The sequence below is a fragment of the Chitinimonas sp. BJB300 genome (assembly GCF_002735695.1).
GTDB lineage: Bacteria > Pseudomonadota > Gammaproteobacteria > Burkholderiales > Chitinimonadaceae > Chitinimonas.
The window spans coordinates 1-57671 of record NZ_PDZH01000004.1 but is presented as its reverse complement, the minus strand read 5'-3'; the positions used below and the strand labels follow the sequence as shown (position 1 = coordinate 57671).

The window sequence follows — 57671 nt, the reverse complement described above, 5'->3', positions numbered from 1 at the left end:
GACACACATTCGGAAGAATATAGTCATCACGCCGACACTAGCAGAGATTTACATCTAGGGGTTGGATATAATCCCGACAAGAAAAAACCATTAAATTCATTTGAAAATAAGAAATCCCCTCCTCCTCCAATCGATCGATCGATCGCACCAGCTTAAACGGACGACTAAATTCGTCGCATATAAATTGAATTAATCAAGCATAATCAAAGACCTAACGCCCCCATCCAAATCAGAAAAAATCTTTACTCCCACAAAAATCCAATAACAAAGCAGCTTAAAATTGTGCGGCTGTTTTCGCAGCCAGTAATTTATTAATTTTATTGCAAAAGCATAATTCAATAATTAACTGAACCAATCCAACTTTATTTATTAAACACACTCCGGATATTTAATAGAACTTGAATTAACAATATACCCTCACGCATTACAATGCCTAGCCTTACCCATATTAAGCAAGGGAAGCCAGCAAGCGTTGTCAGCCAGCGAATAAGCCACTTAAAAATAAACGCTGCCGAGCCACCTGCTCAAACACGAAAAAAATATCCATTGTGCTTACCAAAAATAAGCAGAGTATGCTAAGTAAAACGACCCCATTCCTATAGGGGGACAGCGCATCGATTTGCTTGTCTGAATTTTTCCGATTCTGGTCGGTTTTACCTCCTTACTTTATGGTCGATAAAGCTTAAGGTAGACCCATCTATACAGCCATTTGAATTATTTGAAATGTCTCGCGCTTTGTTTGTAATTGATGTTCAAGCGTCGTTTCGCCACACCCCTTGCTGGCAAACCGGCGATTTTTCTTCTTATCTGGCAGCACAGAACAAACTCATTATCAGTGCACGTGCCGCTGGCGTACCGATAATACGTGTATTCCACGTCAATATTAATGGGTGCAACACCGCTTCCAAAACATTCCGACATAACGCTTGCTACATCGTTGCCTTGGCAGGTAGCGACCCGATTGCCGACCATACAGCATATAAGCAAACACATAGCGCGTTGGTAGATACCGGCTTAAGCACTTGGTTGCACGCGCTAAACATCGATAGTCTGATTATTTCAGGAATCCGCACCGAACAAGACCGCGAAACAAAGGCTCACCATGGGACGGACATAGGTTTTTCGATCGACTTCGTCACTGAGGCCACGCTCACCTTTCCGATAAAGCATAACAACGACCGCCTTTTCAGCGCAGCCGAAATCAAGGAACGCACCGAGCTTGTACTAGCCGGACGCTTCGCCCGATTCGCCACCATAGACGAAGTCGTGGCGGAACTTCCCGTATTGGCTTGAGCACTTTGTGAATTTTACAAACCACTAGTTAATCAAAGCATTACGTCTTTTGAATCCAGCAGGCAAAAGTCATATAGAGCGCAAGTAAATGACGATATCGGTTCACTTCATCCTGTTGCCAGGTTTTGCATTGCTGGACCTTGCTGGCCCAGCCGAAGCGTTGCGCATTTCCCAACGCTATGTGAGCGACCTGACCCTGCACTATGCCGGGCCAGTAACATTACCCCTCTGCTCGCTGGGTATGACACTGCAAGATACGGCACCATTACCAGACTCGCTGCCGCCAAATGCTTGGCTCATCATCCCAGGCTTCAGTACCCTCATTGCCGAAGGATGTAATTCAATCTTGCAACAAATCATTGTTTGGCTAGAAGAGGTCTTGCGGCCTGATGTCCGCTTGGTATGCATCTATTCAGCCGTACTGTTAGTTGGCGCTGCCGGCTTGCTGGACGACCGCCCCTGCACCATCCACCACACGCTTGTGGAGCAACTAAAACAAGTGGCCCCAGCCGCCCGTGTAAAAAGCGACCGTATCTTCGTCATCGATCGCAATATCGCCACCTCTGCCGGTGTCACTACAGGCATCGACCTCACCCTCGAACTCATCGCCCGCCAGTTTGGCCCCAAGGTTGCCGTCGCGGTATCACGTGATATGGTGATCTGGAGACGACGTGACGGCGATACACCACAACTGTCACCCTTCCAGGACTATCGCGATCATATGCACCCAGCAATACACCGAGTACAGGACGCCATTGCCGCTGAACCGGCAGGCGATTGGTCACTCGACTCCTTGGCCGCTATCGCTTGCGTAAGTACGCGCCACCTGGCCCGGTTGTTCAAACTACATATCGGCATCGCCCCGTTGGATTACCGCCAACGTATGCAGCTGGCGAATATCGAGCCGCTGCTAAGGCAAAAGGATTACTCCTTGGAAAAGATTGCAGAGATAGGCGGGTTTGGCTCGGCACGGGACTTACGCCGCGTCTGGCGAAAACAACGCGGCGAGCCCCTGCCCGGACGCTGAGCCGCATAAAAGTCTGCACAAACAACCTACCGCATTGGGGTGCCAGTTCCATTTTTCGGCCCATGCAACCAACCGCCACAGGTAGATTCTTAGAACCTATTTACGATCTGTCACGAGCAGGCGTCAGCAGGGTGAAGCGCAGCACAGAAACCAGAATGTACTGTTGTACATGAGGACTTCGAGCAGCACATGAGCCCTGATCACGGCTGCGCAGTAAAATCGTAAAAAGGTTCTTAGTTGGCTATACCGGCTTAAGAATCTACCTATAGTCAGCTACGCGTCGGCAATACCGCGTGAAAACACCCTCAGAATGCTCATTTACCACGCGTAATCATCGATTCCTAGACTGTTTTCGCCTTACCTTGCCCTGGCTTACGAGACTTTAAACCAGTTCTAGGGCTCGCCTCATTCATCGCGGTCGTCACCACCGTGCGTTTATAGAAATCAGCCATGCGCTCTGCCGTCGCCGGCGCGCTCCAGCGCTGTGCATAGGCTTGGGCCTCGGTTGCCAAGCGTCGGTGCAGGTCTGGCTGTTGCAATACGCGTTCCACTTTCTCGGCGAAGTCAATCGCGTCGTCCTTCGCGCACAAACAACCACGTTCCGGCAACAGGATATCGCGCGCGCCCATTGCCGGAATCGCCACCACCGGCAACCCCATCGCCATAGCCTCCAGCAATACCAAACCCTGGGTTTCGGTAGTAGAACCGAATACGAACAGGTCGGCAGCCCGATAGCAGTCAATCAGGCTTGTGCTACGGTCCAGGTATCCGATAAAACGCACTATCCCACCCAGTCCCAGCTTTTGGGCTTGTACCTGCAAACTGCCCAACGCCGGCCCCTCCCCTGCTATCAGCAACACAAAAGCCGGCCGCCGATAACGCAGTCGCTCTGCCACTTGCAACAGCAGGCCAATATTCTTTTCATGTGCCACCCGCCCGACAAACAGCGCCACTTCTTGCTGCTGGCCCAGGCCATGGGCACGGCGAAAGGCTGCTCTGTCGCCGCCTTGGAATCGCTCAAGCGGAATCCCCGTCGGAATCACTTCGATAGGCACTGTCACACCATATTGACGCAACGCATCGCACATCGCGCCAGAAGGGGCGACAACACCATCCGTGGCGTTGCATTGCCCACGCGAAAAACGCCGCGCCAACGCACGCGTCCAGCTGGCCGGTACCCCACGTGCGTAGTGATGCAGGTATTCCTCAAAAAAGGTGTGGTAGGTCGTCACCACCGGCACACCCAGCGCGCGGGCTATTTCCAGCCCGGCATAGTGGGCGATAAATGGGGTTTGAACATGCACCAGCTGGTAGCCCGCCCCACGTAACCGCGGCAACAGGTCCCTTACCTGTCCTCGCCGCATCAGGCGGTCTTCCGGGTCAATCGCCACATAACGTGAAGGGATGCGCCAAATACCTGCCTCATCGACTTCGCCAGGGTAGGACGGCGCAATCAAATCTACCGTCACCCCTTGCGTCGCAAGCTCGCGGCGAAAAGTCTGGATAGAAGTAGATACGCCATTGACACGGGGGAAATAGACATCCGAGACCATCAGTACACGCATATGCACACGCTCCCTAGCCAGATACAGCCAGACTAGCCCCTGCACATGACGGACTGATGACGGATGCGCTGCTTCAAGCTATGCCAACCGCTAGCAGAACTGTACGACATAAGCTCATACCGTCGGCAACCTACGTCAACGTCGCCGTCTTCCCAGCCGTGATTTCCATGACACTGCCGCTACGACAGATCATGACTAACACTCATTTCAATAGGGTTCCGGTAATACCTCGACATTACCCACTACCGATGTCCATTCCCGTCATCACACAAAAGATTGTAAGAGAGGAATTCCATGCCCCCATCGCCCGCCGACCTGCCCAAGGCATTGGTCCAGCTATTCGACCCGACCGCCCTCTTTGACTCGTATACGCGGCTTTACACTATCCAGGTTGCCTGGCTTGCCCGCAGACAAGCTACTAGTCGAATCCTTCTGCAAAATCTGGGCAACTGAGCCTGAAAGGTTCAAGGCTGATCCAAACCAGCAATTATCGGGACTAAACACGTGAATTGTTCGCCAATTATGTGCACGATTCATTCGAGCACTTTTCAACAACGGGCGGCACGCTGCAAACCGACCTGTCCGTGGCGGACTACTACAAAATTCGGCCGCTTTTAAAGCCCACCGCATAAGCCAATTGTTATTTGGCCTAGCCTGCCCCTTTGTCGTGAGGCGCTCCAAGCGACATTCGCGCAACGCGCGCAAGCCTGTTCCCTTCATTTTCCTCTCCACCGGCAAGCCCTGCCAAATAACGGTTTACGACTCGACGTAGGTTTGAATCTGGCTGCCTGCCAGTGTTGAAGCGAATAAATAAGTTCAGTTGACGCTTTACAGAAAGCAAGGTCAATAAATAAAATACCAAATAGTATGCTTATAGGAGTGCACGGATTTGAACCACGCTGCTCAACCCACTATCGAGATGGACGCCCAAACGGCCCGCCAGGCTGCGCTTGCTGCATTGCGTGGGCTGGCAGCCGGCGTACCGGCCCATACCCTGACCTATGCCGATATCGCCAAGGCAGCCAGCGTGCCGTGGCAAACGGTAAAGCGTCTGCTAGGCCCGCGCGAGCAGTTTGCCGCGTTGTTGGAAGGGGCCATTGCCGAGCCGGTGGATACCCGCGACCGTATTCTCGAGTCCGCAGCGCGTGTGTTTTCCCAAAGGAGCTATCTGGGTGCATCGCTCGACGAAGTGGCAGCCGATGCGGGCCTCACCAAAGGGGCCGTGTATTGGCACTTCAAGAGCAAGAACGACCTCTTCTTTGCGCTGCTCGATAGCCGCTTCCAGGTGGAGTTTGACCAGCACCTGCCGGAAGCCATCGAGCTACAGTCCCGCCATGCTTCGCCGCGAGAAGGCACTAAGGCGCTGCTGGCAGGTGTGCTGGAAAGAGTAAAGCAAGACCCGGACTGGCCTCGCCTGTTTCTGGAATTCCTGGGCCAGGCGCGCGCCCCGGAAGTACGCGAGCGGCTGGCCCAGGCCTATCAGCAAAGCTATCGGATGTCGGCCACGCTGATCACCCAGCAGCATAGCCTGCACCAACAAGCCGTGCCGGTAGACCCACAGCTGCAAGCCATTTTCTGGAGCGCACTGATGGATGGATTGATTACAGCGTGGCTGCTCAATCCCGAGGCAATCAATCTGGACACCCTCATACCGCGCATTGTTGACATGCTCTGGCAAGGGTTGGACCCGGAAAAACAAGCTTCACCGCAAGGAAACACTGTATGAACCGCCCTATTTCGTCACGTGCAAAACGCCGTGCCGTCGTCGTAATCATCCTGCTTGCCATTGCCGCAGGCAGTGTGGTGGTTGCGCAGAAGAAAAGCGCGCCCACTGCTGAAAGCAAGGCCGACACCCCGGTTACATTGGAACTGGCGGCTTCTGATCTGGCGCATGTAACTGATAGCACATTGATTCAACCATTAAGTTTGTCCGGCACACTCAACCCGATTCGGCAGACCGTCATCCGGGCCGAAGTCGATGGCATACTCAAGGAAGTCTTGGTCCGCCCTGGCGACGCGGTAAAAGCCGGCCAAGTACTGGCGCGCTTTGAAGCCAGCGACCGCAACAACCAATTGGTCAACCGCACCGCCGTTCGCGAACGTGTGCAAGCCGAATTGCTGCTGGCCGAGAAAAACCGCGACCGCAATGCGGATTTGCTGAAGCAGGGGTTTATTTCCCCAACCGCCCACGACGAAAGCGAAAACAAGGTTGCCGTGGCGGTTGCTCAGTTGAAGGCAGAAGAGGCCCAAGCCGCGCAAGCCCGCAAGGCATTGGCGGACGGCGTGGTGCGCGCGCCCTTCAGTGGCATTGTCGCCAGCCGCAAGATAGAACCGGGTGGCCGCGTAGCCGTCAATCAGGATTTATTCAGTCTGGTTGATCTGGGTGAGCTGGAGTACGAAGCGGCTGTGCCGGTGGCGCGGCTGCCGGCGGTCAAGCTGGGCCAGTCGGTGAAGCTCGATATCGAAGGTTTTGGCGAACAAAAATTTATCGGCACGATTGAACGCATTGCCCCCGTAGCCGATGCCGGATCGCGCATGGTGCCTGTCTACGTAAAAGTGCCAAACCCTTTGCACAGCCTGCGCGGGGGTATGTTTGCCCAAGGCGAAGCCACCCTGGCGAAACTTGAGCATGCCGCCACCCTGCCCTTCAGCGCTATTCGTGGCCGCGAAGGCAATGCACCGTTCGTGCTGGCAGTGGAAAACGGCAAGATAGTTTCCCGCCAGGTCAAGCTCGGGATCATGAATGATCTGACCAAACAGGCTGCGATAGTAGAAGGACTCAAGCCCGGCGCTGTCGTCGTTATCGCGAAAATCGAGAACCTGAAACCCGGCCAGGCCATCAAGCTACCAGCAGCCAAACCCACAGCCTAAACGGCTATTGCCAATCTTGGCGGAGTGAGTGCGCGGCGCTCACTTTCCAGGGTTGACGCAGTTGTATGCCCCGCACGCGGCCCGGCCGCACAAAAAGGTTATTCCATGTGGTTTACCCGCATCAGCATCCAGAACCCCGTCTTTGCCACCATGATGATGGTGGCGTTGGTGGTGCTCGGCTTGTTTGCCTACCAGCGCATGCCGGTCGAGAAAATGCCCAATGTCGAGCTTCCCTTCGCCATTGTGGTCACAGACTATCCGGGCGCGTCGCCGGAAATCATCGAGACAAAGATTTCGCGGCCGATGGAAGAAAAGCTGTCCACCATCTCCGGCATCAAGAACCTGACTTCCGAAAGCTATAGCGGGCAGTCGTTCGTATTTGTCGAGTTCGAACTCGATACCAATATGGACCGTGCCTTGAACGAGGTACGCGAGAAGGCGAATCAGGCTAAGGTCGATTTCCCACGTGAAGTAAAAGAACCCTACATCACGCAGGCACGGCAAGACAGAGGGCCCACCATCACCGTGGCTCTAACCAGCGATAAGCTGACAGAGCGGCAGATGACCATTCGGGCCGACCAGTATATCCAGCGCCAGTTCCAAACAGTTAAGGGTGTAGGTAGGGTAAGGCTGATTGGCGGCATCAAACGGCAGCTGAATATTGAACTCCTACCCGAGAAGCTGCATGCATTCGGCATTGGGGCTGATCAGGTCATTGCAGATATCCGCAAGGAGAATCAGGAAATACCGGTTGGGAATATCGAGTTCGATAAAACTGAGCGCGTGGTGCAACTCAAGGGCCGGCTGGTTGAAGCTGCGGACTTCGGTAAGATCGTGGTGGCGCGCCGTAATGGTCAGCCTATCTTGCTTAGCCAAGTCGCCAATGTCATTGATGGTGAACAGACACGGGATTCATCGGCGCTGGTCAATGGGAAACGCGCGCTATCCATTGAAATCACCAAGGTCAGCGGCGCCAATACCATACAGGTGGCTGACGACATCCATGCCATGGTCAACAACCTGAATAAGGAATTGGAAGCTGAAAGTATCCAGATGGAGGTAATTGTCGATGAGTCAAGCGACATTCGCCGATCGCTGGCCGACGTAAAATCCACGCTGTTAGAAGGTGCAGTCCTAACCGTGCTGATTGTCTGGCTCTTCTTGGGTTCTTGGCGTTCAACGGTGATTACCGGTCTTACCTTACCCGTTGCGCTGATTGGCACCTTTTTCTTCCTGCAGGCGTTTGGCTTCACCATCAATGGGATGACCCTGATGGCCCTGTCTCTATGCGTGGGGCTGGTGGTGGACGATGCCATCGTGGTGCGGGAAAACATTGTCCGCCATGCCGAAATGGGTAAAAGCCATTACCAGGCGGCGCTGGATGGCACGGCGGAAATCGGCCTTGCGGTGCTTGCCACTACGCTGACCATTGTCGCGGTGTTTATGCCTGTGGGTTTCATGGGTGGCCTGATTGGTAAGTTCTTTTTCCAGTTTGGCATTGCCGTCTGTGCAGCAGTGTTAATCTCAATGTTTGTTTCCTTCACGCTCGACCCGATGCTGAGCTCGGTATGGCACGACCCGCACGCCCACGGCATGAAGCATACTGGACCGTTAGGTCGGGTATTGGATAGCTTCGAGCGTGGCCTAGACAATATCTCCGCCTTTTATGCTCGCACCATCGAATGGGTGCTCAACCCCAAACGGATAAACCTGCCCAAATGGTTGGTACTGATCCTCGCCGTGATATGCCTGCCAATCACCCTGTTTGTGTTGGCTACCCGGCCCCGCGCTCGTACTTGGTTCAAGTCGGGTCTTAAAGGCAAGCCCAGCTGGTCACACCGTTCCCTTGTGTTGATGGCGGCTATCACATTGTTTTTCGGCTCATTCCTGCTGGTGCCTTTCATTGGAGCAGAGTTCCAACCCAAGGCAGACTCCGGACGAATCAAGATTGACTACCGTACACCCATAGGTAGTTCACTTGATTACACGACCTCGAAAGCGGAACAGGTGGAGGACGCGTTACGCGCCTTTTCTGAAATAAAGGATATGTATACCGCTATCAATACCGGTGAATCAGACGGTAAGCACATTGCTCATACCAACCTGAACCTGATCGAGAAAAATAAGCGCATCAGCCAGGACGCACTGATCAAGAAGATTCGCGACCGATTGACGCGAATCGCAGGGATTGAACTGCGCAGCGTAAGTGGCGCCGAAGGTGGAGGCGGGGGCAACAATGCGCCTATTTTCATCACGATTCAGGGTAAGGACTTTGGTGAACTGAAACGGATTGCCGAGAATGTTGCCGAGCGCTTGGGCCGCATCAAGCACGTAATCAACGTACAAACCTCGTTGCGGGCTGCCAAGCCGGCTATCGATATCAATGTCAACCGCGAAATGGCCAGCACCGTGGGCTTATCGGTTAGCCAGGTCGGCGCTACGCTCGCCCCTCTGGTCGCGGGTGAGGAAATCGGTAGCTGGCAAGCACCCGACGGCGAGAGTTACGAGATCATCGTTCGCCTGCCAGAAAACAATCGTCGTATGGCTGAGGACCTAGCCAACCTGCCCATTGCCAGCACAGATATCGATGCACGTACGGGCCAGCCCATCATGATTCCGCTCTCGCAGGTGGCCGACATCAAGGCCAGCGGTACACCAACCTTGATCCAGCGTCGCAACCTGTTCCGAAATGTCGAAGTCTATGCCGATGTAGAAGGTGTGCCGGTAGGCGAAGTGCAGCCAGAGGTAGACAAGCTGCTCAAGCAAATCCAGATGCCCCAGGGCTATCGCTTCGTTCAGGAAGGAGCCGAGCGCGACATGGGTGAAAGCTTGAACTACGCCGTGCAGGCATTGTTGATCGGCGTGATATTCATCTACCTGATACTCGCTTCCCAGTTCGGCAGCTTCAGCCAACCGTTGGCGATCATGACCGCGCTGCCACTTTCGGTAGTAGGCATATTCCTGGCGCTGCTGGCTTGGGGCTCCACACTCAACCTCTTCTCCATCATCGGCATCATCATGCTGATGGGGCTGGTGACCAAAAACGCGATCCTGCTGATCGACTTCGTCAATCGATTGCGCAACCAGGGCATGGAGCGCTTCGCCGCCATTGTTGAAGCAGGCCGTGTCCGGTTGCGACCTATCCTGATGACCACATTCGCCATGATTGGCGGCATGTTGCCCCTTGCATTGGCCTTGGGTGAAGGAGCCGAGCAACGCGCACCGATGGCACACGCCATTATCGGTGGAGTGATTACCTCTACGCTGCTGACCTTGGTTGTGGTGCCAGTCGTGTTCACCTATCTGGACGACCTGGGTATGTGGCTAAAGCAGAAATTTGCCGGCAAACATACTGACCAGCCCCCCCAAGTCAAAGATGCTGCCCCGCAACCAGGGACAGGGCGTTAACGCATCAACGTACATCAGGTTTAATGACGCACGGTGTGCGGTAAAGTGATATGCATTGGGCGAAACGGCATGTATCAAGATACATGCCGTTTTTTTTAGCCTGTCTCTATGTTGATAGTATGTAAATGCCAACGCCGTTCAGCGTACGATTGGCATGGATTTACGGCCAATGCCGGCCCATGCGTAAGGGGGATCACCCCATCCCTACAGCAAACCAATTTACCTGTTTACGATATTGCGCTTTGGATTGGAACTCGCCATACATATAAAGTACATGTCCCCTATTAAGGCTGGGGGACTCCAGACTATGTTTTCTGAAGGTGCCAATGATGTTGAATAGAACCGTCGCTATTGCATTGGTTTCCCTGCTAGCCAGTGTTTGGCTTCCTTGTTTTGGTGCCGTTATCTGGGATGGCCCGGCCGATGGGCCCATTGGCCAAGGCAAACGGAAAGTCATTTTTCTTTCGCAGGACCTACAGAACGGGGGGCCCACCGCTGCATTTAGGGGGCTGGAGGAAGCGGCTCAAATACTGGGTTGGAGCGTGCAGGCTGTCAATGGCAAGGGCGATGCAGCCGTTATCCGCAGCGAATTTGCCGCTGCCATCGCACAACGGCCCGATGCCATCGTGCTGGGCGGGTTTCAAGTAGAGGACGGCGCCAACCTTATTCAAAAGGCCAAGGATGCCAACATTGTGCTGGTGGGCTGGCATGCCGAGGCCGCGCCCGGGCCCACCAAGGACTTGTTCGTCAATGTGGCAACCCATTCGGACGAAGTAGCCAAGGTCGCAACCGAATTCGTGATCAAGAGTGCAAAAGACAACGCTGGCGTTGTCATCATCAATGACAATCGTTTTGCGGTAGCCAACGAAAAGACCAAGCGCATGCAGGAGATGCTGAAAAAGTGTAAGTCCTGCCAAATATTATCCATCGAGAACGTCCTTATATCCCAGGTAAAACAGGACATCGACGGCGTGGTGCAAAGCCTGGACAAACGTTTTGGGAAAGCATGGACTCATACTTTGGCAATCAACGACATTTATTTTGATGAAATGAATTTCCCACTAATTAAACTCGGCCGGGGCGATGTTCAAAATGTCGCCGCAGGTGATGGCTCGGCCAAGGCGCTGCGCCGTATTAAAAACGGGCTCTCCTTGCAAACCGCCACGGTGGCGGAACCCCTTTCCCTGCAGGGCTGGCAGTTGGCGGACGAACTTAATCGTGCCTTTGCCGGCAAGCAGGCCAGTGGCTACATAACAAAACCTATCCTGGTTACCACGCAATCACTCGCCCGGATGGGCTATCGGGAAATTGACGCCAACATTCCTTACAAGGAAGCCTATATCGCCATTTGGAAAGGCAAGCCGGAAAAATAGGTGGGCTAATTAAAATAATAGGCATTCATCTCCAATTAAAATCACTCTAAGAGCCTGAACATGCCAAGCATATACGTTGCCCTTGTTCTACTACTGACGCTGTGCTGCTTTACCCAGCCAGCCTTTGCAGAGAAATGGCTGGGGCCAACGGATGGGCCAATCAAGCAAACTAAAAAGAGTATTGTTTTCCTATCTCACGACTTACAAAATAGCGGGCCCACGCTTGTATACCGAGGACTAGAAAAGGCTGCTCGTATACTGGATTGGAAAATCACCATCGTAAATGGAAAAGGAGACACAAAAAATATTAATGATGCATTTATGGAAATTATAAAAAGAAAGCCCGATGCCATCGTGTTGGGTGCGTTTCAGGAAGACATGGTTGCCCGTCTTATTCCTTTGGCCAAGCAAGCAAACATCGTATTAGTTGGTTGGCACGCAGCAGCCATACCAGGGCCTACACCGAATTTATTTGTGAACGTGGCTACAAACCCAATTGATGTGGCGAAAATGATTGCCGAATATGTCATTCATGATAGTAAAGAAAAAGCAGGGGTTATCATCATTACCGACAATCACTACGCTGTCGCCAAAGAAAAAGCAATTCGCATAAAAGCCTCAATAGAAGCTTGTAAGACTTGCAAAGTACTTTCTATTGAAGATGTTTCAATTTCATTAACAGATAAACTCATTGATGACTTTGTGATACGAATGAACCAAATCCATGGATCTGCCTGGACTTACACGTTGGCAATTAATGACCTCTATTTTGATGTAATGAATATCCCTCTAATAAAGATTGGCCGACCTGATATACGAAATGTTTCGGCGGGCGATGGCTCTTCAACTGCAATTAGCAGAATTAAGGCAGGAAAGTCCCAACAAATTGCTACGATTGCAGAACCTTTATTCCTGCAAGGCTGGCAGTTGGCCGATGAACTCAATCGTGCCTTTGCGGGTAAACCGCCCAGTGGATTCGTTTCAAAACCAATACTCGTCACAAAGCAGGTATTGAATCGATTAAATGGTAAAGAAATTGAATCGGACATTCCTTACAAAGAAGCCTATACGGCGATTTGGAAGAATGGTGTCGCCAAATAAGCAACACAATTGAATAGAAACTAGGTTAAAACAGCAGCGCACCTCTCCTTTTTTCGATCCATCCCCCCGACCGGCACGGTAGCCCCTACCATGCCGGTCGCGCTATTTTTGCCTTTTGTGGCAACAACATCCGATCGCCGTCTGCCGTTTGTATTTAAGGAACCCCGCTGCATGAAGCTCGCCCCACTCGCCCTATTAATTTGCGCCACACTCACCACTCAGGCTGCCGATACACCAAGCTATCAAGGGCTGGGCGCTGACAGCATCAGCCCCGAAACCCTGGAAACCTTCCGCGCCAAAACCCTGGCGCCTGACTTGAGCCGCAAGGTGCAACGCATGTTGGACCTGCGCGGCCCTGGGGCGGGCATCCTGTCGCCCGATGGCAAGGCGATGTACTACGGCTGGCGCGTAACCGGCACTGCACAAGTATGGCGGGTAGATGGGCCGGAACGTTTCCCGATGCAGATGACGGGTGGCGAAGACGCTACCGCAGTCCGCGATATCAGCCCCGATGGCAAATGGCTGTTCATCAGCCGTGACCGTAAAGGCGAAGAGAACCCGGGGCTTTATCTCCAGGCGGCAAACGGTGGTGAGCTCAAGTTGATCCAGCACCTGCCGGGCATCCAGACCTTTTTCGAATTCGTCTCCGACGACGGCCGCTATGTGTACTACCGCAGCAATGACGAAGTACGCGATAGCTACACCTTCTACCGCTATGAACTCGCCAGCGGCAAAAAGGAAAAGCTGTTTGCCCAAAAAGGCAGTTGGAATATCGTGGACCATCGTGCCGACGGTACATTGCTGCTGCAAAAGTCGCTGTCCAATGTCGTCAGTGAAGTATGGGAATGGTCGCCGCTGAAGGGCGAATTCCGCCCCCTGCTGGGTAAGGACGAGAGCGAGGATTACAGCGCCCAGTATGGCGCCACCCCTGGTGAGCTGATCGTGCAAACCAGCAAGTTCGATGATGCGCGCCGCCTGTACAAGCTCGTCGATGGCAAATTCAGCCCACTGAGCCCCGCACAAAAATGGGATGTCGCCAGCTTCTCGCTCGACCGTGCAAGGCAAAAACTCTACTACGCGGTCAACGAGGCGGGGTACACCAAGAGCTATGCCCTAGACGCCAAAACCCTGAAACCCCTCAAGCTGCCAACCTTTCCCGATGCAGACCATGTCATGGTCCTTAACAGCACCCAGGATGGCCGTCGCGTGGTGATGGGTGTCGAATCTGCCAGTCAACCCAATAGCAACTATGTGTTCGATTGGAAAACCCACCAGCTGGCACGCTGGATAGCCCCCTCCATGCCGGAAGTCGATACCAGCAAGTTCAGCGTGGCCAAACTCGAAAGTTACCCCAGCCGCGATGGCCAGCAGATTCCCATGTTCGTCCAACGGCCTACCCACTGCGGCCCCAACCCTGCCCGGTGATAGTCCAGTTTCATGGTGGCCCTGAAGGCCAGTCACGGGCGGGTTTCTCAGCGCGCGCGCAGTTGTTCATTGATGCGGGATTTATCTATGTACAACCCAATGTGCGCGGCTCGGATGGGTATGGCAAGACTTGGCTCAACGCCGACAACGGCCCCAAGCGACTGGATGTGATCAGCGATATTGAAGACGCGGCAATCTACATCAAGAAAGCCTGGGCCCAGAACGGTATTGCGCCCAAGGTGGGCGTTATGGGTGGTAGCTATGGTGGGTATTCGACACTGTACGCAATGACCCGTTTTGCCGGTGCCTACGACGCCGGGGTCGCCACCGTGGGGATGTCCAACCTGCTTTCCTTCCTGGAAAACACGGCACCCTACCGTCGTGCCTTGCGCGCTGCAGAATATGGCGACCCGATCAAAGACCGTGACGCCCTGATCTCCCTTTCACCCATTACCCACATCGACAAGCTGAAAGACCCGCTGTTGATCATCCAAGGGGCAAGCGACCCTCGCGTACCGGTGGGCGAAGCCGTACAAATGTATGAAGCTGCGCAAAAACGTGGTGTCGCTTCTGAACTGATCATCTTCGCCGATGAGGGCCATGGTGCGGCCAAGCGAGAAAACCAAGTGCTGAGCATAGGCCATACCCTGCGTTTCTTTGAGACTTACCTGAAACACTGATACGCAAAATAGTCACAGGTATGTGGAACCTATTACTTCGTACAATTTCTATTTGTTTATCCACGCTTTCCAACCCAGGAGTAAGAACAATGAAATTTCGTCTCGCTTTGGTTGCCATTGTTTGTCTAATTGCGTCAACCGCTCGAGCGGATGATCTCGATAAGATTCAGAAAAAAGGGGAAATTATCATCGGGGTGCGTGCAGAAGCGCCCCCCTTTGGTTTCTTGGATAAAACCAAGAACGTGGTAACCGGCTATGACGTGGAATTTGGGAAATACATTGCCAAGAAGTTGGGCGTTAAACCCATATTCCTAACCTTGTCTCCTACCGAGCGCATACCTGCGCTTCAAGATAATCGTGTCGACCTCATCATCGCTGCAATGGCAAAAAACGCCAAATCAGAAAAAATCCTCGAATTCAGCCTCGGTTATTTTGTCGCCATACAGAAATTTGCAGCCAAACCTGGTCGTTTCAAAAGTCTGAGCCAATTCAACGGCGCTAAAGTCTGTTTTGCCCAAGGCACCACCACAGAACACTGGCTTGAGGAGAACCTACCCAAGACGGTTCGTATACCCGCTGTTGGTTATCAGGAAGCCTTCAGTTTATTGCAAACAGGTGGATGCGAGGCGGTAGCGGGAGCAGGGACGATTCTGAAGGGCAATCTCAGCAAACTACCTAAAACCGATGTCGTCGTCACCGATGACATTCCACTCGGCATAGAGATTTTTGCCATGGGAATGCGCAAAGGCGAAAAACGCCTGAAGCAGATGGTTAACGACGCATTGCTTGAATCTGAAAAGACCGGCGAAGCCGTACGCATCTACGAACACTATTTTGGTGAAAATACGGCGGTACCGCAGCTACGCCTGTTCAAAATTCAAGGGTAAGTAACCTGTAAACACGCATTTAACTGAAGAAAGGTGCAGTTAACAGTTTTAGCCCCGCCTACTCGGTAAACAACAACAGCACCTAAAACAGCAGTTGTGTCCGGCGCGCTGCAAAAGCCACAACCAGCGAGATTAGTGCCAGGAAAACCAGGCCTGCCTGCAAGCCGAATCCTTGCACCATATAGCCCATCAGCGGCGGGCCCATCAACGATCCCGAGTAACCCAGCGTGGCTACCCCAGCCAAAGCTGTTGCACCCTCCTTACCCGAGGCGCTGAAAACGCAGGGAAATACGGCAGCGACCCCCAGCCCCGTCAGAATGAAACCGAACATCGCAGTTAGAACATTCGGCGCGACGATTGCAATGGCGATGCCCAACGCAGCCAGGATACTGCCACCCGACACCAAACGCTTTGCGCCAAAGCGCTCTTTCAGTCGGTCGCCTACTATCCGGGCCAAGAGCATTGCGCCGGCAAAACTGGCGTAGCCCAGCGGGGCGATTGCTTCACTCGCGCTAAGATGATCACGTAGGTAGAACGTAATCCAGTTGGTGAGCGAGCCTTCGGATATCGCCCCCATGAAGGCAATCAATCCCAGCCAGATCAATGCCCCATGCGGCAAGGCAAAGTGTTTCTTGCCCACCTCGGCATCGGGCGCATCGCACGGCAAGGCGCGATAGGCCACCCCCAATGGCAGGGTCAAGGCCAGTACCACCAAGACAAAATGCAGAAGGGACGACAAGCCCAAACCTGCAGCGGCACTGCCCAGCAATGCCCCACAGAAAGTCCCCACGCAGAACCACGCATGCAGCATGGACATCATCGATCGACCCAGCGCCCGTTCCTGCTCAACGCCCAGTGCATTGATGGCAACATCGAAACAACTGGCTGCTGCACCAAACCCCACCATGCCCAACATCAGCCAACGCCAGCTTGGCAATATCGCCAACAAGGGCAAAATCAGCAGTATCGCTATACCCGCCATCAAGGCGGCTTTACGCGCTCCATAGTGGCCCACCAGCCAGGCAGCGAGCGGAAAAGACGCAACCGCACCAATACCACCGCCCAACAGCACGGTGCCCAACGTGGCGGGGTCCAACATCAACCTATCGCGCACCGCAGGCAAACGTGCGGCCCAACTGGCATACACCACGCCAAGCAATAGGAACAAAACTGGAAGGGCAGCATAACGCAGGCGCAGCAACCCGCGGGTGGGGGTGGCGATCAATTCAGTGGTCATAAGGGGTACCAACCATCAGGCCACCAGGGCCTCCAGCTGTGTATGCAACTCCAGCCAATCCATTTCCAAGGCTTCGATGGCACTGTCGAGTTCCGCCTTTTGACGCACGGCATCGCGCAACTTGTCTTTGGCGGCTTCGGAATAAATCTCCTCACCACCCAGCGCATCAACCACCACAGCGCGCTGCTTACCTAACTCTGCCAATTTGGCATCGATTTTGTTCAATTCCTTTTCCAATGGCTTGCGCAAGCCCGCCAAGCGCTGACGCGCCTCTGCCTCCTGCCGCTTCTGGGCTTTGCGCTCAGCACCGGTGAGGTTATCAACCACGCCATTTGCTGGCGATACAGCTTGCCCCCCCTGCTCACGGTAACGTTTGTAATCGTCCAGATCACCATCGAAAGGCTTTACCCTGCCCTCCTCCACCAACCAAAAAGTATCGGTGGTTGCCCGTAACAGGTGGCGGTCGTGCGAGACCACAATCATGGCGCCCACATAGTCCTGCAAGGCCAATGTGAGGGCATGGCGCATTTCCAGGTCAAGGTGATTGGTAGGCTCATCGAGCAACAACAGATTAGGCCGCTGCCACACAATCAGGGCCAGCGCCAAGCGTGCTTTCTCGCCCCCGGAAAAAGGCGCTATTGGCCCGGTAGCCATCTCGCCATGGAAGTTGAAGCCACCAAGGAAGTTGCGCAGCTCTTGCTCGCGGGTCTTGGGGTCCAACTTCTGCATATGCCACAGCGGGCTTTCATCCACGCGCAGGTATTCAAGCTGATGCTGGGCAAAGTAACCAATTTTCAGCCCATGACCTTCGACTTTCGTCCCCGCTGCCAGCGCAATATCGTCGGCCAGCAGTTTCACCAGCGTGGATTTCCCCGCGCCGTTGCGACCCAAAAGACCAATGCGGGCACCACTTTCAATGCTGATATTGATCTCGTCCAACAGCCGGTTACCGCCATACCCCGCCGCACCCAATTCAATACGCAGCAAGGGGTTGGGGCTGGAAGCCGGTTGGCGGAAGCTGAAGTCAAAGGGCGAATCGATATGCGCTGCGGAAATCATCTCCATGCGTTCCAGCGCTTTGATGCGGCTCTGCGCCTGCCGGGCTTTGGTCGCCTGGGCACGGAAGCGGTCGATGTATTTCTGTAGATGCGCCGCTTCACGCTGCTGCTTTTCGTATGTCTGCTGTTGCTGGGCCAGTTTCTCGGCTTTTTGAGCTTCGAATTCGGCGTAGTTGCCGGTGTAGAGGTCGATATTGCTATTGGCGAGATGCGCAATGGCCGTGACAGTGGCATCGAGAAAATCGCGGTCGTGTGAAATCAACAATAGGGTGCCAGGGTAACTGGATAACCAGTTTTCCAGCCAAAGTACGGCATCAAGATCAAGGTGGTTGGTGGGTTCGTCAAGCAGCAAGAGGTCGGAGCGGCACATCAACGCCTGGGCCAGGTTAAGACGCATGCGCCACCCGCCCGAGAAACTGGCTACCGGCCTTTGCAAGTCATTGGTCGAGAAACCAAGCCCATGTAATAACTTACTGGCGCGCGCTTCAGCCGAATAGCCATCGACGGCTTCAAACTTGCCGAGCCAATCGCCATGCGTCACACCATCGTGGGCGGGGTTGGCCACTTCACGCTGGATCATGCGCAGTTCTTCATCGCCATCCAGCACATAGTCGAGCGCACTGGCATGCAACGCCGGGGTTTCCTGGCGCACCGACGCAATCACCATACCGGCAGGGTATTCAAAATCGCCTGCATCTGGCAGCAATTCACCTCGTAAAAGGCCGAAAAAACTCGATTTGCCGGCGCCATTGGGGCCAACGATGCCAACGCGTTGGCCGCGATGCAAAATCAAATCAACTTGTTCGAGCAGCACCTTGGTGCCGCGACGTAGGGTAAGGGAGGAGAGACGGATCATGGGGCGAATTTTACCAGTTGCACGCAAGCCGCCGTGTTTTATGAAATCAACTAGTATTCAATGCGGTATCCACCTTATCCGGCCATGACAATATTCGACCCCAATCAAGCCGTCACTGCGCAAGCCGCTTACCTGCAGCTTTTGAAGAGCAAGGGAGCAGCCACCAGCATCCTTACCCGGCGCAAGCACTTTCTGCGTAACCTGGTGACGACACTGGAAAGCCAAACCGACAAGCACATTACCGATGGCGACGCGGGCTATCGCTATGCGGTCGACCTTGTACTTCATCGTTTTCCCGACGACCAGCAGGTTGAAATTATCACCACTGCGCGGGAGTTCTACCCTTTTTGGACCGGCGATCTGAAAACCATCGCCCGCCTTAATGCTGCCGACGCCATCTCGTTGGCGCATCCGCCCATCGACCTGCAAGGGAACCTGATTGAAATGTTCGAGCGGCTCAATGCCGACCCGTGGGCGCTTGAAGAGCACCCCAGCCTTGCGGTCTATATGCAGCAACTCGTCGAACAAGGCACAGACAACGCTGTCCGGGACATTCGCGAGCGTCTGCTGACCCTTTTGCTCTACATCATCCGCCATACGGACGACACCCCTATGGCCTACCGTGCCGGTGTCGATGCCATGCTCACCCTATTTTCCAATGAAGACAGCCGCCGGGTATTTACCGATCTGGCACGGGAATTTTTTTACTGCTGGCATGGCACGACACGGGCAGACCCGCTCGCCCGCGCCGCTTGAACGCATACTGACCGAGTACGCCAATGACTCATCCGTTACCTGAAGCCGCGCTGGAGCAATACCTCGATACGCTGAAATTGAGGGGCGTATCGAACAAGCAACTCACCACCACCCGGCATTTCCTGCGCCATCTTTTAAGCAACCTGCGTGATGTCTCGCACGATGGCCAGGGCTACCGCGCCGGGGCCGATATCACACTGCGCAACTTTCCTGAGGAAGACCAGTTTCGCGCATTGATACGTGAATTCTTTCCCTATTGGCGCGGGGAATCCACACCCACAGTGATACCACAACCTGTGGCCAGCCCTGCCATCGACAACAACCTCGCCAAAGCGTTAACACATATGCAAGCCGACCCTTGGTCGCAAGCCAGCTTGCAGAAGCTGGAGCTGCATGCCCATCAATTCCGCACATTGCATCGCTATGGTGAAGAACTGGTCAAGATGGGCCTGGAAGAAGCCAATATCCAGGCGCGGATGCGTTTGATCAAGCTGCTGTTGTATACGATGCGTGATGCCAATCCCAACACCGAAAGTTATCGAACCAGCGTCGATCAAGTCCTTGCCCTGTTACCCAGCCAAGATCGCTGGCATGTCTTCGTGAGCCTGGCCCGGGAATTTTTCTATTTTCTGGCCAACGACCAGGATGCACCCAGCAAACTGCAACGCCAACTCAGCACACAGGAATTACAAAGCCTATTTTCTGCCTGAAACACGCCAATCATGCTTAGTGCAGTACCAAGGCGTTACCTAGGGGGCAAACAGGCAGTAAAGAACCACGCCGGTGCGGTACGCAAAAGCGCGATAGTCGATTTCTCAGGGTTTCACTTGGTGAGATCAATTCAACAATGGGTGCGATTTATCCAAATTTTATCGGCTATTTTCTTTTTCCCTATTTTCTTTGATTAAAGCCTATATCGAATCCACTAGATCAATTGCCCAGTTCCATAATCAGCGCATATTTCTTTTACTTCAATTTCATTTACCAGGATTGATCTACCCATCCTCGGCAAAAGGTATCAACCTACCCCTTCCCTCGTAAAAAGATAATTTCGGACATTAACGCTTGACCAAATGTTTGACCGGCCTGTTTTGCCACGATCTCACAAGAAGATAACAAGGCTATTTAAATCGTTCAGGCTGTCATTGAAGAGTGATCTACACAACGATGTTCTTTTCATAACCCAGAGAACAGACTCAAAGTGATGTCACACTTTATCAACTTCCACACTACTTCTTCAAAAAATCTGTATCCGCTCGCCACAAGCAAGCCAGTGACCTGATGCCCTGGTTTGACGAGAAAGTGACAAGCACTCTACAAAATCATAAATGATTGTTTTATTTATTAATAATTAACGAATATATAAAATATGAAGGGTGCGTTGCTGAATCAATACTTTTACCTCTTCCACTCAGCTGATTATCAACACCATCCAAACTCATACTTTTCGCACTGCACCATTTTTCTTTTGCAGAAAAATTAAATACTTCACATCTATTACATGCTGCCCATGAAGTAAATGCTCAAATAAATATTGCATATGCACAATCGCAGTTACGGTTTTCCCCAATATTCATATTAAATCGCATTAAAATATTTTCAAAAACAATAACAAAAAGGAACCCGTCATGCAGTTAACTGATATGCCTTCACCGTCCCCGGAAGACTGCGGACTTGCCTGCTTGATCATACTCGCGCAGTTCCATTCAACTGCGGCGAATAGCGCGCAGTTACGGCATCAATTCGGCCAGGATGGGCAACCCTTTGATGAAACCCAACTCTTGCTGGCATCCCGTTCACTGGGTTTAAAAGCTCGCGTCGTCAACACTCGCATCGGCCGTTTGGCGACAACACCTCTCCCTGCCCTGGCACTCAATACGGAAGGCCAGCACTTTGTAATTGCTCGGATCGACGGGGAACGCGTTCTGATACAGGACCCAAGTGTTGGCCGGCCACAAGTGCTATCGATGACCGAATTGGAAGCACGCTGGAACGGCCGGTTGATGCTATTAGCCTCACGGGCTTCGTTGACCGGTGAATTCGCCCGGTTCGACTTTTCCTGGTTTATTCCCGCTGTCATCAAATATCGTAAGCTACTGCTGGAAGTACTCGGGGTGTCCCTCGCATTGCAGCTGTTTGCCTTGGTTACCCCCATGTTTTTCCAGGTGGTGATGGACAAGGTGCTGGTGCACCGCGGTTATTCCACGCTCAATGTCATCGCTATCGGCCTGGTCGTAGTTGCCGTCTTTGATGTTGTGTTGGGTGGTCTGCGCAATTATGTGTTTTCCCATACCACCAACCGAATTGATGTCGAACTGGGCGCGCGCTTGTTTCGCCACCTGTTGGCGCTACCGCTGAGCTACTTCACCAGCCGGCGGGTGGGGGACTCGGTAGCGCGCATCCGAGAACTGGAAAACATCCGCAATTTCCTCACTGGTCAAGCCATGACGTCGGTGCTGGACTTGGCATTCATCGTGGTATTCCTTGCGGTCATGTGCATCTATAGCGGCTGGCTGACACTGATCGTCGTACTGTCGCTACCCTGCTATGGGCTGATCTCTGCCGCCATTACCCCCAGCTTACGTGCCCGCTTGGATGAAAAATTCGCGCGCGGGGCCGATAGTCAGTCTTTTCTGGTGGAGTCTGTTTCCGGCATTGAAACTGTCAAAGCGATGGCGGTAGAACCGCAATTCACCCAGCGTTGGGATAAACAACTGGCCGCCTACGTGGCCGCCAGTTTTCGGGTGGTAACGCTCGCGACATTCGGCCAACAGGGTGTGCAACTGGTCAACAAATTGGTGACCGTGGCGATCATGTGGTTTGGGGCCAAAATGGTCATTGAAGGCCAGCTCACTGTCGGCCAATTGGTTGCCTTCAATATGCTGGCGGGTCATGTCGCCTCGCCTATCATTCGGCTGGCCCAGCTTTGGCAGGAATTCCAGCAAGTCGGCATTTCCATGCAGCGCCTGGGCGATATTCTCAATACCCGCACGGAGATTCCACAAAGCCGACAAGCACTGGCCGCGATTGATGGCCAAGTCACCTTCGAGGACGTGAACTTCCGCTACAAGGCCGATGCACCCGAAGTGTTGCGGGGTATCAACTTGACCATTGCACCGGGAGAAGTCATCGGCATCGTGGGCCGTTCAGGATCGGGCAAGTCCACCCTCACCAAACTATTACAACGGCTGTATATCCCCGAACGCGGCCATGTTCGCATTGATGGTATCGATCTGGCCTTGGCCGACCCCGCCTGGTTGCGTCGGCAGGTTGGCGTGGTCTTGCAGGAAAACCTGCTATTCAACCGGTCGATTCGCGACAACATTGCCCTGACAGCACCCGGCCTACCGCTGGATGCCGTAATCGAGGCCGCTAAACTGGCCGGCGCCCATGACTTCATCTGCGCGTTGTCGGAAGGGTATGACACCATCGTCGGCGAACATGGCACCGGCTTATCGGGCGGCCAACGCCAACGCATCGCCATTGCGCGTGCGCTGGTAATGAATCCTCGCATTCTGATTTTCGACGAAGCCACCTCGGCGCTGGACTATGAATCCGAGCGCGTCATTCAAGACAACATGAAGGACATCTGCCAGGGTCGTACTGTACTCATCATCGCGCACCGGCTATCTGCCGTACGCGTTGCCCATCGTATCGTGGCGATGGACAAGGGACAGATAGTCGAGATTGGCCCGCATCAGGAACTCGCCAGCAAGCCCGGCGGTTACTACGCCAACCTGCTTGCCCTGCAAAACGGCTGAAGGAGACACCATGAGCCTCGCTTTGCATGCCGTGCGTGATTTATTTACCCGCTATACCAGCATATGGAAAACCGCGTGGGCACAACGCCATGACATGGTTTCGCCTCAACGTACAGACCACGAGCTGGCCTTTCTACCTGCGCATCTGGAATTACAGGAAGCGCCGGTGCACCCAGCACCACGCTGGGCGATGCGTCTGATCATCGCTTTGCTGGCCATCACCTTGCTGTGGGCCCTCATCGGCAAGCTCGACATCGTGGCAGTTGCCCCGGGCAAGGTGGTACCGAATGACCGTATCAAGGTGGTTCAACCGCTGGAAGCCGGTGTAGTACGGGCAATCCATATACGCGATGGGCAAGCCGTAACCGCGGGCCAGTTACTGATCGAGCTGGACGCCACCGCTACCGGCGCCGACGTGGTGAAATCGGAAGAAGCACATGAAGGCGCCGCCCTGGCCCTGGCCCGGGCAAATGCCTTGCTACAAGCACTTGAGCAACGTTCTGATGTGCAGCTGATCAGCCCACCCGGCGTCAGCAGCCAACGTGTTCTCGCCGAAACACAACTGGCGCAGGCACAGCTGGCCGAGCACCGCAGCAAACAAGCCACTCTGTCGGCCGAATTGCAAAAACGCCGGGCCGAACTGACCACCACGCGTGCCTTGGTAAACAAGCTGGAGCAAACCCTGCCCATATCCAACGAGCAGGCAGCCGATTACAAGCGGCTGCTGGAACAGAACTTCGTCTCCCGCCATGGTTATCTGGCGCAGGAAAAAGAGCGCATTGGCCTGGAAAAAGATTTGGTCGCGCAGCGCAGCCGTATCCAGGAATTGACTGCCGCCATCCAGGAACAGGAAACCCAGATGACGAGCCTCACCGCTGAATTCCGCCGGCAACTGCTTGATGCGCAAAATCAGGCTTATCTGCAATCGATGCAGTTCACCGAAGACAGCACAAAGGCACACCAGCGGCAACAGCTTACCCGGCTTACCGCCCCAGTAAGCGGCACCGTACAGCAGTTGGTTGTCCATACCGTCGGCGGTGTTGTGACGGCAGCCCAGCCCTTGCTCGTGATCGTGCCGGACGACTCGTTGGAAATCGAAGCGATGGTCGAAAACAAAGACATCGGCTTCGTCAGCCAGGGCCAGTATGTGACGGTCAAGGTAGAAACCTTTCCCTATACCCGTTATGGCTATCTGCGTGGCCGTGTCATCAGTGTATCGAACGATGCCATCAATGATGAAAAGCGCGGCTTGGTTTACCACGCCAGAGTGAAGCTTGATGCCGACAAGATGTGGATAGATCGCAAATGGATACGTCTCGCCCCCGGCATGGCGGTTACTGCCGAGGTCAAGACAGGCCTGCGGCGCATCATCGACTATTTCCTCAGCCCGCTCACCGAGCAAGTCAGCGAAGGTTTCCGGGAGCGCTAGTCCGTCTCCCCCAAGTGCATAAGGCGTAACCCACCAACCAATTGAAATTGTATCGGCACTACCGTGGCATACACGGTAACGCTGGTACATCACACTCCCACTATGGTGTGCATCCATTGCACGGCTAGGGGGGAGTGCCGTGCCGCGCCTCGGTTTAAATAAGGCGCAATCGTTGTGTGTTTCGTCAATCAAGGAGTCACACCATGGCATTCGAAGACTTACGGCAAAAGCTGGATTTTGCTGCCGATTCTTTTTCTTTTCTGCTGGAAAAAATCAAGTACATCCAGACGCAATCCATCATCAACAGCGCCAAAGTCATTACGCTGTCGGACTATCTAGGAGGGGATGCCAAGACGTTCCTGGATGCCACGAAAGTACTCGGTCTTACGTCTTCCGAATCCGATCTCAAGCTCTCAGAAACCCTGGGAAAGCCAGTGGTGAGCAAAGAAACACTGGATAGCTGGGTCAATCAGGTTGAGTACAGCAAGAACTCACTGGTTTTGCTGACCCACTTACTCAAGGATGCCACACCAACACAGCAGGCAGCTGTCCAGACCGAACTGAATGAATTGATCGTCGCCACCAACGACATCCAGCCACAGTCGGGCTTGGCGCGTAGTTATCAACTTATCACCTCAATGGCGCGTACCTACACCAACCTGGCAAAGATCCAATACGAACGCTCATTCGAAAAACTGACATCGGGGTTGGGTAACATCATCTCCAACAACAGCTCGGTTGTAGAAGCGTGGCGCGCGCAGGGTATCAGCATCGACCCATTGCGACGTATCGACCACCTGCAAACCAAACTGTCACAGTTGATGGGGGGTATCAATCTCAACAACGGTGATTCAACATTTGCCAAGAGCTGGCAGAAATGGAAAAACGATGCGTTGACATCGATCACCCCGGAAGCCATCAACAAGTCCGCAAAAGAAATCTATACCTCGCTCAATAAGGATCCCAAAAACAAGATCACGCTCGAACAAGCCAAACAGACCGCTATCGAGCTGGCAAATTATCGTATTGAAGCTGACGAGATCCCCAAACTGAAAGGCTCGCTGCTCAACAATTCGCAGTATCAACGGTTAGCCGACCGTTACACCACTCGCAGCAGCGCTCAACAATTTGGGCGCTTTCTGGGTTCAGGTGGGTCGCTACTGTTCTCGGTACCCGGGGAAGTTTTCGCTGCGACAAACACCGATGAGGCGGCCAAGCACGCCATCAAGGCAGCGCAATTTGCAGCAAGTGCGCTTAATGTACCCTATGCCATCGCCTATACGATGATCGAGGCACGGCTGAAAAATCAAAGCCCGACCAAAGTATTCAACGATTTCGTCGTGTCGTTCCAGAAAAATGCGCAGAAGGTTACGGTTCAGCTACCCGATAAAGTGAACCAATTATTCGGCAAGGCGCAGTCGTTTAATCTTGGTACGGTTGACGTACTCGATGAGCAACGCCTCAAGGTAATCAAGTCAGCCGGTGATGAAGCCAAGTTCAATTTCAACCGTGGTAAGGAACTGGGTAAGCAACTTGGCAAGTCCGTCGCATTCTTTGCTGCCGACTTGCTGTCGTTTGCCAATGACATCTATACCGCCGCCAGCACGCCACCGAAAAGCGACCTGGGCAAAGCCCAGCTGTCACTCAGCCTGCTAACCGATACCGCATTCTTTAGTGCCGATATGCTTTCTGCAATTGCATCTGGGACAAAAGCACTGCGTGCAGCACAGGGCCTGGCAGTCGTTGGGGCCGCGCTGTCATCCGTCAACTCCATACTCAACATTGTCGACGTCGCTCAGCGCTACAAAGGGGATTTCAGTTCCGAGCAATCGAAGTGGGATCTGTCCAATGCCATCATCAGCACCGCTGCCAGCATCGCCGGCATCGGCGTATCCATCGTTTGCCCACCTGCAGCCTTGCTCTTTATGTTGATCCCGAATTTCTCTGCGATCGGTCAAGCTGTTGAACTGAATAGAACCTGGTACGAATTCACCGGTAAAGGACTGAATCACGAAGCGCAGGTAGTTGACACATTGCACAAGATTTCTGCGCTGGATGCCACACCGATCGTGAACTGGTTCTCCGGTGTCTACACGCCCGATCTGAAGAACAAAATGCTACGTGCCATGAACGCCGAGTGGTATCAAGCGGCGTTTGATGACCGTATGAATTACATCGGTAAAGAAAGTACTACCAACCTCCAGAGCTACGCCGCCAAAGCCGGTACGCAAAGCTACCATCTGATCACTTCGTCTAAACAGGATTTCAACTATTTAGGCAGAGAAAAGAGTGTGTCCGACTGGGTGGACATCGCCACCAGCATCGGTGGACAAACTACCGTACGTTCGAGCAAAAAGACCAACAACAGTATGGATTCGACAGGTGTACTCCAACTGGATGGCGCATTAAATGAGCAGTCTGCTACAACCGGCTTTGATGCGGTTTATCAAATTGATAAAGGAGACGGTCAAAACATCCCCGACCTCACGCTCGACAACAGCCGCTCTACGCTCAGGGGCCTCTATATCAACGCCTCTGCCCCCAACGTACACATCAAGGCTGGTTCGGGTGACGACATGTTCGTGCTCGGCGAAATGCTGGCTGAGTTGAACGGCGGCTTGGGTTCCAACAACGTCAGCTTTCAGCTCGCCACCAAGGGTGTTGCCATCGATATGAAACGCGGTACCAACATCGCCGCCTGGAAAGGCTCTACCTTTGCCGACACAGTGCTCGGCACCAGCAGCAATGATATGTATGCCTCCGCCGGCGGTGGCGACAACATCCAATTGCTGGATGGCGATGACTTTGCAGCCGTTGGCAACGGGGATACGGTCGATATGGGTGCCGGGGACGATGTGACGTTCTTTGATGATCTACCTACACTCGCTAATGGTGGCGCTGGTACAGACACCGCTGTTTTTCAGAACATGAAAACCGGCATCCGGTACGCGAGTAATGGGATTGCCGAAGGTTCCCTTCACGCAGAAAACCAAGCGGACAATGTCCCGGCAAAGTCACTTAAGCTATACGAATCACTCATTGGTACACAGCATTTTGACGATATCACGGTATTGAAAGGCGACGCCCTCCGCTCGTTTAGCCTGGGTGCAGGCAGCGACCTGCTTACCCTTGGTGCCGTATCTGATGTCACTGCCTTTCTTGGCGATGGTAATGACACCATTCGAAACGACAAGGAAGTCAACGGGTCCAGCTATAGCAATGGCTCATTTTTTGGCGGAAAAGGCAATGACACATTTACCCTGACGCTCAACAACTCCAGTGTGCTGCTTGACGGCGGTGAAGATAACGACATTATTCTGGTTAAGACGGCTGTGGGGAGCGCCAACAACAAAGCCGAGATTGTCGGGGGCGCAGGCGATGACACTATTTGGCTAGTGGGGGATGTTGAAAGTACCATTCGTTTTGGTACGCAAGATGGTACCGATGATATCTACGATGACATGCAACGCAGCCAGCGCATGGTATTGGTGTTTGATGGCGCTAATCAGCAAGACGTGCAGATCAGTTATCGCGCTTACACCGGCACCATGACATCGACCGACGCCACAACATCAACCAGTAATAGCTACGCCTGGACGGTGGATATCAAGGTCGGCAACACCACTGCAAAGCTGCATACCTTTGCCGCAGTCCCAGCCGACATCATGGTGGTAACGCCCAAAGATATGGGCGTGCGGACGCTGGATATGCTCACTGGGCAAGCTCTTAGCTCGCTCTTGACCAATGATCCAAGCGCTACCCCCAGCCTGGACGTGTCTGCTTCCCACCAAGCTGCCTTGTTGCTCGACAGCATGGCCAGCTTTGGCCCAGATAACGGCGCGCATTCATCCTCCAGCTTGTCTCGCCCCGCATCAACCCAACCACAATTGGCAGCCGCACCTTTCTAATGGCTGACCAATGGTGAGCATCGGGTTCAAACCCTAACCCCGCAAGTGCCCTGCTGATATGGCGGGGCAATTGCGGTGTCAACACCTGATAGGACATGCCTTGCTTCGAAGGGGATGTGTATAAGGCTCGACCCTCGTGTTAGAGAACTTCTGCACCCTGCTTATGCAAAACCGCTCGATTGCGACGCTACGGCAGGGCCACTTGCCACTTCCTTAGCGCCATTTGCCTCGCTGCCGCAACCACATGGCCTAGATGAATGACGACTCACCCTAATTGGCTGATTAAAAGAGTAAAAATTGATAAGCGCTGTCCATTTTCGAAAGACTGGCGTGGCTTACAGCATTAGTTTGATCAAACCAATACGATAAAAGCGGTAGCGACAAGAATCACAGTTGACTGTAAAAAGAATCGCCGCAAGAAAGATCGTGGTGTTTCCCTTATCGGCTACTTGGGCCAATCAGACAGTCTGCCGCATCCTTTGCCAGAACAAGCCCAGCCCAAGGCATTTGAACTCCGCGCTTCCTTGAAAGCTATGCCGCAACGTAGGCCGCGGCATAGCACACCTAGCGGTGTGGGATAAGCAACTTGCAGCCTCCTGTACCTACATACACGTCGGTTTCTGTGCAGCGCTTCCCGGTGTGGGCACCTGCTCGCGACAGAGCATAAACAAGACTCCAAGCCTCGGCCGGAGGCCATGCAGTAGACCTTTGAAATTGTACTTGCGCTACCCCAAAACTTAGGCCAGTGCAGGTACATCTCCTACCGTCCCAAGGTATGCATTGAGTGCATAGACAGGAATGGTACCGCACCGCATACCAGATCCAGGATGTGGTTGAGCATCTCGTCAAGCAAGGAGTCGCATCATGGCATACGAAGACTTACGGAAGAAACTGGATTTCTCTGCTGATTCATTCTCGTTTTTGCTCGAGCAGATCAACAGCATTCTAAGCAGTTCTGAGCAGAAAGGCGGTGAAGATGCAAAGGTTATTTATCTGAACAAATATATGGGCGGTAATGATGCCCAGGCATTTCGAGACGCCACGAAAGCCCTCGGCCTATCCCTAACCAAGGCTGACCACGATCTAATTTGGAGACCCATCGGGACAGTCAACAAGGAGGAGGACAAGAACGATTGGGCAGTCATCAGGAGGGAAACCCTGAATAATTGGGCCACTCAGATTGAAGACAGCAGGAATTCGCTGGTTCTGTTAAGCAATCTAATTAAGGATGCAGCACCCGACAAACTAAAATCGCTACAAACAGAATTAGACAATCTGAACAAAATCACCGGATCAAGCCCTCCACTCCCAGGGCAAGCACGCAGCTACCTAGTATTCACCACATATTCCCGCTTCTATAACGACCTAGCGAAAATCCAGTACCAAGGTTCATATGAGAAGTTGACGTCCGGCTTGGGTAATATCCTTTCCACGGACAGTACTCGCGTAAAAACGTGGCGAGATAAGGGCCTCGACATTTCCCCCTTGCAGCGTATCGACCGCTTACAAATCAGGTTGTCGGAGGAATTGGGGGGCATCAACCTGAACAAGGACAATTCCACGTTCGCCAAAAATTGGCAAAAGTGGAAAGAAGAAACGCTGAAGACAATTACCCCTGACGCCATTAACGCTTCTGCAAAAAAAATCTCCGATGAGATGGCGAAGGACCCCAATAACAAGATCACCCCTGAACGAGCGCGGCAAATCGCCGTCGTATTGGCCAACTACAACCTAGAAGCGGTTGAAATCCCCAAGCTGAAAGGTAATTTACTCAACGATTCACAATATCATCGAATGACAAGTCGCTATGCGGCTCGGAGTAATGCGCAACAATTCGGACGCTTCCTGGGAGCAGGTGGGGCGCTATTGTTCGCCGTCCCCGATGAAGCCTTTCAAGCAGCGAATAAAGATGAAACCGCCAAACATGCGATCACAGCCGCATATTATGCCGCCAACTCACTCAAAGCCCCCTTCGCTATTGCCTATGCATTGATTGAAGCACACCAAAAAAAGGAAAGTCCAACCAAGGCATTCAATGATCTTTTCATGGCATTTCAGAAAAGTGTCACGAACTTACCCAATCAGTTACCCAACAATGTAGACAAGCTCTTTCGCAGAGGCGAATCACTTAACCTCGGTACGGTAGATGTTCTGGCTGAAGAACGGTTGAAAGCCATCAAATCGGTGGGTGAAGAAGCAAAGTTCAGTTTCAACCGAGGCAAGGAACTGAATACCAAGCTCGGCAAGAATAGTGTCTTCTTTGTCGCCGATATGCTGGCACTCGCCAACGATATCTACGCGGCCGCCAACACACCGACTACTGATGTGAAAAAGGCACAGTTAACCCTGACCACACTGGCCGATACAGGGTTTTTCGCTACAGACATAATCAACACACTTACCTCAGGCACCAAAGCATTGCGCGCAGCACAAGGCGCTGCCGTGGCTGGTGCGGGTTTAATGACAGTCAGTTCAATACTTAATATCGTTGAGGTGGCTAATACCTATAAGGGGGATTTCAGCTCTACGCAATCGAAGTGGGACCTGTCCAACGCCGTCATTGGCACCGCCGCCGGTATCGCTGGCATCGGCGTCTCGCTCGTCTGCCCTCCTGCGGCTTTGCTTTTCATACTCGTTCCAAACTTCTCAGCGATCGGCCACGCCGTAGAATTAAATAAGACCTGGTATGAATTAACCGGCAAAGGCTTGAATCACGAGGCGCAAGTAGTGGACACGATGCATAAGATCGCTGCGCTGGATGCCACACCTATCGTGAACTGGTTCTCGGCCATCTACACAAATAAACTGAAGCACGATATGGACAGGCTGATGACTGATGAGTGGCTCCATAATTCATTTGACGACCGCATGCGCTATCTCACCAGCCAAAGCGTCAGCTCCCTCGCCGACTCTGCAGACAAATTCGGCGCACAGAGTTACCACCTGATCACCTTCTCAAAGCAGGAATTCAAATATGGCTCTGAAAAAAATGTATCAGAGTGGGCAGATCTCGCTGTCAACGCAGACAGGACGGTCAATATTATTGACGCCAAGGGCAATCCAGCTAAGGTTGTGAACCCTAACGCTACGCCCAATCTGACAACCGCTGTCCGCTCAAGCAACATCAAAAGCGACACCGGCAGCGACAGCAGAGCCAAAGGCGTACTGCGGCTGGATAATGTCTTCGACCAGACAACACATAAAAGCGGCTTCGATACGGTTTATCAAGTCGACAATGGCGATCAGCCGGAAACGTATGACCATAAGGCCGTCTCGCTCTCGCTTGATAACAGTCGTTCTACATTAAACTCGCTGTATATCAATACCAAGGTGTTCTACTTTGAAGTCACAGCAGGGGCAGGTGACGATATGTTCCTGCTCGAAAATATGCCGCAGAAGCTGGATGGCGGCGAAGGAACCAACACTGTCAACTTCCAACTCTCTACCCGGGGCCACAACATTTTTATGAGCCATGCTGAGCATATTCAGGCATGGAAAGGATCGGCGTTTGCCGATACTGTTGAGGGCACCGGAGGCGATGATATGTATGCATCTAACGGAGGCAACGATGTCATTAATTTAAGGGGTGGCGATGACATTGCCTCGGTCGGCAGTGGCGTTACCGTGGACATGGGCGATGGCAATGACCGTACCTTTTTCGATGATGCACCGGCACTAGCCAATGGCGGTGCTGGCGATGACGTTGCTGTGTTCCAGAACATGAAGGGAGCGGTGTACTACGAGACCAACGCCAACAAGCCTGAAGGCACGCTTAGCTCCAAGACAAGCGACAATCATGTTGTCAGCGGAACGCTCAAGCAGTATGAATCGATTATCGGCAGTCAATATGACGACGATGTAAGAGTCCTACGTGGTGACTCACTGCGTTCCTTTAGCCTCGGTAATGGCAACGACCTGATCCGAGTTGGTGCAATTTCCGACCTTACTGTCTTCATGGGGGATGGCAACGATTCACTTTACAGCGACACCGACGCCCACGATTACACCTACAGCAACGGCTCCTTCTTTGGCGGTAATGGAAACGACCAGTTCGGTCTGACCCTGAACCACAGCGACCTGATGATCGATGCAGGCGAGGATGACGACACCATTGTTATCCGTGGTGCAGCTGGCAGTACAGGCAACAAAGCGGAAATCATTGGTGGTAGCGGCAACGACAAAGTCTGGCTAATGGCAGATGCTGAAACCACCTTCCGGTTTGGCACCCAGGATGGCAGCGACGATATCTACGATGACATGCAACGCAACCAGCGCATGGTATTGGTATTTGATGGCGCTACTCAGTCAGAAGTGCAGATCAGATACCGTCCCTATCAGGGTTCCGCTACCCCACCGGGCGCTACATCGCCACCAAGCAACAAATTCGCCTGGACGGTGGATATCAAGGTCGGCAACACCACTGCAAAGCTGCATACCTTTGCCGCAATCCCAGCCGACATCATGGTGGTAACGCCCAAAGATATGGGCGTGCGGACGCTGGATATGCTCACTGGGCAAACTCTTAGCTCGCTCTTGACCAATGATCCAAGCGCTACCCCCAGCCTGGACGTGTCTGCTTCCCACCAAGCTGCCTTGTTGCTCGACAGCATGGCCAGCTTTGGCCCAGATAACGGCGCGCATTCATCCTCCAGCTTGTCTCGCCCCACATCAATCCAACCACAATTGGCAGCCGCACCTTTCTAGTCTCTGGGCTGCGTTGATAGTCGGATTCAAACCTTGCAAATGCCCTGCTGATACGGCGGGGCATTTGTAGTGGTAATCCCTTTATAAACATCCCGACCCTGCTTAACTAGGGAAGCAAACAGAGTACTGCACCTATTGCCAGGGCAAGCCCAGCCCAATGCACGGGGCGTAGCGCTTCCTTGAAAGCCAGCGCCCCAACCAAGGTCCCCATGGCAATGACGCCGATATTCATACCTGCGAATACCAAAGCGGGCGACTGCGCAAATTGTTGGTGAGCACGAATATAAAAGAGAATGTTGCCAAAGTTAAGCAGCCCCAATGGCAAGCCCAGCAGCAAGGCATTGCGTTGCCAGCATGCACGGCGCAAAACCAGATAGGCCAGCAATAACACGCCCGAAAGCAGCAACGCCACCAACAGCGCATTGGCAAAGCCGGTGCCCGCCAAGGCCAGTCGCTTGAACAACAGGTCGACCAATCCATAACCCAGCCATATGGCCAGCAGATAGCGCCAAGCGTAAGGGTTACCCGTTATCGGGGTATCCATCGCTGGCTTGTAGAGCAGGCATCCCAAGGCCGCCAAACCCAGCAATACGCCAAACAGCTTTTGCGATATCAACACCTCACCAAACACCATAAACGCTGCCACCAGCGGAATAACCAACGACATCCGTTGCGCGGCATCGCTACGCACAATGCCGGCTTCACGCACCGAAGCCGCCATGGCAATGAACACCGACGGCAACAATATGCCCAGCGCGAGCAAATGGGGCCAGGGCACAGCGGTTTGCTGAAAAACCGTTAAATCCGGCTGTAACAGCACGATGCACAAAACCGCTGCAATGACGTAATTGACCAGAATGGTTTGGCGTAGATCGATAGGGTAGCGACGCGCCCATTTGAACAATACCGAGACAGTGATGCTGCAAACAATGCTGGACAGCAGGTAGAACATGATGAGTCTTTACTGGATAACTGCCATAAGAACCTGTCTACGATCTTACTGTGCGAGCGAACAGGTTCTCACGACAAACGCATCTACCTTTAGCGTCGAGCCTTAAAACCCAGGAAAGCACAGGCTGCCGCCAACCCGGCACAGGCAATCGCAACCCAGCCCGGCATAGAGAGCCCGAAAAGCGACCAATCCACCATTGCACACTCACCGGTACCCAACAACACGCGTTGCAGCACATCGGCAAAGGGCATGCTGTCGAGCATGAAATTCAGCCCAGGGCCGCAGGCGGGGACCTCACTCGGGGGCAAAGTCTGGATATAGGCGTGCCGTGCCGCAATGCCAAACCCCGCCAAGGCAGCCACCGTACTCAACACCCCATAGATACGTGCACCAAGTGCTGACTTGGGGTTATGTACCGCTGCCAGCAAAGCCACCATCCCGACGGCAATGACGCAGACGCGCTGGAAGATACACATCGGGCAAGGGTTAAGGTAATTGTAGTACTGCTGGTAGAGAGCAAAGACCATCATGCCAGCGCAAGCAAGGAAAACGGCTAGATAGCCGACACGGCGATTCAACAATGACATGGAATTTCGCAGATTTTTAAAAGGTCAGGAAGGATCAGACATCAGAAGTGCGCGGGTAGTTTCGTCGATTTCTATCGCCAAGTCATGTGCAGCCAAAACACGGTTGTCGGTTGGACGCACCACTTTGAGGTTCAGGAAGATTTTTTCGCCCGCCAAAGCGTAGGTTCCCACGATCACGGCCTGCACATTGTGGGCAGCGCTCAAGTCCTTCACCTCGCGCGACAGCAATAACTCACCGGTGCCTTCACGGACAAAAACGCTGCCGCGCAGTTTCAGCTCCACGATTGGGTACTTCTGGAACAACAAGCGGCTGGCAACCTGTTCGGCCATAAGACGGCCAAAGGTGGTGGTGGTGGTCAACCGATCGATCTGGACAAATGTAGCGACAATCACCGGCTGATCCACCTTGATGATCGGATACGCCATGGCGGCCAGCCGGTCGGCCGCATCATAGCTGGCCTTGATCATGGGGTTTTTGACGCCGTGCTGATAACCCGCGCAACCGGCCAGCGATAACAGCATGAGTACCGCGAAAAGCACCCGCATTACGGTGTACCTATCAAATTCATACGCTTGACTGGCGTTGGTAGCGGGGGCTGAACCGGCGGGGGTGGTGGCGGAGGAGGCGGTGGCAATAGCGACTCATCGTATAAGCGGAGATCAGCTTGGTTCACCTTATACGCGTCGGTACTGCGGAACACAAAGCGGTTGCCGTTGCCCAGGGAGGTTGTCACAACAATCTGTAAACCACTGGCCATCCGGATCGACTGCACTTCAGCATCCAGAGTCAGTACCCCATCGCCACGTTTTTGCGAAACAATCAAACCCTGCTCGTTCAACCGGCTTTGGAGAAACTGCTTCAGGGACCGCGCAAATGGGGTGGGCAGCACTGGGTCAGTCACAAAGATGGCCCGCGTGCTCAGGTCCTTCACTTTCGCAGTGCGCTCGCCAATGCGCGTCGCCGCCATATTGGCAAGGTCGCCCCAATCCGCCGGCGCACGCAATAGCGTCGTTTGCGGCTCGTCCACCGTCGTCAAAGCCGCCCATTTTTCTCGCAACTGGGCACAACCCGAAAGGGTAACAAGCATCAGGGTAAGAACAATCAGGCGTAGGCGCACAGCCTTATTCCTCGGTCGAGTTTGACGCGGCGGGATCATAGCCCAGAAAGCGCATAATGTCGTCGCGCCGGCGCATAGCATCGCTATAGCCCAATTCGATCAGATCACGCGAATAGCGACGGTGGAAAAGCAGGTAGGACGCCAGTACCGAACCCTGTCGGCGTAATGCCCCCAGGCCGCGTAAGACAAAGCGCATCGTCCACGGGAAATGGTGGGTATGCCGCGACGCGAGTTGCTCCAGCGGACGCGAAGGTGAAATCACCAGGATATCCACTTCCCTCAGCGCCACTTCGTGCAGGGCCTTAATATCTTCGGGCACGAAAGACAAAGTTCGGTTGACCCGGGCGATGCGTTCCAAATCCACCTCCATGCCATCGATAAACACGCTATTCATCAAATGCCCCGCTACCTGGGCCAACGATGGATAATCTGACGCGTACAGCCGTTCCTGTGCGGCCTCCCGCGCCGGTGAAACCCCGATCACCAGTACCTTCTGCGCCCCCAAGTGCAGCGCAGGGCTGATCGGTGCAACCTGGCGAACAGAACCATCACCAAACCATTCGCGGTGTATTTGCACCGCCGGAAAAACAAAGGGTATGGCCGACGTTGCCATCAGGTGATGGACATCGATTCGGGTATTCGCTCCTATCCGCTGGGCCCGACTCCACCCTGGTAGATTATTGGACTGAAAAAACGATACCGACTGCCCGGAGTTATAGCCCGATACCGTAATGCTCAATGCCCGCAATGCGCCACTGTCGATGCTTTTCTGTATGCCATCGAAATTGATCAACTCGTGCAGCAATCCCTTTAGCGGCTCATTATCCAGAAACGAGCGAGGGTTCTTGCGCACCAACCCACCCGTCAACAAAGGACTTAGCCAATGAAAGAAATAACGGAACATGGTGCGAAAATCAGTGTGGTAGACCTGTTCCACCGATAGCTTTTTCCATACATATTCGAGCTTGCAGACGCTCTTACGGAAATGCATGCTGCCCGAAGCCAGCGATGCCGCATTGATCCCCCCCGCCGAGGTGCCGCAGATGATGGGAAAAGGATTGGCCACTTTCGCCGGCAACATTTTCGCAATCGCACGTAACACGCCAACCTGATACGCCGCTCGAGCACCACCGCCTGACAGAATCAATCCAATAACAGGAGGAAGGGGTTCGGACATAGTCTCCTCGTTCTTATTTGACGCTGGCCGGCTCGGCAGCCATACGTCTCCAGCATAGTCCATCAGCAGCGCGGCGTAATCGGGTAGCATTCGGAGCTATAGGCGAATTACGGTATAATCGATTTTTGCTGCCCAAGGATTTAGCATGCGTGTTATTCAAAAAGCGCTGACCTTCGACGACGTTCTGCTCATCCCCGCCCACTCCAATGTCCTACCGCGCGATGTCGATCTGTCGACCCAGCTAACGCGTGAAATCCGCCTGAACCTACCACTGATTTCGGCCGCGATGGACACGGTTACCGAGGCACGCCTCGCTATCGCCATGGCGCAAGAAGGCGGGATCGGCATCGTGCATAAGAATATGCCACCACAAGCCCAGGCCATGGAGGTAAGCAAGGTCAAGCGCCATGAAAGCGGCGTCGTGAAAGACCCAGTCACCATCACGCCAGACATGCTGGTGCGCGACGTGGTCGCCCTTACCCGTCGGCACAAGATTTCTGGCCTGCCTGTAGTGGAAAACGACGGCAAAGTCGTCGGCATCGTCACCAACCGCGATTTGCGCTTTGAAAGCCGGCTCGATGTTGCCGTGGCCAGCATCATGACCCCGCGTGAACGTTTGGTAACCGTGCGCGAAGGTACCAGCATCGACGAAGCACGCGAGCTGATGCATACCCATCGCCTCGAACGGGTATTGGTCGTCAACGACAGCTTCCAGCTGCGTGGCCTGATCACCGTCAAAGACATCATCAAGAAGACCGAACACCCCAGTGCCTCCAAAGACACACTGGGTCGCCTGCGTGTAGGCGCGGCGGTGGGCGTGGGTGGCGATACCGATGAGCGCATCAAGCTACTGGTCGATGCCGGTGTCGATGTGATTGTTGTGGACACTGCCCACGGCCACAGCCAAGGCGTGCTCGACCGCGTCACCTGGGTGAAGCAGCAATACCCGCAAGTGCAAGTGATTGGCGGCAATATTGCTACCGCCGCCGCCGCCCTGGCATTGGTCAAAGCCGGCGCCGATGGCGTCAAGGTCGGCATTGGTCCAGGCTCCATCTGTACTACCCGTATCGTTGCTGGTGTCGGCGTACCGCAGATCAGCGCCGTGGCCAATGTGGCCGAAGCCCTGGCCGGCACGGGGATTCCATTGATTGCCGATGGCGGCATTCGCTTCTCTGGCGATATTTCCAAAGCCATCGCCGCCGGTGCCAATCTGGTCATGCTGGGCGGTTTATTTGCCGGCACCGAAGAAGCACCGGGCGAAGTGGAACTGTACCAAGGTCGGTCGTACAAGAGCTACCGTGGCATGGGTTCATTGGGTGCGATGCAACAAGGGTCGAGCGATCGTTACTTCCAAGACTCGGTCAGCAACGCCGACAAGCTAGTGCCTGAAGGTATTGAAGGCCGCGTTCCCTACAAGGGCCCGCTGACTGCCGTGATCCACCAACTAATGGGGGGCCTGCGGTCATCGATGGGCTATTTGGGTTGCGCCTCGATCAACGACATGCACACCAAAGCCGAATTCGTTGAGATCACCTCGGCCGGTATCCGTGAGTCGCACGTCCACGATGTGCAGATCACCAAGGAAGCACCCAACTACCACGTCGACTAAAGATGCTGAGTTTGTGTGGTATGTAATCCAAGCCCCTGCCCTTGCAGGGGTTTTTTTACATCGGCTTGCCGGCTTTGGCGACAATATCCTGAAAGAAACCATACACCCCGTCCGCATTCATCTGCCGCGCATTGGCCAGCTCACCGGCACGCGTGGCGTATAGCACGCGTTGATCCGGCGCCAACACCACCACAGCAGGTATTCCCTTCTTGATCGGATTGCCGTACACCGTATCGAGATCCGTATTCTTGTCGAACCGACCGACATCGATCTTGACCACATTGAATGATTTGGCCATCAGGGCGGCATTCTTGTCATTCTTCAACGCACGATCCAACGCCCGGCAGTCTTCGCACCAATTAGCGCCAAATACCAATAAGACCGGCGTCTGAGTTTTGCGCGCCTTGATCAAGGCTTGTTTGACCTCTTCCTTGGCATTGGCGGATTCATCATAGGGCAGCGCATCCGCAAGTAGGGTGAGGCTGCTGGCCATCAATACGAGTGCGATCAGTTTTTTCATGCTTGGGCCTGTAGCGAAGGAAACATTCATTTGATGGGTTGGACAGACATTGAATGCTATTTATCCCACAAAAGCCAACGCCACCCTGAGGTGGCGCTGGCTTTTTTACTACAGGCTGAAAATCAGCTTACTTGATCATGCCTTTGCTCTTGAGCAATTCGTGCATGGTCTTACCGATTTCTGCCGGGCTGCGGGTGTAGGCGATACCTGCACGCTCGAAAGCCGCAAACTTCTCTTCTGCCGTACCCTTACCACCCGAGATGATCGCACCGGCGTGGCCCATGCGCTTGCCCTTGGGGGCCGTCACACCAGCGATGTAACCCACCACCGGTTTGGTCACGTAGGACTTGGCAAATTCGGCCGCTTCTTCTTCAGCCGAACCACCGATTTCACCGATCATGATGATGGCGTCGGTGTCCGGATCATCCTGGAACAACTTCAGCGAATCGATATGGCTGGTGCCGGGGATAGGATCGCCACCGATACCGATACAGGTGGACTGGCCCAGGCCCAGTGCGGTGGTTTGCGCCACGGCTTCATAGGTGAGGGTGCCCGAACGCGACACGATGCCGATGCGGCCGGGGTTGTGGATATGCCATGGCATGATGCCGATCTTACACTCACCCGGGGTGATAACGCCGGGGCAGTTCGGGCCGATCAAACGGATGCCCGCTTCGTCCACAGCACGCTTCACATACAGCATGTCAATGGTGGGCACACCTTCGGTAATACACACCACCAGCTTCACACCGGCGTCGATCGCTTCCAGGATGGAATCCTTGGCGAACGGAGCCGGCACGTAGATCACCGAGGCATCGGCCTGGGTGGTGCGCACAGCATCGCGCATGGTGTTGAACACAGGCAAGCCCAGGTGCTCGCTACCGCCCTTACCTGGGGTCACGCCACCCACCACCTTGGTGCCAACCTTCAACGCCTGTTCAGCATGGAAAGTACCGTTTTTGCCGGTAAAGCCCTGCACCAGCACCTTGGTGTTCTTATTGACTAGAACGCTCATTGTTTAACTCCTGATTCAGTGCGGGTGATTAGGCGAGTGCGGCAACAGCGGCCACAATCTTCTCGGCGGCGTCGTTCAGACCTTGGGCCGACGTCAGCTTTAGGCCGCTATCGTCCAGAATCTTGGCGCCCAGTTCCGCATTGTTGCCTTCGAGGCGAACCACAACCGGTACGGTCACGTTCACTTCCTTCACCGCAGCGATAATCGCCTCGGCGATCATGTCGCAACGGACAATACCGCCGAAGATATTGATCAGCACACCCTTGACCGACTCATCAGCCAGAATCAGCTTGAACGCCTCAATCACACGTTCCTTGGTGGCGCCACCGCCCACGTCAAGGAAGTTGGCAGGCTGACCGCCCTTGAGCTTGATGATGTCCATGGTGGCCATGGCCAGGCCAGCGCCATTCACCATGCAGCCGATGTTGCCTTCCAGCGCCACGTAGTTCAGGTCGAACTCGGAAGCCTTCAGTTCACGCTCGTTCTCTTGCGACTTGTCGCGCAGGGCCACAATGGCCGGCAGGCGGAAAGCAGCGTTGCTGTCAATGCCGATCTTGGCATCCACGCAGCACAGAGTGCCGTCACCACGAATCGCCAGCGGGTTGATTTCGAACAGGGCGAAATCATTTTCAACGAATGCCTTGTAAGCGCCCATCATCAAGCCGGTGAATTGCTTGATCTGCTTGTCGTCCAGACCCAAGGCGAAACCAGCTTCACGGGCTTGGAACGGTTGCAAGCCAACCAAGGGGTCAACCACGGTCTTAATGATTTTTTCCGGCGTGTTGTGGGCGACTTCTTCGATCTCCACACCACCTTCGGTCGAGGTCATGAACACGATCGAGCGAGTCGAACGGTCAACCACCGCGCCCAGATACAGCTCGCGCTGCACCGGATACATGTCTTCACACACGAGCAACGACCCAACCGGCTGGCCCTTGGCGTCGGTCTGGTAAGTCACCAGACGCTTGCCTAGCAGCGACTTGGCAACGTCAGCCGCTTCTTCCGCGCTCTTCACCACTTTCACACCGCCAGCCTTGCCGCGGCCACCTGCGTGGACCTGAGCCTTTACCACAGCAAACTTGCCGCCCATGGAACGGAAAGCGTTGGCGGTTTCTTCTGGCGAAGTAGCGAGGATGCCTTTTTGCACGGGCAAGCCGTACTTAGCCAGCAGGTCTTTCGCTTGGTATTCGTGGAGGTTCATTTCTAACTTCCTTTGTTGAGGTGTATGGCATAAGGAACAGGGAGAAAAACACGGCCTGTACGCCGGCTTACTCCCCGCCCCTCACACTTGATTAGCTATGCAATGTCCGGCCATCACAGCCAAGCGCAGCTTCATGCATGGCTTCGCTAAGCGACGGATGGGCATGGACAATACGGGCAATGTCTTCCGAAGAAGCGCTGAACTCCATTGCCACCACCGCTTCCGAGATCAACTCCGAAGCATAGGGGCCAACGATGTGAACACCCAGGATACGGTCGGTCTTCTTGTCTGCCAGCATCTTGACGAAGCCCTTGGCTTCACCCAGCGCCAGCGCACGGCCATTGGCCGAGAACAGGAACTGGCCTTTCTTGTACTCAATGCCTTCGGCTTTGAGTTGTTGTTCGGTCTTACCTACCCAGGCGATCTCTGGATTGGTATAGATCACCCAAGGCACATTGTTAAAATCAACATGCGGATGTTGCCCCGCGATCCGCTCTGCCACGGCAACGCCTTCTTCCGATGCCTTGTGCGCCAGCATCGGTCCACGCACTACATCGCCAACTGCCCAGACGTTCGGCAAATTGGTTTGGCAATCGTCATTGACCTCCACTTGGCCACGCTCGGTCAGCTTCAGGCCAACGGCTTCGGCATTTAAACCAACCGTGTTAGGTACCCGGCCGATAGAGACGATCAGCTTGTCGTAGACAGCTTTTTGCGTAGCACCAGCGGCATCGGTGTAATTGACGGTCACGTCCTTCTTGCTGACCTTGATCTCACCAATCTTCACCCCGGTGTTGATCACGAGGCCGGTATCCTTGGTCAGCAGCTTCATCGCTTCACGCGCGACCTGGTCGTCCGCAGCGCCCAGGAAAGTCGGCATCGCTTCGAGCACGGTGACTTCCGAACCCAAGCGCTTCCACACCGAGCCCATTTCCAGGCCAATCACACCCGCGCCGATCACACCGAGCCGTTTGGGCACGGCAGGCATTGCCAATGCGCCTTCGTTATCGAGCACCAGCTTGTTGTCGATGACCACGCCGGGCAACTGACGCACGCTAGAGCCTGTGGCCACGATCACATGGGTGGCTTCGATGCTTTCGGTCTTGCCGTCAGCCAACTTGGCTTCCAGCACATACTTGTCGCCCTTCTTAGCTTTGAAGCTGCCCGTGCCGTGGAAAGACGTCACCTTGTTCTTGCGGAACAAAAAGGCGATACCGCCGGTATTCTTGGCGATGATCTCTTCCTTGCGCTTGAGCATCTGCGCCACATCCAACTTCACCGGGCCAGTGCTGATACCGTGGTCGGCAAAGCTGTGTACGGCGTGGTGATAGTTTTCGGACGATTGGAGCAAAGCCTTGGAAGGAATGCACCCCACATTCAAGCAGGTGCCACCCAGGCTTTGCTTGCCTTCGGCATTAGAAGTAGCGTCGATACACGCCGTTTTGAAGCCCAGCTGGGCTGCACGGATGGCGGCCACATAACCACCTGGGCCACCGCCAATCACGACGACGTCAAATTGTTGGGACATATTTGAAAACCTTGTGAGGGTAAGGAGTTGGATGTGATCGGGTTGCGCTCACACCCATCCGGTTGGGCATACAAGGGGCCGGGGCGAAACGCGGCTACGCACCTCGCACTCACCCCTCACGTATCAGATATCCAGCAGTAGACGGGCTGGATCTTCGATGGCTTCCTTGATCGCCACCAGACTCAGTACGGCTTCGCGGCCGTCGATGATGCGATGGTCGTAGGACTGGGCCAGATACATCATTGGCAAAACCACCACTTGGCCGTTTTCGACCATGGCACGTTCCTTGGTGGCATGCATACCCAAGATAGCCGACTGTGGTGGGTTGATGATCGGCGTGGACATCATCGAGCCGAAGGTGCCGCCATTGGAGATGGTGTAGGTGCCACCGGTCAACTCTTCAATGGTCAGCTTGCCTTCCTGGGCGCGCTTACCGAAGTCGGCAATCTGCTTCTCGATCTGCGCAAGGCTCAGTTGATCCGCATTGCGGATCACCGGCACCACCAGGCCACGTGGACTGCCTACAGCCACACCGATATCGTAGTAACCGTGGTAGACGATGTCGTTACCATCAACTGATGCATTGACGATGGGGTACTTCTTCAAGGCGTGAACGGCAGCTTTGACGAAGAAACCCATGAAGCCAAGTTTGATGCCGTGTTCCTTCTCGAACTTGTCCTTGTACTTGTTACGCAGCTCCATCACCGGCTTCATGTTCACTTCATTGAAGGTAGTGAGGATGGCAGCGGTCGACTGCGACTCAAGCAGACGCTCGGCCACACGTTGACGCAAACGTGACATTGGGACGCGTTGCTCTGGGCGCTCACTTTGCGACATCGCAACAGCCGGCATAGGCACAGCAGCCTTGGCAGCAGGTGCTGCAGTCGGTTTGGCTGCCGCGGCAGCAACATCTTCCTTCAACACCCGACCATCGCGGCCCGAACCCTTGATCTTGCTGGTATCAACGCCTGCATCGGCGGCGGCCTTCTTGGCGGCCGGCATCACCGCCGTACCAAAGCCGATGGCGTTTTCCGGCACACCTGCTGCGGCAGCAGCGGCAGCCACACGGGTTGGCTCCTGGCCAATGGGCGATGCAGCTGGGGCCGAAGCAGCGCTGGCCCCAGCCTTGGCTTCGGTATCAATGGTGGCGATCAGTTCCTGGCTGACAACGGTCGAACCGTCACCCTTCACCAGGCTGACGATCACGCCAGCTTGCGGTGCGGGAAGTTCCAGCACCACCTTGTCGGTTTCCAGGTCGATGAGGTTTTCGTCGCGCTCGACGAACTCGCCGACTTTCTTCTTCCAGCTCACCAAGGTGGCTTCAGAAACGGACTCGGGTAATTGGGGGACTTTGACTTCGATCAGCATGTTATTGACTCCATGGGGGTCGGCCAGACTTGGGTTTTTGACGTTACCAAGCGGCCGCACAGGGCGGCCGCTGTTCTCACTTGATTTATTTGCGCTTACTTCAGCGTCATCGCTTCATCGAGGAAGGCCTTGAGCTGTGCGGCATGCTTGCTCATGTAGCCAACGGCGGGCGATGCGGACGATGGGCGACCAGCGTAACGCAGTGTCTGCTTGGTGGACATGCAGGCTTCCAGCCGATGGCGGATCTGATGCCATGCGCCTTGGTTCTTCGGCTCTTCCTGCACCCACATGATTTCCTTGGCAGCAGCATACTTGCCAAGCTCTGCCTTGAGTTCATCGGTCGGGAAGGGATAAAGCTGTTCGACACGCACGATGGCCACATCTTTCTGATCACGCTCCAGACGAGCGTTGTGTAGGTCGTAGTAAACCTGACCTGCACAGACGACGACGCGCTTAACCTTCTTGGCTTCAGTCGCCGTGCTGTCGCCAATCACCGGGCGGAAGCCACCGTTGGTGAAGTCCTCCAGCGGACTCATCGAATCCTTGTAACGCAACAGGCGCTTGGACATGAAGATCACCATGGGCTTGCGATATGGACGCATTTGCTGGCGACGCAGCACATGGAACATCTGGCTAGCTTCGGATGGCATGATGATTTGTACATTGTGCTCGGCGCACATCTGCAAATAGCGTTCGAGGCGGGCCGAGCTGTGCTCTGGGCCTTGGCCGTCGTAACCGTGCGGCAACAACATGGTCAGGCCACAATAACGACCCCACTTTGTTTCACCAGAGGTAATGAATTGGTCGATCACCACCTGGGCGCCATTAGCAAAATCGCCGAACTGGGCTTCCCAGATCACCAGTTCATCGGGCGCCGAAGAGCTGTAGCCATATTCAAATGCCAGCACAGCTTCTTCGTTAAGGATGGAATCGATAACCAGAAAATGACCCTGGTTGTCGCTAAGATTGCGCAGCGGAACATGCGCACCAGCATCCCATTTCTCACGGTTCTGGTCATGCAACACTGCATGCCGATGGCTGAAGGTGCCACGGCCCGAGTCTTCACCCGAGATACGCACACCGTAGCCTTTTTCCAAGAGCGAACCGTAGGCCAGCGTTTCAGCCATACCCCAGTCCAGGTTCTGGTTGCCTGCCGCCATTTCACGCCGGGCAGTCAGCACCTTATCAACGGTTGCATGCAGCTTGAAGTCTTCCGGCACCTTGGTGAGCTTGTCGGTAAGACGGCCGATTTCAGCGGCGCTCAGGGTGGTGTCGGTCGGATGAGCCCAGTGCGTCCCTTTGAACGCTGAAAAGTCGATGGCAAAACTGCGCTTGAAATCGGTCAGCGTGGTTTGCTCGACATGCTCGCCCTTGTCCAACGCAGCCCGGTATTCCTTAATCAGGCTGTCGGCTTCTTCTGCGCTTAGCAGGCCTTCAGCAACCAGTCTATCGGCGTACATCTTGCGGGTGCCGGCATGCTTGGCGATCTTCTTGTACATCATTGGCTGGGTCAGCATCGGGTCATCGCCCTCGTTGTGCCCCAACTTGCGGAAACAGACCAGATCGATCACCACGTCGCGGCGGAACTCACGCCGGAAATCGAGCGCAGCCTGCACCACGAAGCACACTGCTTCAGGATCATCACCGTTCACATGGAAGATCGGCGCTTCAACCATCTTGGCAATGTCAGTGCAATACAACGACGAACGCGTGTCACGCGTGTCGGACGTCGTAAAGCCGATCTGATTGTTGATAACGATATGCACCGTGCCGCCAACACCGTAGCCACGGGTCTGTGACAGGTTGAACGTACCCTGGTTGGTACCCAGGCCGATAAAGGCTGAATCACCGTGCAGCAACACCGGCATCACCTGCTCGCCCGTACGGTCGCCACGGCGTTGCTGACGTGCGCGCGCCGAACCCACCACTACCGGGTTGACGATTTCGAGGTGCGACGGATTGAACGCCAAGGAAACGTGGACAGGCCCGCCCGGTGTCGGGATATCGGAACTGAAGCCCATGTGGTACTTCACGTCGCCCGATGGCAAGTCGTAGCTGTATTTGCCTTCGAACTCGGAGAACAAATCGGCAGGACGCTTGCCCAGTGTATTGACCAGCACATTAAGGCGGCCACGGTGGGCCATGCCGATCACCATTTCCTGCACGCCATGCTCACCCGAGGTCTGCACCAGGTGGTCCAGCGCGGCGATCATACTTTCGCCACCCTCCAGCGAAAAGCGCTTCTGGCCGACATACTTGGTGTGCAAATACCGCTCTAACGTTTCCGCCGCCGTGATCTGCTTGAGAATGCGCAGCTTTTTCTCGTTGCTGAACGATGGCGTGGAACGCACTGCCTCAAAACGCTTCTGCACCCAGGTACGTTGTGCCGACGTCGTGATATGCATGTATTCCAGACCGATATTGCCGCAAAAGGTTTGCTTGAGCCGTGCCAGGACATTCGCTAGCGTGTCGCGCTCGTGGCCGACCAAATTGCCGCAGTCGAAGGTCAACGCCATATCGGCGTCGGTCAACCCGTAAGTGGCGGGGTCCAGCTCCGGCAGCAATGCCTGCTCAAGACGCTTGAGCGGATCAAGCGTCGCGTAGCGCGCGCCGACAATCCGATAGGCAGAGATCAGGCGCAGCACCGCCACCTGCTTCTTGTTGGCCACGCCCTGCGCCGCAACACTGGCAACACCCACGCGGGGTTGCTTGGCCATCTGAACAAAAGACTCTTCAATCGCCGCACGCGGAATATCGCGGTCTGTATTGCCGGGCATTTGCTGTAGTTTGTCGAAATAGTCCCGCCATTCTTCTGACACGCTTTGCGGGTCGGCAAGGTATTGCTCGTAGAGCTCTTCAATGAACGGGGCATTGCCGCCGAACAGATAGGATTGGCTCTGGAAGGTTTGCATCATGTTGATGGCCTTTTACTTTCAGTGCTGCGCTTGGGGCGAGGCGATTTCGACAAACGAGTTAAAACAACTTGCAGTGCTTGAACGCACGCCCGGCACGTGGCCGGGCGTACAAGTGAGGATTTAGCCGCGTTTCCCCATCGGGACATAGTCGCGACGCGGAGAGCCAGTATAGAGCTGGCGCGGACGACCAATCTTCATCGTTGGGTCGGCAATCATTTCGCTCCAATGCGAAATCCAACCCACGGTGCGAGCCAGAGCGAAGATCGGTGTGAACATGGAAACCGGGATACCGATGGCCGACAGCACGATGCCCGAATAGAAGTCCACGTTCGGGTAAAGCTTGCGTTCGATGAAGTAAGGATCGTTCAGGGCGATCTTCTCCAGCTCCATCGCGAGCTTGAGCTTCGGATCGTTGTGCAGACCCATTTCTTTCAGCACTTCATCGCAGGTCTGCTTCATGATGGCAGCGCGTGGGTCCATGTTCTTGTACACACGGTGGCCAAAGCCCATCAGCTTGTAGCGCTTGTCCTTCACGCCCTGCATGAAGTCCGCCACCTTGGACACATCGCCTATCTCATCGAGCATCTTCAGCACAGCTTCATTGGCGCCGCCATGCGATGGACCCCACAGGCAGGCTATACCGGCAGCGATACAGGCAAATGGGTTGGCACCCGACGAGCCGGACAGACGCACTGTCGAGGTCGACGCATTTTGCTCGTGGTCAGCATGCAGGGTGAAGATACGGTCCAGTGCCTTGGCCTGCACCGGATTCACCTTGTATTCCTGCACTGGCGTCGAGAACATCATGTAGAGAAAGTTCTCGGCGTACGACAAGCCGGCCTTGGGGTAGCTCAGCGGCAATCCCTTGTTATAGCGGAACGCCTGGGCAGCGATCGTCGGCAGTTTGGCAATCAAGCGGAAGGCCGCCACTTCGCGGTGGTGCGGGTCATTGATGTCGAGCGAGTCATGGTAGAAAGCCGACAAGGCGCCCACCACACCCACCATCACCGCCATTGGGTGCGCATCACGGCGGAAGCCACGGAAGAAATTGTGGATCTGGTCGTGCAGCATGTTGTGGCGCATGACCGTATAGTCGAAATGCGCCTTTTGCTCCTTGGTCGGCAACTCGCCGTTCAAGAGCAGGTAACAGACTTCCAGGTAATCGGCGTGTTCCGCCAATTGTTCGATCGGGTAGCCACGGTAGTAAAGCTGGCCCAGGTCGCCATCGATGAAGGTGATTTTGGATTCACAGCTGGATGTCGACAAAAAGCCGGGGTCATGCGTGAACATGCCCGTTTTGCCGAAAGCGCGGATATCGACCACGTCCGGACCAAGGGTGCCTTTGAGTACCGGCAGATCGACGCTGCTCTGGCCGTCGTTGTAAGAGAGCGTAACTGTGGAGGCTTCAGCCATGGAAAATGCTCCTGTTTAAATGTCGGTTGAACCGAGAGAGGGTGCCTTAGAACCTTTTACGATCTTACTGTGCAGCCGTGATCAGGGCTCATGTGCTGCTCAAAATCCTCATGTACCAACGTACATTCCGGTTTCTGCGCTGCGCTTCACCCCGCTGACGACTGCTCGCTACAGATCGTAAACAGGTTCTTAGGGCACCACCCAGGCCCTCAAACTAAACGCGCTTTATTATTGTGTCTTAACAACTTGCCAGTGCCGCAGCCGTTCCAGGATAGGCGCAAGACGTTTATCCGTGGTTTCAGCTTTGCCATCCACCAGTTCTAGCAGATCAATGTCCGGTAGCATCAACAAGTCTTGGTAGACGTCCAGATCAGCAGGGCTCAACAAATCGAAATCGTATTCAAGGAACTGCTCAAAAACGATGTCGAGTTCCAACAAGCCCCGCCTAGAACGCCAGCGGAGTCGGTTTTTATCCGCTTGGGTATAAGTCACTGTAATCGCCTCAGGCAATCCGTTTGACCATCAGCTCTTTGATCTTGCCAATCGCTTTGGTCGGGTTGAGATGCTTGGGGCAGACATCGACACAGTTCATGATGCTATGGCATCGGAACAGGCGATAGGGGTCTTCCAGGTTATCCAGACGCTCGTTGATGGCGGTATCGCGGGTATCGGCAATAAAGCGATAAGCCGCCAGCAGGCCGGCTGGGCCCACGAATTTGTCCGGGTTCCACCAGAACGACGGGCAGGAAGTCGAGCAACAGGCGCACAGGATGCACTCGTACAGGCCATCCAGCTCTTCACGGTCTTTCGGGCTTTGCAGCCGCTCGTGCGAAGGGGGCGGCGTGTCGTTGATCACATAGGGCTTGATCGAGTTGTATTGCTTGAAGAACTGCGTCATGTCCACGATCAGGTCGCGAATCACCGGCAGGCCAGGCAGCGGACGAATCTCGACCGGCTGCTTGAGGCTGACGATATCGGTAACGCAAGCAAGGCCGTTCTTGCCGTTGATATTCATGGCGTCCGAGCCGCAAACGCCTTCGCGACAGGAGCGTCGGAACGACAGGCTATCGTCTACGGTCTTGAGGCGGACCAACGCATCCAGCAACTTCTTGTCGCTAGGCTCCAGCTCAACCTCAATGTCTTGCATATACGGCTTGGCATCGACATCCGGGTTGTAACGATAGATCTTGAATTGCATCTTCATGGTCTTGGCTCCAGCGCGTCCGATTAGAACGTGCGTTCTTTCGGCGGAATGTAATCAACTGTCAGCGGCTTGGTGTGTACCGGTTTGTAATCAATGCGGCTCCCTTCGCTGTAGAACAGGGTGTGCTTCATCCAGTTCTCATCGTCGCGCTTGGTAAAGTCATCATGCGAGTGCGCACCGCGCGACTCCTTGCGGTTTTCCGCCGAGATCATGGTGGCCATTGCTACTTCAATCAGGTTATCGGTTTCGAGGGCCTCCATGCGTGCGGTGTTCCAAACCTTGGACTTGTCTTTGGTTTGTGTATGCTTGACCCGCTCTGCCACCGCCTTGATTTCCGTCACTCCCAGCGCCATGTTGGCGCTATTACGGAAAACACCGGCACGGCTCTGGATCACCGTTTGAATTGCCGTGCGCACCTGCGCCACCTCTTCGCCGCCAGTTTGGGCGTCAAGCCGGGCAATTCGCGACAAGCTGAAGTCTGCTGCATTAGCGGGCAACGGCTTGTGCACCGGGCGTTCACGCTTGATAAAGTCAATCATACTGTCGCCGGCAGACTTGCCAAACACCACCAGATCCAGCAGAGAGTTGGTACCCAGACGATTTGCACCATGCACCGACGCACAGGCACACTCTCCTGCCGCGTAGAAACCATTCACCCGCACTTCCGGCTCCCCACCCTTGGGCACCATCACTTCGCCCTTGTAGTTGGTCGGAATGCCCCCCATTTGGTAGTGACAGGTTGGAATCACCGGAATTGGTTCTTTGATCGGATCAACGCCCGCGAACTTGATGGCGATCTCGCGAATCGAGGGTAGGCGATGGTTGATGACTTCCGGGCCAAGGTGGTCAAGCTTGAGAAGCACATGGTCTTTGTTCTTGCCGGCACCGCGGCCTTCCAGCACTTCCAGCGCCATACAGCGCGAGACAAAATCACGCGGTGCCAAGTCCTTGAGCGTTGGTGCATAGCGTTCCATAAAGCGCTCGCCATTGGCATTGAGCAAAATACCGCCTTCACCGCGTACACCTTCAGTAATCAATACACCCGCACCCGCTACACCGGTAGGGTGGAACTGCCAAAATTCCATGTCTTCCAGCGGAATACCGGCACGCGCCGACATCCCAATACCGTCACCGGTATTGATGAACGCATTGGTAGAGGCCGCATAAATACGCCCTGCTCCACCAGTGGCAAACAGCACCGCCTTCGCATGAATGATGTAAACCTCGCCGGTTTCCATTTCCAGTGCCGTAACTCCCACGACATCGCCATCAGCGTCGCGAATCAAATCCAGCGCCATCCATTCGACAAAGAACTGCGTATTAGCACGAACATTGCGTTGGTAAAGCGTGTGCAGCAAAGCATGGCCAGTACGGTCGGCAGCGGCGCAGGCACGCTGCACCGGCTTTTCACCGAAATTGGCTGTGTGACCACCAAATGGGCGCTGATAGATGCGGCCGCTATCGACGCGGTCGAATGGCATGCCAAAGTGTTCCAGCTCGATGATGGCTTCCGGCGCGGTTTTGCACATGAATTCAATTGCGTCCTGATCGCCGAGCCAATCGGAACCCTTGACGGTGTCATACATGTGCCATTCCCACTTGTCCTCCTGCACATTGCCCAGCGCGGCAGAAATGCCACCTTGTGCAGCCACCGTGTGCGAACGGGTAGGGAATACCTTGGAAAGTACGGCTGTCTTGATGCCAGCTTCAGAAAGCTGGAGCGCGGCACGCATACCGGCACCGCCGGCACCGACAATCACCGCATCGAATTGACGTTTAGCGACGTTCACCATTACACACCCCACACCACTTTAACTGCATAAACAAAGTTGCCGACCAACCACAAAATCGTGGCGACATGGAGCGAAAGTCGCAGCCCCAGTGGTTGGACATAATCCATCCAGATATCACGGATACCAACCCAGGCATGCAGCAGCAGGGCGATCACGGTAACGGTGGACAGAACACGCACCCAGGTAAGGGAGAACAGGGTTTGCCAGCCTTCATAAGTGGCTTGTGCTGCGAGAACCAGGAAGGTAACAAGGCCGATGGTGTACACCAACATAACCACGGCGGTGATGCGCTGCAGCAGCCAGTCCCGCAGGCCGTAATGCGCGCCGATGACGTGACGGTTTACCACAAGACACCTCCGATAACAGCAGTAAGCACCAGGCTGACAACCATGACGGCCTGGGCAGTCGCACGAGCAGTGGAGAGTTCCAGGCCCTTATGGATATCCAGCAGCAGGAAACGGATACCAGCGCAGGCATGATGCAGATAGGCCCACAACAGCGCCAACAAGCCCAGCTTGATGATGGGGTGGGCAACGAATGCGCGATAGGCATCAAACTCCGCCTCGCTACTCAACGACCCTGCCAGCAACCAGAACACGACCGGAATGGCCAGGAACATGAGCGCACCGCTGACGCGGTGCAGAATCGAGACAATGCCCGGTATCGGTAGCCTGATCTTGGGAAGGTCCAAGTGTTTCGGCCGTGTTTTCTCCATGACGCATTTCCTTTTTTGTATTAATCCTACAGCGCAGGTCCTACCGCACCGCCTTCCCAGAACGCAATGGTCCGGGTGAGGCAAAGCCTTCTGATTGTAGCAAACGACGCCAGGCTTACAGCCTAGACTGTCGTTATGTAAAAAAGACCCTGCCATCAATACCCTGGCGATTCAGACACGATAAACGTAACGGTCGGTACGGCAACGCAGCACCGACCACTCCACTGGTTCACCATCCAATCCACCAGCGGTTCTGGCCACCTCCAGGAGGGGGCTATCCGCCTCTACGCCCAGCAACCGGGCTTCCTCGCGCCCGGCAATGCCCGCCCGAAACTGCGGCGGAGCAGAAACCACTCGCAAGCCGAATTCACGCCACCAAACAGTGCGCAGATTGCAATTGGCCTGCTTGATACGGCGAGCGTCCAGCCCCTCGAAACGCTCAGCCGCCACAAAATTCTCAATAAGGGCAAACGGCTCGCCCGCCACTCTCACCAACCGCTTTACCGCCATCAGGACAGCGCCTCTACGCAAACCCAGCGCGGTTGCAGCCTCTTCACCCGCATTGCTACGTGCGCAAACCAGCAATTCCAGTGAGGTCTCAAGCGGCCGCGCCAAGCCAGATACTTCAGCACAACCCCAGTCATCAGCCACTTCAGCAATGAAAGTGCCCATGCCTTGACGACGCACCAACACACCCTCGGCAGCCAAATGATCAAGCCCTTTGCGCACCGTACCCTGACTGACCCCAAATCGATCGGCCAGTTCGAACTCACTGGGCAAAGCCTCGCCCGAATCCCACTCTCCCTGCGCAATCGCCAACACAATGCGATCACGCACTTGTATATACAGCGGTTGCCGCCCAGGAAGCGCTACTGAACTGCGAGTCGATGTAACAGACATATTTCAACCATTGGCCTTTTTGATAACCATTAGCTTTCTACTGGGAATCGAACCATTAGCTTTTGGGTATATTTTTAGCGCTTTATACGCCACCAGACAGCCAATGTCCAACCAAGTCTTATATAAGACATAAGATTGCAGTGCAGCATGAACGGCATAATTCCGGAATCCGGGTGATTTCACCAGTTTGTAGTGCTAGACTCCGCTAGATTGCTGTGCTGCGGCATTGGCTACAGATTTCCACCCCATGCCGGCCAGACTCTCCTCCCTCTTATCCGCTCCAGGAGCCCCACGATGAAGAAACCCGTTCGCGTTGCCGTTACCGGTGCAGCCGGCCAGATCGGCTACAGCCTCTTGTTCCGCATCGCCTCTGGCGAAATGCTGGGCAAGGACCAGCCCATCATCCTGCAAATGCTGGAATTGCCGATGGAGAAAGCCCAGGCCGCCCTCAAGGGTGTGATGATGGAATTGGAAGACTGCGCCTTCCCGCTGTTGGCTGGCATGGTCGGCACCGACGACCCTGAAGTCGCCTTCAAAGACGTGGATGTTGCCTTACTGGTTGGTGCCCGCCCCCGTGGCCCTGGTATGGAACGCAAAGACCTGCTGTTGGAAAACGCCAAGATTTTCACGGCGCAAGGCGCAGCCCTGAACAAGGTTGCCAGCCGTAACGTAAAAGTGCTGGTTGTCGGCAACCCGGCCAATACCAATGCCTACATTGCCATGAAGTCGGCACCCAGCCTGCCGGCCAAAAACTTCACCGCCATGTTGCGCCTGGACCATAATCGTGCACTCAGCCAACTGGCGGCAAAAGCCAACGTGGCCGTGGCCGATATCGAAAAATTGGCCGTGTGGGGCAACCATAGCCCAACCATGTATCCGGACTACCGCTTTGCCGTCGTCAAGGGCGAAGCACTGAAGACCAAGATCAACGACGAAACCTGGAACAAGGACACTTTCATTCCCAAGGTGGCCAAGCGCGGTGCAGCCATTATCGAAGCACGCGGCCTGTCCTCCGCTGCTTCAGCCGCCAACGCTGCCATCGACCATATCCGTGACTGGGTGCTGGGTACCAATGGCAAGTGGGTCACGATGGGTATTCCATCCGATGGCTCTTACGGTATCCCAGAAGGCGTGATGTATGGCGTACCCGTCACATGTGCAAACGGCGAATACAAACGCGTTGAAGGCCTGGAAGTAGATGCCTTCTCGCGGGAACGCATGGACTTCACACTGGCCGAGCTCGAAGAAGAGCGCACCGGCGTGGCACATCTGCTGGGCTGATTATCAAAGCAACCAAGTGATAAAAAAGGGTGAACTTCAGTTCACCCTTTTTTACGAAGCAGCAGGAGATTTCACTTGCTAGTTAAGACTTCCTCCAATGAATCTGAAAATTATTAGTTCTACGTTCCTATGGGGTTGGATAGCGGTAAGTTTCCCGGCTCATGCCATAAAGCTTTGCCCAACCAAACCCGCGGAAAATAGTGTCGTACCCGATGCTGCAACCCTGCGTGAGACAGCACAGGTGGGACAGTTGTTGGGAGGAACGGCGGTAGGAGACACCGCTGCTGATACCGCATTCAAGCAATATGCGTCCAAGGCAAACGCAGGGTGGCAGGCTTATAGCCGCCGGATTGGCACGCCCCTGACAAACTGGGCCGCTAAAGAACTGCGCGTAAAAAAAGGCGGTACGGTGTTTTATCCGTTTTCCGGCCCAGATCTGCCCACTGTCATGGCCATGTTTCCTGATGCATCAAGGTACATCCTGGTCTCGATTCAACCGGCATCAAACTATTTTGACCCCTTTACGTCTGACTCAGATGAAATGACAGGCCTCGTCCAGGAATTCGGCGATGCATGGACAAAATTTGGTGCGCTGGGTTACTTCCGCACCCATGACCTCGATAAAGGCATTGCTGCCGACCGTAAGGTCAAGCTAGGGCCAAGCCTGATCTTGCCAGCCTTTGCCGTGCGGTTGGGGTTCGAGGTGCGTACCATCAGGCCGGTTTGTCTCGGTGCCGGGGACCTTGCGGTTCACCCCCTGGGCAATACCGAGCAAAAGTGGGGGTCGGTTCGTATGGAGCTTCAAAAAGCAGGGCGCAATGTCATCGTGGATTACATACAGCAAGACCTATCTGACGAGGCTTTGGCAAAACAACCCGAAACAACGGCTTTTATTGGATCTATTGCCAAGTCCCCTACCCTATTGAAAGCCGCCTCGCATCTGCTGCAACAGCGCAATTTTGCCGTCGTCCGCGAGGCCATTCTCAAACACGCACCCATGGTGGTTCAAGATGAAACAGGCCTTGAATACGATGCCTTGGCTACGGTGTTCAATATCAAACTCTACGGAAATTACGTCAGTGCCCATAAGTTGTTCAAGGTGATCAATAACCCATCTCTGGCTAAGGCTTATAGCGACATGGGAAATGAGGTGAAACCTATCGACTTTAAGTTGGGCTACGAGAAAAAAGCCGGGACAGCCATTCAGATTGCCATCCGTAAATAGACTTCAACAATGAGAGATTGGCAGTTGATTCGCATAGGGCTTCACGGGGAGGACGCTTGTGCATTCAAGCAAGATCGTCACCCATGGCTTCAATGCATACGCCTAGTGACTCGTATCGCTACGGGACTTGCCATGATGTCGCTTCTCATCAGCAATGCTTATGCAAATGACCTGATGACGCCAATTGTCAGCCGTTGCTTTGATACAAGCGATCAAGTTCGCCTTTGTTATCAGGAACAAATACTCGACGATCAGTCATCGCCAGTACTCGTGTTCATTCCTGGCTGGACCATGCCCGCAGCTATCTGGTCCAAACAGCTCGCCTTTTTTGCTGGCAAACGCTCAACCATCGCGTTTGACCCTCGCGGCCAGGGCTTGTCAGATGCACCGCAATTTGGCTATTCACTCGAGCGGCGGGTAAAAGACATAGCCGAGCTCTTGAACCAGTTTCCCGACCGCCACTTTGTATTGGTCGGCTGGTCGCTTGGGGTGCTTGAGTCACTCGCCTACATTCGGCAAATCGGCCCAGCCCGCATCGAAGGCCTCATTCTCGTCGATAACTCCATTGGCGAAGGGGTCGCAAAAAGTGCAGTAAAAACGTCCACCCCTGGCAAAAGACCCTTCTTCGAAGCGCTACGTAAAAACCGCGCGCAGACTATGCGTGCATTCATTGCCGCCATGTTTCGTTCACCCCCAGGCCCTGAGGTGACGGATAGTATTCTGGCCAGCGCCATGAAAACATCGTTGGAAGATAGCTTTCGCTTGCTGTCGTATCCTAAACCTCGCAGCTACTGGAACGACATTATTTATGAGACTTCGATGCCTATCCTGTACCTGGTTACACCGAAGTGGCAACAGCAGGCAGACGGGCTGATCAAGCGTCATCCAAATGCCAGGGCCAGAATATTTCCCCGTGCCAAACATGCGCTCTTTTGGGATGAGGCAGTTCAGTTCAATCAAGCCGTTGAGGAATTTGTCGCCCCACTAGAGGGTGTCGTCACAAGATTTCCCTGGCCTTAAAATTCAGCAATGGCGCTTGATTCTATTACCTCGCCGGCGCATCGTTGCCATGACATTTCCGATTCACACTGGCGCTTGCTGGAACCCCATCTGCCGGGACGGCGAGGTGACTGGGGCGGAGTAGCAAAAAATAACCGATTGTTTGCCGCGTAAGAACACCGGTATCTGATCCCGTTGCCGCGACACATCACGCCATACACGACCGACCAGGGTCTTGAGTTTCTTCAGGCTACTGCGCATGCGCTTGTATTGCTTGACGTGCGCATAGCGCGCGATCTGCGCTGCCAGCTTGGGGACCTGCCGGTTGTAATTCTGGCGCAATGTGATGCCCGCTTCCACCGCCAGACGGACCAGGTGTTCCCGGCCACGGTTGAGTAGCTTGCTGTCGGTCGGATGTGCGATTGCCTTCTCTTGTACCGTGGTGTCGACGATCACCTTGTCGAAACTCTAGGCCTTCACTATGCCGACCGATTGGGCCGCCACGATCGTCTGCGTCAGCAACCATTCCAGCCCTTCTTCGCCTATACGCTTACGCCAGCGTGTCAGCGAACTGGGATCAATCGGTGGTTGATGTCGGAACCAGGTTTCGCCACAGAACAGCTGCCAGTAGGGATTCTCGACCCAACGCCATACTACCCCTTCATCAGACAGGTCGAACGTATGCTGAACCGCCCCGGGTTTTGAGGAGGCTTCTTGATCATAGAGAATAGTGCCATGAAGAAGACGACCCCCTTTTCCCCGGAAGTTCGCGAACGTGCGGTGCGTATGGTGCAGGAACATCGTGCCGATTA

42 protein-coding genes and 1 pseudogene are annotated in these 57671 nt (G+C 54.4%); 21 read left to right on the top strand and 22 right to left on the bottom strand.

Going from position 1 to position 57671, the window contains the following annotated elements; translation table 11 throughout:
• Positions 1-723 precede the first annotated feature (723 nt).
• Both CSQ89_RS01305 and CSQ89_RS01300 read left to right on the top strand, forming a co-directional pair.
• Positions 724-1293: an isochorismatase family protein gene (locus tag CSQ89_RS01305; protein ID WP_099404387.1), complete on the top strand. Its 570-nt coding sequence runs from the start codon at positions 724-726 to the stop codon at positions 1291-1293.
• An 88-nt stretch (positions 1294-1381) separates the two neighbouring features.
• Positions 1382-2320 carry a GlxA family transcriptional regulator gene (locus tag CSQ89_RS01300; protein WP_099404386.1) on the top strand — a complete coding sequence of 313 codons (939 nt, stop codon included), beginning with the start codon at positions 1382-1384 and terminating at the stop codon, positions 2318-2320.
• Between the two features lie 341 nt (positions 2321-2661).
• On the opposite strand, the gene CSQ89_RS01295 is transcribed toward CSQ89_RS01300, so the two are convergent.
• Complete coding sequence (locus CSQ89_RS01295; RefSeq protein ID WP_099404385.1) at positions 2662-3885, bottom strand: glycosyltransferase; 1224 nt, start codon at positions 3883-3885, stop codon at positions 2662-2664.
• Positions 3886-4179: 294 nt separating this feature from the next.
• Here CSQ89_RS01295 and CSQ89_RS22355 point away from each other — a divergent pair, with 294 nt between their 5' ends.
• The 9 genes from CSQ89_RS22355 (at position 4180) to CSQ89_RS01260 (ending at position 15630) form a co-directional block, all read left to right on the top strand.
• A complete protein-coding gene (locus tag CSQ89_RS22355) occupies positions 4180-4338 on the top strand; it encodes a hypothetical protein (protein WP_158228856.1) in 159 nt (52 codons plus the stop codon).
• A 436-nt stretch (positions 4339-4774) separates the two neighbouring features.
• Positions 4775-5611, top strand: a complete 837-nt coding sequence (locus CSQ89_RS01290; protein ID WP_139023019.1) for a TetR/AcrR family transcriptional regulator — start codon at positions 4775-4777, stop codon at positions 5609-5611.
• Positions 5608-6756, top strand: a complete 1149-nt coding sequence (locus CSQ89_RS01285; RefSeq protein ID WP_099404383.1) for an efflux RND transporter periplasmic adaptor subunit — start codon at positions 5608-5610, stop codon at positions 6754-6756. Before CSQ89_RS01290 ends, CSQ89_RS01285 begins: the two co-directional genes overlap by 4 nt.
• A 105-nt stretch (positions 6757-6861) precedes the next feature.
• A complete protein-coding gene (locus tag CSQ89_RS01280; protein ID WP_099404382.1) occupies positions 6862-10164 on the top strand; it encodes an efflux RND transporter permease subunit in 3303 nt (1100 codons plus the stop codon).
• Between the two features lie 326 nt (positions 10165-10490).
• Complete coding sequence (locus CSQ89_RS01275) at positions 10491-11537, top strand: substrate-binding domain-containing protein (RefSeq protein WP_099404381.1); 1047 nt, start codon at positions 10491-10493, stop codon at positions 11535-11537.
• Positions 11538-11597: 60 nt separating this feature from the next.
• Positions 11598-12638, top strand: a complete 1041-nt coding sequence (locus CSQ89_RS01270; RefSeq protein WP_099404380.1) for a substrate-binding domain-containing protein — start codon at positions 11598-11600, stop codon at positions 12636-12638.
• 171 nt (positions 12639-12809) lie between these two features.
• A complete protein-coding gene (locus CSQ89_RS23650) occupies positions 12810-14063 on the top strand; it encodes a PD40 domain-containing protein (RefSeq protein ID WP_199065116.1) in 1254 nt (417 codons plus the stop codon).
• A complete protein-coding gene (locus CSQ89_RS22815; RefSeq protein ID WP_199065113.1) occupies positions 14060-14743 on the top strand; it encodes an alpha/beta hydrolase family protein in 684 nt (227 codons plus the stop codon). Before CSQ89_RS23650 ends, CSQ89_RS22815 begins: the two co-directional genes overlap by 4 nt.
• Positions 14744-14832: 89 nt before the next feature.
• Positions 14833-15630 (top strand): transporter substrate-binding domain-containing protein, encoded by a 798-nt coding sequence (locus CSQ89_RS01260; protein WP_158228855.1) that lies wholly within the window; start codon positions 14833-14835, stop codon positions 15628-15630.
• A gap of 82 nt (positions 15631-15712) precedes the next feature.
• Here the strand turns inward: CSQ89_RS01260 and CSQ89_RS01255 are convergent, their stop codons facing one another.
• Positions 15713-16867: an MFS transporter gene (locus CSQ89_RS01255; protein ID WP_099404378.1), complete on the bottom strand. Its 1155-nt coding sequence runs from the start codon at positions 16865-16867 to the stop codon at positions 15713-15715.
• Between the two features lie 15 nt (positions 16868-16882).
• A complete protein-coding gene (locus CSQ89_RS01250; protein ID WP_099404377.1) occupies positions 16883-18781 on the bottom strand; it encodes an ATP-binding cassette domain-containing protein in 1899 nt (632 codons plus the stop codon).
• 84 nt (positions 18782-18865) lie between these two features.
• Between CSQ89_RS01250 and CSQ89_RS01245 the strand changes: the two genes are divergently transcribed.
• The 6 genes from CSQ89_RS01245 (at position 18866) to CSQ89_RS01220 (ending at position 33339) form a co-directional block, all read left to right on the top strand.
• Complete coding sequence (locus CSQ89_RS01245) at positions 18866-19537, top strand: hypothetical protein (RefSeq protein ID WP_139023018.1); 672 nt, start codon at positions 18866-18868, stop codon at positions 19535-19537.
• Positions 19538-19560: 23 nt separating this feature from the next.
• Positions 19561-20247 carry a hypothetical protein gene (locus tag CSQ89_RS01240; RefSeq protein WP_099404375.1) on the top strand — a complete coding sequence of 229 codons (687 nt, stop codon included), beginning with the start codon at positions 19561-19563 and terminating at the stop codon, positions 20245-20247.
• A gap of 918 nt (positions 20248-21165) precedes the next feature.
• Positions 21166-23298, top strand: coding sequence for a type I secretion system permease/ATPase (locus tag CSQ89_RS01235; protein WP_304441788.1), 2133 nt, complete (start codon positions 21166-21168; stop codon positions 23296-23298).
• Between the two features lie 10 nt (positions 23299-23308).
• Positions 23309-24727: an HlyD family type I secretion periplasmic adaptor subunit gene (locus tag CSQ89_RS01230; RefSeq protein ID WP_099404374.1), complete on the top strand. Its 1419-nt coding sequence runs from the start codon at positions 23309-23311 to the stop codon at positions 24725-24727.
• Between the two features lie 203 nt (positions 24728-24930).
• Positions 24931-28635 carry a calcium-binding protein gene (locus tag CSQ89_RS01225; RefSeq protein ID WP_099404373.1) on the top strand — a complete coding sequence of 1235 codons (3705 nt, stop codon included), beginning with the start codon at positions 24931-24933 and terminating at the stop codon, positions 28633-28635.
• A gap of 864 nt (positions 28636-29499) precedes the next feature.
• Complete coding sequence (locus tag CSQ89_RS01220; protein ID WP_099404372.1) at positions 29500-33339, top strand: calcium-binding protein; 3840 nt, start codon at positions 29500-29502, stop codon at positions 33337-33339.
• A gap of 106 nt (positions 33340-33445) precedes the next feature.
• On the opposite strand, the gene CSQ89_RS01215 is transcribed toward CSQ89_RS01220, so the two are convergent.
• From CSQ89_RS01215 to CSQ89_RS01195, 5 genes are all read right to left on the bottom strand, one after another.
• The gene (locus CSQ89_RS01215) at positions 33446-34291 is read right to left on the bottom strand and encodes a hypothetical protein (protein ID WP_099404371.1); all 846 of its coding nucleotides are present in this window, start codon (positions 34289-34291) and stop codon (positions 33446-33448) included.
• Positions 34292-34380: 89 nt separating this feature from the next.
• Positions 34381-34878, bottom strand: coding sequence for a disulfide bond formation protein B (locus CSQ89_RS01210; RefSeq protein ID WP_099404370.1), 498 nt, complete (start codon positions 34876-34878; stop codon positions 34381-34383).
• Positions 34879-34902: 24 nt separating this feature from the next.
• The gene (locus tag CSQ89_RS01205; protein WP_099404369.1) at positions 34903-35424 is read right to left on the bottom strand and encodes a FlgO family outer membrane protein; all 522 of its coding nucleotides are present in this window, start codon (positions 35422-35424) and stop codon (positions 34903-34905) included.
• Positions 35424-35996, bottom strand: a complete 573-nt coding sequence (locus CSQ89_RS01200; protein WP_099404368.1) for a hypothetical protein — start codon at positions 35994-35996, stop codon at positions 35424-35426. Before CSQ89_RS01200 ends, CSQ89_RS01205 begins: the two co-directional genes overlap by 1 nt.
• Positions 35997-36000: 4 nt before the next feature.
• Positions 36001-37173 (bottom strand): patatin-like phospholipase family protein, encoded by a 1173-nt coding sequence (locus CSQ89_RS01195; RefSeq protein WP_099404406.1) that lies wholly within the window; start codon positions 37171-37173, stop codon positions 36001-36003.
• Positions 37174-37318: 145 nt separating this feature from the next.
• Between CSQ89_RS01195 and guaB the strand changes: the two genes are divergently transcribed.
• Positions 37319-38782 carry an IMP dehydrogenase gene (guaB, locus tag CSQ89_RS01190; RefSeq protein ID WP_099404367.1) on the top strand — a complete coding sequence of 488 codons (1464 nt, stop codon included), beginning with the start codon at positions 37319-37321 and terminating at the stop codon, positions 38780-38782.
• A gap of 55 nt (positions 38783-38837) precedes the next feature.
• On the opposite strand, the gene CSQ89_RS01185 is transcribed toward guaB, so the two are convergent.
• The 13 genes from CSQ89_RS01185 to CSQ89_RS01125 all read right to left on the bottom strand — a co-directional run bounded on the left by CSQ89_RS01185 (position 38838) and on the right by CSQ89_RS01125 (position 53291).
• Positions 38838-39302, bottom strand: a complete 465-nt coding sequence (locus CSQ89_RS01185) for a thioredoxin family protein (RefSeq protein ID WP_099404366.1) — start codon at positions 39300-39302, stop codon at positions 38838-38840.
• A gap of 127 nt (positions 39303-39429) precedes the next feature.
• Positions 39430-40317: a succinate--CoA ligase subunit alpha gene (gene sucD / locus CSQ89_RS01180; protein ID WP_099404365.1), complete on the bottom strand. Its 888-nt coding sequence runs from the start codon at positions 40315-40317 to the stop codon at positions 39430-39432.
• Between the two features lie 28 nt (positions 40318-40345).
• Positions 40346-41518, bottom strand: coding sequence for an ADP-forming succinate--CoA ligase subunit beta (gene sucC / locus CSQ89_RS01175; RefSeq protein WP_099404364.1), 1173 nt, complete (start codon positions 41516-41518; stop codon positions 40346-40348).
• Between the two features lie 91 nt (positions 41519-41609).
• Entirely contained in the window at positions 41610-43046 is a 1437-nt protein-coding gene (gene lpdA / locus CSQ89_RS01170; protein WP_099404363.1) for a dihydrolipoyl dehydrogenase, read from the bottom strand.
• A gap of 123 nt (positions 43047-43169) precedes the next feature.
• The gene (gene odhB / locus CSQ89_RS01165; protein ID WP_099404362.1) at positions 43170-44414 is read right to left on the bottom strand and encodes a 2-oxoglutarate dehydrogenase complex dihydrolipoyllysine-residue succinyltransferase; all 1245 of its coding nucleotides are present in this window, start codon (positions 44412-44414) and stop codon (positions 43170-43172) included.
• 95 nt (positions 44415-44509) lie between these two features.
• Positions 44510-47329: a 2-oxoglutarate dehydrogenase E1 component gene (locus tag CSQ89_RS01160; protein ID WP_099404361.1), complete on the bottom strand. Its 2820-nt coding sequence runs from the start codon at positions 47327-47329 to the stop codon at positions 44510-44512.
• Positions 47330-47449: 120 nt separating this feature from the next.
• A complete protein-coding gene (gltA, locus tag CSQ89_RS01155; protein ID WP_099404360.1) occupies positions 47450-48742 on the bottom strand; it encodes a citrate synthase in 1293 nt (430 codons plus the stop codon).
• 228 nt (positions 48743-48970) lie between these two features.
• Complete coding sequence (locus CSQ89_RS01150; RefSeq protein ID WP_099404359.1) at positions 48971-49234, bottom strand: FAD assembly factor SdhE; 264 nt, start codon at positions 49232-49234, stop codon at positions 48971-48973.
• A 10-nt stretch (positions 49235-49244) separates the two neighbouring features.
• The gene (locus CSQ89_RS01145; protein WP_099404358.1) at positions 49245-49946 is read right to left on the bottom strand and encodes a succinate dehydrogenase iron-sulfur subunit; all 702 of its coding nucleotides are present in this window, start codon (positions 49944-49946) and stop codon (positions 49245-49247) included.
• 23 nt (positions 49947-49969) lie between these two features.
• Positions 49970-51739, bottom strand: coding sequence for a succinate dehydrogenase flavoprotein subunit (gene sdhA / locus CSQ89_RS01140; protein ID WP_099404357.1), 1770 nt, complete (start codon positions 51737-51739; stop codon positions 49970-49972).
• Positions 51739-52086, bottom strand: a complete 348-nt coding sequence (gene sdhD, locus CSQ89_RS01135) for a succinate dehydrogenase, hydrophobic membrane anchor protein (RefSeq protein ID WP_099404356.1) — start codon at positions 52084-52086, stop codon at positions 51739-51741. The genes sdhA and sdhD overlap by 1 nt, the downstream gene beginning before the upstream one ends.
• A complete protein-coding gene (gene sdhC / locus CSQ89_RS01130) occupies positions 52080-52454 on the bottom strand; it encodes a succinate dehydrogenase, cytochrome b556 subunit (protein ID WP_099404355.1) in 375 nt (124 codons plus the stop codon). Before sdhC ends, sdhD begins: the two co-directional genes overlap by 7 nt.
• Positions 52455-52625: 171 nt before the next feature.
• The gene (locus CSQ89_RS01125; protein ID WP_158228854.1) at positions 52626-53291 is read right to left on the bottom strand and encodes a GntR family transcriptional regulator; all 666 of its coding nucleotides are present in this window, start codon (positions 53289-53291) and stop codon (positions 52626-52628) included.
• Between the two features lie 357 nt (positions 53292-53648).
• Here CSQ89_RS01125 and CSQ89_RS01120 point away from each other — a divergent pair, with 357 nt between their 5' ends.
• From CSQ89_RS01120 to CSQ89_RS01110, 3 genes are all read left to right on the top strand, one after another.
• Positions 53649-54635, top strand: coding sequence for a malate dehydrogenase (locus CSQ89_RS01120; protein WP_099404353.1), 987 nt, complete (start codon positions 53649-53651; stop codon positions 54633-54635).
• A 97-nt stretch (positions 54636-54732) separates the two neighbouring features.
• Positions 54733-55860 carry a hypothetical protein gene (locus tag CSQ89_RS01115; RefSeq protein ID WP_099404352.1) on the top strand — a complete coding sequence of 376 codons (1128 nt, stop codon included), beginning with the start codon at positions 54733-54735 and terminating at the stop codon, positions 55858-55860.
• A 132-nt stretch (positions 55861-55992) separates the two neighbouring features.
• The gene (locus CSQ89_RS01110) at positions 55993-56880 is read left to right on the top strand and encodes an alpha/beta fold hydrolase (protein WP_158228853.1); all 888 of its coding nucleotides are present in this window, start codon (positions 55993-55995) and stop codon (positions 56878-56880) included.
• Positions 56881-57021: 141 nt separating this feature from the next.
• Here CSQ89_RS01110 and CSQ89_RS01105 read toward each other — a convergent pair.
• Positions 57022-57549, bottom strand: a pseudogene (locus CSQ89_RS01105) (transposase); the annotation flags it as partial.
• Between the last annotated feature and the right edge of the window lie 122 nt (positions 57550-57671).

Excerpts from the sequence above, each read along its gene's own strand:
- CSQ89_RS01305 (WP_099404387.1), top strand. The coding sequence starts at position 724 with ATGTCTCGCGCTTTGTTTGTAATTGATGTTCAAGCGTCGTTTCGCCAC.
- CSQ89_RS01300 (WP_099404386.1), top strand. The coding sequence starts at position 1,382 with ATGACGATATCGGTTCACTTCATCCTGTTGCCAGGTTTTGCATTGCTG.
- CSQ89_RS01295 (WP_099404385.1), bottom strand. The coding sequence starts at position 3,885 with ATGCGTGTACTGATGGTCTCGGATGTCTATTTCCCCCGTGTCAATGGC.
- CSQ89_RS22355 (WP_158228856.1), top strand. The coding sequence starts at position 4,180 with ATGCCCCCATCGCCCGCCGACCTGCCCAAGGCATTGGTCCAGCTATTC.
- CSQ89_RS01285 (WP_099404383.1), top strand. The coding sequence starts at position 5,608 with ATGAACCGCCCTATTTCGTCACGTGCAAAACGCCGTGCCGTCGTCGTA.
- CSQ89_RS01280 (WP_099404382.1), top strand. The coding sequence starts at position 6,862 with ATGTGGTTTACCCGCATCAGCATCCAGAACCCCGTCTTTGCCACCATG.
- CSQ89_RS01275 (WP_099404381.1), top strand. The coding sequence starts at position 10,491 with ATGATGTTGAATAGAACCGTCGCTATTGCATTGGTTTCCCTGCTAGCC.
- CSQ89_RS01270 (WP_099404380.1), top strand. The coding sequence starts at position 11,598 with ATGCCAAGCATATACGTTGCCCTTGTTCTACTACTGACGCTGTGCTGC.
- CSQ89_RS23650 (WP_199065116.1), top strand. The coding sequence starts at position 12,810 with ATGAAGCTCGCCCCACTCGCCCTATTAATTTGCGCCACACTCACCACT.
- CSQ89_RS01260 (WP_158228855.1), top strand. The coding sequence starts at position 14,833 with ATGAAATTTCGTCTCGCTTTGGTTGCCATTGTTTGTCTAATTGCGTCA.
- CSQ89_RS01255 (WP_099404378.1), bottom strand. The coding sequence starts at position 16,867 with ATGACCACTGAATTGATCGCCACCCCCACCCGCGGGTTGCTGCGCCTG.
- CSQ89_RS01250 (WP_099404377.1), bottom strand. The coding sequence starts at position 18,781 with ATGATCCGTCTCTCCTCCCTTACCCTACGTCGCGGCACCAAGGTGCTG.
- CSQ89_RS01245 (WP_139023018.1), top strand. The coding sequence starts at position 18,866 with ATGACAATATTCGACCCCAATCAAGCCGTCACTGCGCAAGCCGCTTAC.
- CSQ89_RS01240 (WP_099404375.1), top strand. The coding sequence starts at position 19,561 with ATGACTCATCCGTTACCTGAAGCCGCGCTGGAGCAATACCTCGATACG.
- CSQ89_RS01235 (WP_304441788.1), top strand. The coding sequence starts at position 21,166 with ATGCAGTTAACTGATATGCCTTCACCGTCCCCGGAAGACTGCGGACTT.
- CSQ89_RS01230 (WP_099404374.1), top strand. The coding sequence starts at position 23,309 with ATGAGCCTCGCTTTGCATGCCGTGCGTGATTTATTTACCCGCTATACC.
- CSQ89_RS01225 (WP_099404373.1), top strand. The coding sequence starts at position 24,931 with ATGGCATTCGAAGACTTACGGCAAAAGCTGGATTTTGCTGCCGATTCT.
- CSQ89_RS01220 (WP_099404372.1), top strand. The coding sequence starts at position 29,500 with ATGGCATACGAAGACTTACGGAAGAAACTGGATTTCTCTGCTGATTCA.
- CSQ89_RS01215 (WP_099404371.1), bottom strand. The coding sequence starts at position 34,291 with ATGTTCTACCTGCTGTCCAGCATTGTTTGCAGCATCACTGTCTCGGTA.
- CSQ89_RS01210 (WP_099404370.1), bottom strand. The coding sequence starts at position 34,878 with ATGTCATTGTTGAATCGCCGTGTCGGCTATCTAGCCGTTTTCCTTGCT.
- CSQ89_RS01205 (WP_099404369.1), bottom strand. The coding sequence starts at position 35,424 with ATGCGGGTGCTTTTCGCGGTACTCATGCTGTTATCGCTGGCCGGTTGC.
- CSQ89_RS01195 (WP_099404406.1), bottom strand. The coding sequence starts at position 37,173 with ATGTCCGAACCCCTTCCTCCTGTTATTGGATTGATTCTGTCAGGCGGT.
- guaB (WP_099404367.1), top strand. The coding sequence starts at position 37,319 with ATGCGTGTTATTCAAAAAGCGCTGACCTTCGACGACGTTCTGCTCATC.
- CSQ89_RS01185 (WP_099404366.1), bottom strand. The coding sequence starts at position 39,302 with ATGAAAAAACTGATCGCACTCGTATTGATGGCCAGCAGCCTCACCCTA.
- sucD (WP_099404365.1), bottom strand. The coding sequence starts at position 40,317 with ATGAGCGTTCTAGTCAATAAGAACACCAAGGTGCTGGTGCAGGGCTTT.
- sucC (WP_099404364.1), bottom strand. The coding sequence starts at position 41,518 with ATGAACCTCCACGAATACCAAGCGAAAGACCTGCTGGCTAAGTACGGC.
- lpdA (WP_099404363.1), bottom strand. The coding sequence starts at position 43,046 with ATGTCCCAACAATTTGACGTCGTCGTGATTGGCGGTGGCCCAGGTGGT.
- odhB (WP_099404362.1), bottom strand. The coding sequence starts at position 44,414 with ATGCTGATCGAAGTCAAAGTCCCCCAATTACCCGAGTCCGTTTCTGAA.
- CSQ89_RS01160 (WP_099404361.1), bottom strand. The coding sequence starts at position 47,329 with ATGATGCAAACCTTCCAGAGCCAATCCTATCTGTTCGGCGGCAATGCC.
- gltA (WP_099404360.1), bottom strand. The coding sequence starts at position 48,742 with ATGGCTGAAGCCTCCACAGTTACGCTCTCTTACAACGACGGCCAGAGC.
- CSQ89_RS01145 (WP_099404358.1), bottom strand. The coding sequence starts at position 49,946 with ATGAAGATGCAATTCAAGATCTATCGTTACAACCCGGATGTCGATGCC.
- sdhA (WP_099404357.1), bottom strand. The coding sequence starts at position 51,739 with ATGGTGAACGTCGCTAAACGTCAATTCGATGCGGTGATTGTCGGTGCC.
- sdhC (WP_099404355.1), bottom strand. The coding sequence starts at position 52,454 with ATGGAGAAAACACGGCCGAAACACTTGGACCTTCCCAAGATCAGGCTA.
- CSQ89_RS01120 (WP_099404353.1), top strand. The coding sequence starts at position 53,649 with ATGAAGAAACCCGTTCGCGTTGCCGTTACCGGTGCAGCCGGCCAGATC.
- CSQ89_RS01115 (WP_099404352.1), top strand. The coding sequence starts at position 54,733 with ATGAATCTGAAAATTATTAGTTCTACGTTCCTATGGGGTTGGATAGCG.
- CSQ89_RS01110 (WP_158228853.1), top strand. The coding sequence starts at position 55,993 with ATGATGTCGCTTCTCATCAGCAATGCTTATGCAAATGACCTGATGACG.